The following is a 57,378-nucleotide window of genomic DNA, read 5'->3' on the forward strand; positions in this document are numbered from 1 at the left end:
GCGCACCAGTCCCGCCCCCGGGCGCCATTCGGGCGTTCAGACGCTCGGGGCGGCGGTGCCGTTCCGGGCGGCGCGGTCCTTGACCCCGCGCCCCCCCCCCCTCCCCCCCCCCCCCACCCCCGTGGCGGGGTCGGCGGGGATGCGGGCGGTGCTTGCGTCGGCCGCGAGGGCCGGGACCGGCGAGGCGGGCAGTGCCTGCGCCGAGGCGGTGTCCGCCCAGACCCGGCTGACTGCCTCGGGCGTCCGGCGGTGAAGCATGCGTATACCCATGCCCGCAGTGTTGCGGCTGCGGAGGGCGGGGGGCGTTTTGGCGGGGGCCACGTGAGTGACGGTCCCGCCGGGGGTTGAGCCGTCTTTGTGGTGCCGGCGCGGAATGGGGGATTCCGGGTTGCGCGGGCCGCAGGCCGCAGGGGGTGGCCGTATTCCGTCGGAATACGGCCACCCCCTCACAGGTGTGTACCGGGTGCGGCGCGGGCTAGTGCGCCGCCGACTCCCAGTCCGGGCCGACGCCGACCGAGACGTCCAGGGGGGCCTTGAGGGTCACGGCGCTGGACATCTCGTGGCGGACGAGTTCCTCGACGCGGGCGCGTTCGCCGGGGGCGATCTCCAGGACGATTTCGTCGTGCACCTGGAGGAGCATCCGGGACTTCAGGTCCGCGGCCCGCAGGGCGGAGTCCACCTTGAGCATGGCGATCTTGACGATGTCCGCCGCCGTGCCCTGGATGGGCGCGTTGAGGGCCATCCGCTCGGCGGCCTCGCGGCGCTGGCGGTTGTCGCTGTTGAGGTCGGGCAGATAGCGGCGGCGGCCGAAGACGGTCGCCGTGTAGCCCGTGGCGCGGGCCTCGTCCACGGCGCGGCGCAGATAGTCGCGGACGCCGCCGAAGCGCTCGAAGTACGCGTCCATCAGGGCGCGGGACTCCGCCGCCTCGATGTTCAGCTGCTGCGAGAGGCCGAACGCGGACAGGCCGTACGCCAGGCCGTACGACATCGCCTTGATCTTACGGCGCATCTCCGCGTCCACCGCGGCCGGCTCGACGCCGAAGACCTGGGCGGCGGCCGTGGTGTGCAGGTCCTCGCCGGAGGTGAACGCCCTGATCAGGCCCTCGTCCTCGGAGAGGTGCGCCATCACGCGCAGCTCGATCTGGCTGTAGTCGGCGGTCATCAGGGACTCGAAGCCCTCGCCGACGACGAAGCCGCGGCGGATCGCCCGGCCCTCGTCGGTGCGCACCGGGATGTTCTGGAGGTTCGGGTCCGTGGAGGACAGCCGGCCGGTCGCGGCCACCGTCTGGTTGAAGGTGGTGTGGATACGGCCGTCGCCCGCGATGGTCTTGACCAGGCCCTCCACGGTGACGCGGAGCTTGGCCTGCTCGCGGTGGCGGAGCATGATCACCGGCAGCTCGTTGTCCGTCTGGGTGGCGAGCCAGGCCAGGGCGTCGGCGTCCGTGGTGTAGCCGGTCTTGGTCTTCTTGGTCTTGGGCAGGGCCAGCTCGCCGAAGAGGACCTCCTGGAGTTGCTTGGGCGAGCCCAGGTTGAACTCGTGGCCCGCGGCCGCGTGCGCCTCCTTCACGGCCTGCTGCACCGCACCGGCGAACATCTGCTCCATCGCGTCCAGGTGCGCGCGGTCCGCGGCGATGCCGTGCCGCTCCATGCGGGCGAGCAGGGCGGAGGTGGGCAGCTCCATGTCGCGCAGCAGATCGGCGGCGCCGACCTCCTCCAGGCGGCCTTCGAACGCCTCGCCGAGGTCCAGGACGGCGCGGGCCTGGATCATCAGGGCCTCGGCCTCGGCGGCCTCGTCCGTGCCGAAGGCCAGCTGGCCGTCGGCCGCGGCGGCGGGGGCCAGCTCGCGGTGCAGGTACTCCAGGGACAGCGCGTCCAGGTCGAAGGAGCGCCGGCCGGGCTTGACCAGGTAGGCGGCGAGCGCGGTGTCCATGCGCACGCCCTCGATGCGCCAGCCGTGCTCGGCGAAGACGCGCATGGCGCCCTTGGCGTTGTGGAACACCTTGGGGCGCTCGGCGTCCGCCAGCCAGGCCGCGAACGCGTTCTCGTCGGCCTCGTCCAGTTCCGCGGGGTCGAACCAGGCGGCCGCTCCCCCGGCCGCCGCCAGGGCGACCTCGGCGACCGAGCCGGTGCCCAGCGCCCAGGTGTCGACGGTGGCGACGCCCAGGGGCCGCGTGCCGTGTTCGGCGAGCCAGGGGGCGAGCTCGCCGGTGCGCAGGACGGTGCCGTCGATCTCGACGCCCTCGGCGGTGACCGGGGTGGTGTCGGCCTCCTCGGCGCCGGGGTCGACGGCGAAGAGGCGCTCGCGCAGGGACGGGTTGCGGATCTCCAGGGTGTCCAGGATCATCGCGACGCCCTTGCGGTCGTACGGCGCGCGCTCCAGGTCGGTGACCGACTTCGGCAGCTCGACCTGGCGCTCCAGCTCGGTGAGGACGCGGTTGAGCTTGACCGATTCCAGGTGGTCGCGGAGGTTCTGGCCCGCCTTGCCCTTGACCTCCTCGGCGCGCTCGACCAGCTCGGCGAAGGAGCCGAACTGGTTGATCCACTTCGCGGCGGTCTTCTCGCCGACGCCGGGGATGCCGGGGAGGTTGTCGGACGGGTCGCCGCGCAGGGCGGCGAAGTCGGGGTACTGGGCGGGCGTCAAGCCGTACTTCTCGAAAACCTTCTCCGGGGTGAACCGGGTCAGCTCGGAGACGCCCTTGGTCGGGTAGAGCACGGTGGTGTGCTCGCTGACCAGCTGGAAGGAGTCGCGGTCGCCGGTGACGATCAGTACGTCGAAGCCCTCGGCCTCGGCCTGGGTGGCGAGGGTGGCGATGATGTCGTCGGCCTCGAAGCCCTCGACGGCGAAGCGCGGCGCGTGCATCGCGTCCAGGAGTTCGCCGATCAGCTCGACCTGGCCCTTGAACTCGTCGGGGCTCTTGGAGCGGTTCGCCTTGTACTCGGTGAAGCGCTCGGAGCGCCAGGTCTTGCGGGAGACGTCGAAGGCCACGGCGAAGTGGGTGGGCGCCTCGTCACGCAGGGTGTTGGCCAGCATCGACGCGAAACCGTAGATCGCGTTCGTCGGCTGGCCCGTCGCGGTGGTGAAGTTCTCCGCGGGCAGCGCGAAGAACGCGCGGTAGGCCAGCGAGTGCCCGTCCATGAGCATCAGCCGGGGACGGTCGCCGCCGGGGGTCTTGTCGGTCTTCTTCGATGCTGTCTCTGCCACGCCACCGATCCTGCCACGCCCCACTGACACTCCGGACCGCGCGTGCCTCCGGCGACCGGACCGCCGAAGACGACGGGACCCGCTTTTCCGGCATCTACGGGTCGCCTCCGGCGGGGGCCGGCCGGGCCGGGGGACGACGACGGAGGGCAACCGGGCGGCCAAGGGCCCCACGGAAGGCCACTGGGCGAAGAGGGGCCGACGGCGGGTAGACCCCTCACCGGGTCCCGTCGGCCGGCGCTGCGGAGGGTTGGCCGGGCGCGGGGGCGACGGCCGGGGGCCACCGGGCGGGCAGGGGCACCACAGCGGGCAGCCCCTCGCCGAGTGCCGCGTCGCGGCAGGACGCCGTCGCGGCGGAAGAGAGCCCCGGCCAAGCCAGCCGGTCGGCGTCCTCACGCTTGATCGCCTCGCAGCGAATAAACCAGAGGCCGTCGGCCCACCAGTGGCACGACAGCGAGCAAGCCCTCGTCGGGTCCCGCCGGTCAGCTCCGCAGGGGGCGGCTGGGCAGAGGGGCGACGACGGGAGGGACGATGACGGAAGGCCACCGGGCGGACAGGAGGCGGCGGCGGGCAGACCTTCGCCGGATACAGCCTCGTGGAAGGCCATAGCGAGCGCGCCCCCGCGGGCCCCAGGGCGGCTCGCCGGACAGAGCGGACGGGCGAGGGCGAGCCTTGCCGCCGGTCACCGCCATCGCGGCGGGCGCCGTCGCGCCTCGCTCGCTGCCGCGTCCATCGCGGCGGGGCGCCGTCTCGCCTCACTCGCTGCCGCGTCGGACCGTACCCCGGTCATTTGCCACCCCCACCGAACGCGAAGCCCGCCGACCCTCGGCCATGCCGGGGAACACCAACCCGTCCTGATCGCCCCCGGCGGAGAACCCACCCGCGCCGGGCAGCCTCAGGCAGCGGAAGCCGCGGCGAGCGGGGCGCGGGCGGCGCCGTCGCGGCGCACCGCCCTCAGCCCCCTCCGGGCAAGCCGACCACCGACACCGCCGACCGCCCTCCCCTCCGGGCAAGCCGACCACCGACACCACCGACCGCCCTCCCCTCCGGGCAAGCCGACCACCGACACCGCCGACCGCCCTCCCCGCCGGCCCCGCCACCGCTGCCCCACCGTCCCCCTCGCCCCCGTCACCCCCACTGAAACTGCCCCGCCCTCCCCATCGGCCCGCCCCTCGTCGTCCCCTGGAACCGGCCGTTCCCGATGTCAGTGCCCCGTGGGAGGATCGGGCCCGTACGTGGTGGACGCAGTCGAAGGGGAGCGTGCGATGGCGACGAAGCCGCCGAAGGGTGATCCGGTGCAGGACGCGCCGCAGGTCGCGGAGCCGAAGCACGCGGCGGCGGGGTTGCCGGCCATCGGGCACACCCTGCGGATCGCGCAGCGGCAGATGGGGGTCAAGCGCACCGCGCTGACGCTGCTGCGGGTGAACCAGAAGGACGGCTTCGACTGCCCCGGCTGCGCCTGGCCGGAACCGGAGCACCGGCACACCGCGGAGTTCTGTGAGAACGGCGCGAAGGCGGTGGCCGAGGAGGCCACCCTGCGCCGGGTCACCCCGGAGTTCTTCGCCGCGCACTCCGTCGCCGACCTGGCGACCAGGAGCGGGTACTGGCTGGGCCAGCAGGGCCGGCTCACCCATCCCATGTACCTCCCCGAAGGGGCGGCGCATTACGAGCCGGTCACCTGGGAGCGCGCCTTCGGCATCATCGCCGAGGAGATCGCCGCGCTCGCCTCCCCGGACGAGGCCGTCTTCTACACCTCGGGCCGCACCAGCAACGAGGCGGCGTTCCTGTACCAGCTGTTCGCGCGCGAGCTGGGCACGAACAACCTGCCGGACTGCTCCAACATGTGCCACGAGTCGTCGGGCTCGGCGCTCACGGAGACCATCGGCATCGGCAAGGGCAGCGTCCTCCTGGAGGACCTGTACCAGGCCGATCTGATCATCGTGGCGGGCCAGAATCCGGGCACGAACCACCCCCGGATGCTGTCCGCGCTGGAGAAGGCCAAGGCGAACGGCGCGAAGATCATCAGCGTCAACCCGCTGCCCGAGGCCGGCCTGGAGCGGTTCAAGAACCCGCAGACCCCGCAGGGCATGCTCAAGGGCGCCGCCCTCACCGATCTGTTCCTCCAGATCCGCATCGGCGGCGACCAGGCGCTCTTCCGTCTTCTGAACAAGCTGATCCTGGAGACGGAGGGCGCGGTCGACGAGGAGTTCGTGCGGGAACACACGCATGGATTCGAGGAGTTCGCCAAGACCGCGCGGTCCGCCGACTGGGAGCAGACGCTGGCCGCGACCGGTCTGGGCCGCGCGGAGATCGAGCGGGCGCTGGAGCTGGTGCTCGCCTCCGAGCGGACCATCGTGTGCTGGGCGATGGGTCTGACCCAGCACAAGCACTCCGTGCCGACGATCCGCGAGGTCGTCAACTTCCTGCTGCTGCGCGGCAACATCGGCCGGCCGGGCGCGGGCGTGTGTCCGGTGCGCGGCCATTCGAACGTGCAGGGCGACCGCACGATGGGCATCTTCGAGCGCCCCGCGCCCGCCTTCCTTGACGCGCTGGAGCGGGAGTTCGGGTTCGCGCCCCCGCGGGAGCACGGCTTCGACGTCGTACGGGCGATCCGCGCGCTGCGCGACGGCGAGGCGAAGGTGTTCTTCGCCATGGGCGGCAACTTCGTCTCCGCGTCCCCCGACACCGAGGTGACCGAGGCGGCGATGCGGCGGGCGCGCCTGACGGTGCATGTGTCGACCAAGCTGAACCGCTCGCACACGGTCACCGGCGCGCGGGCGCTGATCCTGCCCACCCTGGGCCGCACCGAGCGCGATGTGCAGGCGAGCGGCGAGCAGTTCGTGACCGTCGAGGACTCCATGGGCATGGTGCACGCCTCGCGCGGCCGGCTGGCGCCCGCGAGCGCGCGGCTGCTGTCCGAGCCGGCGATCGTGTGCCGGATGGCGCGCGCGGTGCTCGGGGAGCGCAGCGTCGTGCCGTGGGAGGAGTTCGAGAAGGACTACGCGGCCGTCCGCGACCGCATCGCGCGGGTGGTGCCGGGGTTCGCGGACTTCAACGCGCGGGTGGCCCGGCCCGGCGGTTTCGCGCTGCCGCACGCGCCGCGCGACGAGCGCCGCTTCCCGACCGCCACCGGCAAGGCGAACTTCACGGCGGCGCCGGTGGAGTACCCCGAACTGCCCGCGGGGCGGCTGCTGTTGCAGACGCTGCGCTCGCACGACCAGTACAACACCACGATCTACGGCCTGGACGACCGCTACCGGGGCATCACGGGCGGCCGCCGGGTGGTGCTGGTGAACGCCGAGGACGCGCGGGCGCTCGGGTTCGCCGAGGGAGCGTATGTGGATCTGGTGAGCGAGTGGCGGGACGGCGTGGAGCGGCGGGCGCCCGGCTTCCGGGTGGTGCTCTACCCGACGGCCCGCGGCTGCGCGGCCGCCTACTACCCGGAGACCAATGTCCTGGTACCGCTGGACGCGACGGCCGACACCAGCAACACGCCAGCCAGCAAGTCGGTGATCGTACGCCTGGAGGCGCACGTGGAAGGCCGTCTGGAACAATCGGCGACCGACTGAGCGTCCGCTCAGGTTTAGACAGGTGTACGACGAACGGAGCCGGCCCATGGGCGAGCAGCAGCAGGTGCGATTCCCGCAGGAGGTCATCGAGGAGTACGCGGCGCTCGGCGTGGACCTGCCCGCCCTGTTCTCGGCCGGCGACCTCGGCACCCGGATGGGCGTCCAGGTCCTGGAGGCGTCCGCCGACAAGGTCGTCGGGACGATGCCGGTGGAGGGCAACACGCAGCCGTACGGCCTGCTGCACGGCGGCGCCTCGGCGGTGCTCGCGGAGACGCTGGGCTCGGTCGGCGCGATGCTGCACGGCGGCAGCACCAAGGTCGCGGTCGGCGTGGACCTCAACTGCACGCATCACCGCGGGGTCCGCTCGGGTCTGGTGACCGGTGTGGCCACGCCCGTGCACCGGGGCCGGTCGACGGCGACGTACGAGGTCGTCATCAGCGACGAGCAGGGCCGCCGGGTGTGCAGCGCGCGACTGACCTGCATGCTCCGCGACCTCGGCGCGCAAAACGGCGAGCAGGCGCCCGCGGCGGTCTGACGGTTCCTCAGCAAAAGCCCGGTCCACTTCCCAAAAGGGGTGCGACCGGGCCTTTTTGTCTCCGATACCGCGCCATCCCGACGTCACCCCGCGTACGGAAAAGTGGAATTATCGCGTCCGGCCGAGACGCCCCCTCGACGGTCCGTGAGACCGGGTGGATGAACCGGCGCCCGGCCGCCCGAAATTGCTGTATACCGCACCTTTATTTTCCGGCGTAACGCTGCGTAACATGTGCGCAATAAGCCCCTTCCGCCTCCGCCGCGGAGCCGCGCCCGTGGGTGATCTTCGCCGGGCGCCCTGGGAGCGCGGGGCCCGCCGGGCCGCGACCTCGGCGCGAGGGCCAACCGGAAGTGCGCATTCTCAAAATGTGGACCTCGGGGAAATTCCGCCAAACCAGCCGAGAGCATCCCCGGCGGAACTTTCCCGTCCACGCCGTCATAACAAGAAAGTCACAAGGAAGCCCACGGCGCTGCCCAGGTCTCCATAGCGGGCTTAGAGTCACGGCCAGTCACCGCTCCAACGGGAGTTCGGTACCAACGCGGCTCTACGCCGTCCCCGTTCCAGGGACCGCCCATGCCTGCGGAAAGGATCGATTGTGCGACAGCGTTCTCTGGTGATTCTCGCCTCCGTTCTGACGACCGGGGCTCTGACTCTCACCGCCTGCGGCTCCCGCAACAACGACAGCAAGGGCGGCGACAGCGGCAACGTGACGGTCACCATCGGCGTGGACGCGCCGCTGACCGGCCAGAACTCCGCGACCGGCCTCGGCATCCAGTACGGCGCGCAGATAGCGGTCGACGACGCGAACAAGAACAAGACGGTGCCCGGCGTGACCTTCAAGGTCAAGGCCCTGGACGACAAGGCGATCCCGGCCACCGGCCAGCAGAACGCCACCCAGCTGGTCGCCGAGAAGGACGTCCTCGGTGTGGTCGGCCCGCTCAACTCCGGTGTGGCCACCCAGATGCAGCAGGTCCTGGACACCGCCAACCTGGTGGAGATCTCGCCGTCCAACACCTCCCCCGAGCTGACGCAGGGCAAGAACTGGCAGACCAAGAAGGTCCGTCCGTTCAAGACCTACTTCCGCACCGCGACCACCGACGCCCTCCAGGGCGCGTTCGCGGCGGACTACGCCTTCAACGGGCTGCACAAGAAGAAGGCGTTCGTCGTCGACGACAAGCAGACCTACGGCGCCGGCCTCACCAAGATCTTCAAGGAGCAGTTCGCCAAGCAGGGCGGCAAGGTCATCGGCACCGACCACGTCAGCGTGGGCGACCGCGACTTCTCCACCCTCGTCACCAAGATCAAGAGCTCCGGCGCCGACATCCTGTACTACGGCGGCCAGTACGACGAGTCCCAGGTGCTGACCAAGCAGCTCAAGGACGCCGGCGCCAAGATCCCGCTGTTCGGCGGCGACGGCATGTTTACCCCGACCTACATCAAGACCGCCGGCAAGGACGCCGAGGGCGACCTCGCGACCTCCATCGGCGTCCCGGTCGACACCCTGCCCGCCGCCAAGGACTTCGTGGCCACCTACAAGGCCAAGAAGTACCCCGGTGACTACGGCACCTACGGCTCGTACTCCTACGACGCCACCACCGCGATCATCAAGGCCGTCGGCCAGGTCGTGAAGGACGGCAAGATCCCGGACGACGCCCGCGCCAAGGTCGTCGACGCCGTGCAGCACAACTCCTTCGAGGGCATCTCCGGCAAGATCTCCTTCGACGAGTTCGGTGACACCACGAACAAGCAGCTGACCGTCTACCAGGTCGTCAACGGCGCGTGGAAGGCCGTCAAGAGCGGCGTCGCCAACCCCAAGTAGCCCGCGGCACACACCGCGACACCAGGGCCGCGCGGCACTGACCACCGTCACCGCGCGGCCCGCCTTCTACCGCCCTCTTGACTCTCCCCACCACATGGAGGCCATGCGGTGAACACCCTGCCGCAGCAGCTGGCCAACGGGCTGTTCCTCGGCTCGATGTACGGCCTGATCGCCATCGGGTACACGATGGTGTACGGCATCGTCCAGCTCATCAACTTCGCTCACGGCGAGATCTTCATGACGGGAGGCTTCGGCGCCCTCACGGTGTATCTCGTCCTGCCGCACGGCATATCCATGTGGATAGCCCTGCCGGCGATGCTCGTCGGCGGCGCCCTGGTCGCCGTACTCATCGCCGTCGGCGCCGAACGCTTCGCCTACCGGCCCCTGCGCGGCGCGCCACGCCTGGCGCCGCTCATCACGGCCATCGGTCTCTCGCTCGCGCTCCAGCAGCTCGTCTTCAACCTGTACCCGAACGCCAAGTCCGCCCGCGTCTTCCCCCAACTGCCGTTCGGGCCCTACCACCTGGGCTCGGTCACCGTGCAGAGCGGCGACCTCTTCCTGATCATCGCCGCCCCGGTGTGCATGGCGGTCCTCGCCTTCTTCGTCCGGCTCTCGCGCACCGGCCGCGCCATGCAGGCCACCGCGCAGGACCCGGACACCGCCCAGCTGATGGGCATCGACACCAACCGCATCATCGTGATCGCGTTCGCCATCGGCGGCCTGTTCGCGGCGGTCGCGGGCACGGCGTACGGCCTCAAGTACGGCGCCGTCGACTACCAGATGGGCTTCCTCGCCGGCCTCAAGGCGTTCACCGCGGCCGTCCTCGGCGGCATCGGCAACATCTACGGCGCCATGCTCGGCGGTCTCGTCCTCGGCCTCGCCGAAGCCATGGCCACCGCCTACATCGCCAACATCCCCGGTATGCACCAGCTCGGCGGCCAGGGCTGGGCGCCGGTGTGGGCCTTCGTCCTCCTCATCCTCGTACTCCTCATCAGGCCACAGGGCCTGCTCGGCGAACGCGTCGCGGACAGGGCGTGAGCACCATGACCGACACCACCCTCCAGACCCCGGCAGCGCGCGGCCCCCTGCCGCTCCCGCCCGCGGTGGCCCGGCCGCTCATCGCCGCCGGCGCCGCCGGCACCATCGCCAGCGCCTTCATGAGCTGGACCTGGACGCCCGACTTCCCCGGCAACCTGACCATCTACGGCTACCCCGCCGGCCTCCAGATCCTGGCCCTGGTCGCCGCCGCGCTCACCCTGCTGCACGTACTCGCCGTGTGGCGGGTCAAGGGCCTCGGCTGGCTCAACCCGTCGGGCGCCACCAGCCCGGTGCTGCTCACCAGCCTGTCGGCGTTCACCGTCTGCTGGTTCACCGGCATCGCCATCGCCGTCGACCTCGGCGGCCTGGTCAACCTCGATCCCGGCGCGTACGTCGCGATGGTGGCCTCCGCGCTCTGCGTCCTCGGCGCGCTCGCCCTGCCCCACCCGGCTCCGGGCACCGGCCTCAAGGGCTACCTGACCAAGCCCGAACAGCCCCGCCCCGGCACCCTGTCGCCGCTCGCCGAGCGCGCCGTCGTCACCGTCGGCACCGCCCTCGGCCTGGTGGTCTTCACCTACGGCATCGGCATCAACGACGACGACAGCGAGACCTTCATCGGCTTCCTGCTGATCTGCGCTTTCGCCGCCTGGGGCCTGGTGCACGCCGGGCTCCTCGACCGGTACGCGACCATGTCCACCCGCCACAAGGGCTTCGCGGCCTGCCTGGCGTTCGTGGCCGCCGTGATCTTCCCGTTCACCCAGAGCGACGACCACAACGCCAACATCGGCGTGAACATCCTCATCTTCGCCACCGTCGCGCTCGGCCTGAACATCGTCGTCGGCCTCACCGGACTGCTCGACCTCGGCTATGTCGCCTTCCTCGGCGTCGGCGCCTACGCGGCCGCCCTGGTCTCCGGCTCCGAGTACTCCCCCATCCACGCCCAGTTCCCCTTCTGGGCCGCCGCCCTCACCGGCATGGCCGCCTCGCTGGTCTTCGGCGTCCTGATCGGCGCGCCGACCCTGCGGCTGCGCGGTGACTACCTGGCCATCGTGACGCTCGGCTTCGGAGAGATATTCCGCATCGCCGTCAACAACCTGGACGGCGACTCCGGTCCGGACATCACCCGCGGCCCCAACGGCATCACCCAGATCCCCGACATCAAACTCTTCGGGTTCAACCTGGGCGACGCCCACACTCTCGGCTCGTTCACCCTCGGCCGGTTCGCCAACTACCTGTTCCTGATGCTGATCATCACGGCCATCGTGGTGCTCGTCTTCACCCGCGCCGCCGACTCCCGTATCGGCCGCTCCTGGATCGCCATCCGCGAGGACGAGACCGCCGCGACTGCCATGGGCATCAACGGCTTCCGGGCCAAGCTGATCGCCTTCGCGCTCGGCGCCTCCCTGGCGGGCCTGGCCGGCACCGTGATGGCGCATGTGAACTACAGCGTCAACCCGCAGCCGTACCAGTTCGCCGGGGCCGCGCCGCCCAACTCGGCCTTCCTGCTGGCCGCCGTCGTCCTCGGCGGCATGGGCACCGTCAGCGGCCCGCTGCTCGGCGCCAGCCTGCTGTACCTCATCCCGGAGAAGCTCCAGTTCATGCAGAACTACGAGCTGCTCACCTTCGGTGTCGCGCTGATCCTGCTCATGCGGTTCAGGCCGGAGGGCGTCATCGCCGACCGGCGCCGCAAGCTGGAGTTCCACGAGACCGGCCAGCTCGACGTACCGGCACAGACGACGCTGTCCGAGGACGCGGCCGTCACCAAGGCAGGGGCGTAAGGAACCATGACGACACCTGTACTCGAAGCCCGTGACGTGACCATGCGGTTCGGCGGCCTGACCGCCGTACGGTCCGTGGACTTCACGGTGAACAGCGGCGAGATCGTCGGCCTGATCGGGCCGAACGGCGCCGGCAAGACCACCTTCTTCAACTGCCTCACCGGCCTGTACGTCCCGACCGAGGGCACCGTCGCCTACCAGGGCAAGGTGCTGCCGCCCAAGCCGCACCTGGTGACGCAGGCGGGCATCGCCCGTACCTTCCAGAACATCCGCCTCTTCGCCAACATGACCGTGCTGGAGAACGTCCTCGTGGGCCGCCACACGCGGACCAGGGAAGGCCTGTGGTCGGCGCTGCTGCGCGGCCCCGGCTTCCGCAAGGCCGAACGCGAGTCCGAGGCGCGGGCCCTGGAACTCCTGGAGTTCGTCGGTCTGGCCGGCAAGCGCGAGCACCTGGCGCGCAATCTGCCCTACGGCGAGCAGCGCAAGCTGGAGATCGCGCGGGCGCTGGCCAGCGAGCCGGGCCTGCTGCTCCTGGACGAGCCGACGGCCGGCATGAACCCGCAGGAGACCCGCGCCACCGAGGAACTGGTCTTCGCCATCCGGGACATGGGCATCGCCGTCCTCGTCATCGAGCACGACATGCGGTTCATCTTCAACCTGTGCGACCGCGTCGCCGTGCTCGTGCAGGGCGAGAAGCTGATCGAGGGCACCTCCGAGGTCGTCCAGGCCGACGAGCGGGTCATCGCCGCCTACCTGGGCGAGCCCTTCGAGGGCGATCCGGGCGCCGCGGAGGCCGCGGAGATCGAGGCGGCGGAGGCCGGAGCGGCCCCGGCCGGGACGGCCGAGGCCGAGACCGCCGCAGGCCAGACGGCCGAGGGCAAGACCGCCGGAACCGGGACCACCGCAGGCAAAACGGCCGCGACCGCAGCCGCCGCAGGCAAAACGGCCGAGGGTGAGGCGGCGGGGGCCGGGGCCGTCGAGGGTGAGGCGGCGGGGGCCGCCGACAGCACAGAGGGAGAGACCCAGTGACCGCACTGCTGGAGGTCGAGGACCTCAGGGTCGCCTACGGCAAGATCGAGGCCGTCAAGGGCATCTCGTTCAGCGTCGAGGCCGGCCAGGTCGTGACCCTCATCGGCACCAACGGCGCCGGCAAGACGACCACCCTGCGCACCCTGTCCGGGCTGCTCAAGCCGGTCGGCGGCAGGATCCTGTTCGACGGCAAGCCGCTCACCGGCGTCCCGGCGCACAAGATCGTCGCCCTGGGGCTCGCCCACTCCCCCGAGGGCCGGCACATCTTCCCGCGCCTGAGCATCGCGGAGAACCTCCAGCTCGGTGCCTTCCTGCGCAAGGACAAGGACGGCATCGAGCAGGACATCCAGCGCGCCTACGACCTCTTCCCGATCCTGGGCGAGCGGCGCAAGCAGGCCGCGGGCACCCTGTCGGGCGGCGAGCAGCAGATGCTGGCCATGGGCAGGGCGCTGATGTCCCGGCCGAAGCTGCTGATGCTGGACGAGCCGTCCATGGGCCTGTCGCCGATCATGATGCAGAAGATCCTGGCGACGATCGCCGAGCTGAAGTCCCAGGGCACCACCATCCTGCTGGTCGAGCAGAACGCCCAGGCGGCGCTCTCGCTCGCCGACCAGGGCCATGTGATGGAGGTCGGCTCGATCGTGCTGTCCGGCACCGGACAGGACCTGCTGCACGACGAGTCGGTCCGCAAGGCGTATCTGGGCGAGGACTGACGCCCTGCGCGTACGGCGATGCCCGCGACCCCCCGGCGAGGGGTCGCGGGCATCGCCGTACCGCGGGCGCTCAGCCCTTCTTCGCGGCCTTCTTCTCCTCGTTGTCCGTGATCACGGCCTCGGCGACCTGCTGCATCGACATGCGGCGGTCCATGGAGGTCTTCTGGATCCAGCGGAAGGCGGCCGGCTCGGTCAGGCCGTACTCGGTCTGGAGGATGGACTTGGCGCGGTCGACCAGCTTGCGGGTCTCCAGGCGCAGGGTGAGGTCGGCGACCTCCTGCTCCAGCTGCTTCAGCTCGGTGAAGCGGGAGACGGCCATCTCGATCGCCGGCACCACGTCGCTCTTGCTGAACGGCTTGACCAGGTACGCCATCGCGCCGGCGTCCCGCGCCCGCTCGACCAGGTCGCGCTGGGAGAAGGCGGTGAGCATCAGGACCGGGGCGATGGACTCCTCGGCGATCTTCTCGGCCGCGGAGATGCCGTCCAGCTTGGGCATCTTCACGTCCAGGATGACCAGGTCCGGCCGGTGCTCGCGGGCCAGCTCGACCGCCTGTTCGCCGTCGCCGGCCTCACCGACGACGGTGTAGCCCTCCTCCTCCAGCATCTCCTTGAGGTCGAGCCGGATCAGGGCCTCGTCCTCGGCGATGACGACACGGGTCGTCAGCGGAGGCACGTGCGACTTGTCGTCGTCGGGCGCGTCTACGGGCTGGGGCGACTCGGCGGTCACGGGGGCTCCTCGTTCGGTGCAGGGGTACTGCTGACAAGAGCCTACCTAGCTACGGTATGGTGGACGCGCGGAGGGTCGGGGGAAACCTTGGATTCTGCGAGCCCCGGTAGCCCAATTGGCAGCAGGCAACGGATTCAAAACCCGTACAGTGTCGGTTCGAGTCCGACCCGGGGCACTTTTTCCTTGGTTTCCAAGGTCACCGGTTTTCTTGATTCACAGGTTTGTGCGGGCCCCTTCGGCAAAGGGGCCCTTTTCGTGTGCCGGGCTGCTACGCCTCCGGGTCGTCCTCGCCGATGCGGTGGACGCGGACCATGTTGGTGGAGCCGGAGACGCCGGGCGGGGAGCCGGCCGTGATCACCACGATGTCGCCCTTCTCGCAGCGGCCGTACCGCAGCAGCAGCTCGTCCACCTGGTCGACCATGGCGTCCGTGGAGTCCACGTGCGGGCCGAGGAAGGTCTCGGCGCCCCAGGTGAGGCTGAGCTGGGAGCGGGTGGCCGGCTCGGGGGTGAAGGCGAGCAGCGGGATCGGCGGGCGGTAGCGGGAGAGCCGGCGGGCGGTGTCCCCGGACTGGGTGAAGGCCACCAGGAACTTGGCGCCGAGGAAGTCGCCCATCTCGGCGGCCGCGCGGGCGACCGCGCCGCCCTGGGTGCGCGGCTTGTTCCGCTCGGTCAGCGTCGGCAGACCCTTGGCCAGCATGTCCTCCTCGGCCGCCATGACGATCTTCGCCATGGTGCGCACGGTCTCCACCGGGTACTTGCCGACACTGGTCTCGCCGGAGAGCATCACCGCGTCGGTGCCGTCGAGGACCGCGTTGGCCACGTCGGATGCCTCGGCGCGGGTGGGCCGGGAGTTGTCGACCATGGAGTCGAGCATCTGGGTGGCGACGATGACCGGCTTGGCGTTGCGCCGGGCGAGCTTGATGGCCCGCTTCTGGACGATCGGCACCTGCTCCAGGGGCATTTCCACCCCGAGGTCGCCGCGCGCGACCATCAGTCCGTCGAAGGCGGCCACGATGTCGTCCAGGTTGGCGACCGCCTGCGGCTTCTCGATCTTGGCGATCACCGGGAGGCGGCGGCCCTCCTCGGCCATGATGCGGTGCACCACCCGGACGTCGTCGCCGCCGCGCACGAAGGACAGGGCGATGATGTCGACGCCGGTGTGCAGCGCCCAGCGCAGGTCCTCCTCGTCCTTCTCGGACAGGGCGGGCACGGAGACGGCGACGCCGGGCAGGTTGAGGCCCTTGTGGTCGGAGACCATGCCGCCCTCGACCACGCGGGTGCGCACGCGGGGGCCGTCGACGGCGGTGACCTCCAGGCAGACCCGGCCGTCGTCCACCAGGACGCGCTCACCGGGGGCGACATCTCCGGCGAGCCCCGCGTACGTGGTGCCGCAGTGGTGGCGGTCGCCCTCGACGCCCTCTTCGACGGTAATGGTGAATTCATCGCCCCGTTCAAGGAGTACCGGTCCTTCGGCGAACCGGCCGAGGCGGATCTTCGGACCTTGAAGGTCGGCGAGGATTCCGACACTGCGGCCGGTTTCGTCGGCAGCCTCGCGCACGCGCTGGTAACGCTCCTCGTGTTCGGCGCGGGTGCCGTGGCTGAGGTTGAGGCGGGCGACGTCCATTCCGGCCCCGACCAGTGCCTTGATCTGGTCGTACGAGTCGGTGGCGGGCCCCAATGTACAAACGATCTTTGCTCGGCGCATGGTTCGAGCCTAGGGCTTACCCGTCGGTAGAGATTCCGGGCGGCATGACCACTCAACAACCTTTAGGTGAAGCCTTATTGACAAGTGTTGAATTGTGCGGGCGCCCGCTCCTATGAGCGAATTCGCTCACCGTTCTTCGACGAGCCGTTCTTCGACGAGCGGGGTGAGCCGCTGGGCGGAGTGCCGGGCCTGGGGAACGGCGGAATGCGGTTCGCGCAGTCCGAAGGTGGTGAAGGCCGTACGGGCCGGAAGGGGGTACGACTCCTTTCCGGTCAGGGAGTTGAGGATGGTGGCGCCGCGCCAGGCGGCGAGGCCCAGGTCGGGGGCGCCGACGCCGTGGGTGTGCAGTTCGGCGTTCTGGACGTAGACGGAGCCCTTGACCGAGGGGTCGAGGACCAGGCGGAAGTCCGCGTCGATGCGCGGGCGCTCGGCGGCGTCGCGGCGCATATAGGGGTCGAGCCCGGCGAGCAGTCGGCCGAGGGGCCGCTGCTGGTAGCCGGTGGCGAGGACGACGGCGTCGGTGGCGAGCCGGGAGCGGCTGCCCTCCTCCAGGTGTTCCAGATGGAGTTCGATCTTGTTGCTGGCGATCCGGCCCGCGGTGCGCACCCGCACGCCGGGGGTGAGGACGGCGTCGGGCCAGCCGCCGTCCAGGGTGCGCCGGTACAGCTCGTCGTGGATGGCGGCGAGGGTGCCGGCGTCGACGGCCTTGTGCAGCTGCCACTGGGCATCGACCAGCCGGTCGCGGACGGGTTCGGCGAGGGCGTGGAAGTAGCGGGTGTAGTCGGGGGTGAAGTGCTCCAGGCCGAGCTTGGAGTACTCCATCGGCGAGAACGCGGGGCTGCGGCCGATCCAGTGCAGCCGCTCCGCGCCGGCCGGGCGGCGGCGCAGCAGGTCGAGGAAGATCTCGGCGCCGGACTGCCCGGAGCCCACCACGGTGATGTGCCCGGCGGCCAGCAGCTCCTCGCGGTGGTCGAGGTAGTCGGCGGCATGGCAGACGGGCAGCCCCTCGGCGTCCACCATGGGCTTGAGGGGGGCCGGCACATGGGGGACGGTGCCGACGCCGAGGACGAGGTTGCGGGTGTAGGCGCGGCCGAGGGCGTCGGCCTCGCCGTCGGCGTCCAGCTGGGTGAAGTCGACCTCGAACAGGCCGCGTTCGGGGTTCCAGCGGACGGCGTCGACCTGGTGGCCGAAGCGCAGTCCGGGCAGGTGCTCGGCGACCCAGCGGCAGTAGGCGTCGTACTCGGCGCGCTCGATGTGGAAGCGCTCGGCGAAGTAGAAGGGGAACAGTCGCTCGCGGGTTCTGAGGTAGTTGAGGAAGCTCCAGGGGCTGGTGGGGTCGGCGAGGCTCACCAGGTCGGCGAGGAAGGGCACCTGGATGGTGGAGCCCTCGATGAGCAGGCCGGGGTGCCAGCTGAAGCCGGGCCGCTGTTCGTAGAAGACGGCGTCGAGTTCGGGCAGCGGGTGGGCGAGGGCGGCGAGGGAGAGGTTGCAGGGGCCGATGCCGATGCCGACCAGGTCGCGGGGGGCGTCGGGGTCGCGGCGCGGCAGCAGGGAGGTGCGGGCGGCCGTCTGCGGAGCCGGGTGGGGGGTCATCTGGGGGTGCTTCCTTCGACGAGTTTCAACAGGTGGGCGAGGTCGTCCGGCCGGGTGTGGGGGTTGAGGAGGGTGGCCTTGAGCCAGAGGCGGCCGTCGAGCCGGGCGCGGCCGAGGACGGCCCGGCCTTCGTGCAGCAGCTCCCGGCGGACGCCGGCCACGGCGGCGTCGGTGGCCTCGGCGGGGCGGAACAGGACGGTGCTGATGACGGGGGTGTCGTACAGCTCGAAACCGGGGTGGGCCCGGATGAGCGCGGCGAACTCCTGGGCCAGGTCGCAGACGTGGTCGACCAGGGCGCCGAGGCCGCGGCGGCCGAGGGTGCGCAGGGTGACCGCGGCCTTGAGGATGTCGGGGCGGCGGGTGGTGCGCAGGGAGCGGCCGAGCAGGTCGGGGTGGCCGGCCTCGGTGTCGTCGTCGGCGTTCAGGTAGTCGGCGCGGTGGTGGAGGACCGAGAGGTCGGCCGGGTCGGCGACGGCGAGCAGGCCGGCGGCGACCGGTTGCCAGCCGAGTTTGTGCAGGTCGAGGGTGACGGTGTGGGCGGCGTCGAGTCCGGCGAGCCGGGCGCGGTGCCGGTCGCTGAACAGCAGTCCGCCCCCGTAGGCGGCGTCGATGTGCAGCCGGGCGCCGTGGGCCGCGCACAGGGCGGCGATCTCGGGCAGCGGGTCGATGAGTCCGGCGTCGGTGGTGCCGGCGGTGGCGGCGACCAGCAGGGGGCCGGGGAGCGCGGTGAGGGCGGCGTCGAGGGCGGCCGGGTCGAGGGTGCCGCCGGGGGCCGGGACGATCACCGGGTCGGGCAGTCCGAGCAGCCAGGCGGCGCGGGCCAGCGAGTGGTGGGCGGCGGCGCCGCAGACGAGCCGGACGCTGCCGTGGCCGGCCTCGCGGGCGAGCAGCAGGGCGAGTTGGTTGGACTCGGTGCCGCCGGTGGTGACCAGGGCGTCGGCCAGTCCGGCGGCGCGTGCGAGGTCCCGTGCGACGAGGGATTCCAGGGCGGTGGCGCCGGGGGCCTGGTCCCAGGAGTCGAGGGAGGGGTTGAGGGCGCTGACCGCGAGGTCGGCCGCGGTGGCCACGGCGAGGGGCGGGCAGTGCAGATGGCCGGCGCACAGCGGGTCGGCGGGGTCGGCGGCGCCCTCGGCGAGGAGCCGTACGAGAACGCGCAGGCCGTCCGGGTCGCCCTCGTACGGCAGTACGTCCCCGAGCGCGTCGGCGACCCGCCGGGCGGTGGCCTCGGGTCCGCCGGCGGGCAGCGGGCCGCCGCGCGCTTCGCGGCCTTCCGCCAGCGCGTCCAGCACGGTGCCGAGGAGCGGGCGGAGGGCGTCCGGGCCGTGCGGGCCGGAGGCGAGGGGCTGGGTCGGCATGGGCTTGCCTCCGCTCTCGGGGCTGCTCGGGGCGCGCCGGGTGGTACGGGAAGAGGGGCGTGGGTCCCCTCTCTCCAACGAGCGGGACCCGTGCGTGGGTACTGCCGTACGGGGAAAACTTGTTGGAGCCGGTGCCCGGCACTACCGTCGGCCGGATGGTGGACGCGTGGATGCTCGACGTGCCCGGCGAACGGGTGCTGGTGCGTGAGCTCGGCCCGGCGGACGAGGCGCCGCTGATCCGGCTGTTCGAGGAGTGCGAGGACTATTTCCTGGCGGCCACCGGGCTGCCGTCGGCGCCGGGCGATGTGCAGAGCCTGTGCTACGCCCTGCCCGAGGGCGCACACCCCGAGGCCAAGGTGCTGCTGGTGCTGGAGCGGGACGGGGTGGTCGCGGGCGTGGTGGACGCGGTGCGCGACCATCCGGAGCCGGGCGCGGTGGCCGTCGGCCTGTTCCTGCTGGCCCCCTGGGCCCGCGGCCGGGGCCTCGGCCACACCCTGGCCCGCTCCCTGCTGGCACGGGCCGGGGACGCTCCCCTGGTGACGGCGACGGTCCCGCCCGGCTGGCGCCCCGGCGAACGCTTCCTGGAGCGGCTCGGCTTCGACCTCGCCCCGGCCCCCGGCCCGGCCACCGCGAACCGGCGACCGGGCCCGCGGGAGGGGGAAGTGCGACGGGCGGTGCTGCGGCGGCGGAACGGGGGGTCCTGAGCCCACGCCCGGAGCCGGGGCCGGCGGCGGAACGGGGGCTCTTGAGCCCGCGCTCGGAGCGGGGGCTGGAGCCAGAGCCGGGGCTGGAGTCGGGGTCGGGGTCGGGGTCGGAGCGAGAGTAGGGGCCGCGCCCGCAGCCAGAGCCAGGGCCGGAGCGGGTCGGAGTCGGAGCCAGAGCCGGGGCTGGAGTCGGGGCCACGCCCGGAGCAGGGGCTGGAGCCGGGGTCTGAGCCGGGGCCGCGTCCGCAGCCGGAGCCGGGGTCGGGGCGGGGGCTGGAGTCGGGGCCGCGCCCGGAGCCGGAGCGGGGGCCATGCCTGGAGCCGCAACCGGGGCTGGAGTCGGGACCGGAGCCAGAGTGGGGGCCGCGCCCGCAGCCGGGGCTGGAGTCGGAGCCGGGCCAGGGCCGGGGCCGGGGCCGGGGCCGGGGCGAGGGTGCCCGACGGTTTCGCACGCCGCCGAGCACCGAGCCACGGAATCCACGCCCCGGAATCCACGCCCCGGAATCCGCGTCCCTGAATCCGCGTCCCGAGTCAGCTGAATCCGCGTCCTCGAATCCGCATCCCGGGTCAGCTGAATCCGCGCCCCGAATCCGCCCGCTGGGCCGCGGAGTCGGCGCCGAAGTCCGGGGCGTGGTCTCGTGCCCAGTGGGCGAAGGTGCGGGCCGGGGTGCCGGTGATCCGCTCGACCGTGCCGGTGATCTCCGGGGGTACGCCGATGGTGGCCTCGAAGGTTTCGAGGAGGCGGGCGAGCATGTGCGGGTCCAGGTACGGGAACAACTCGGGGCCCGCCGTGCGGGGGTCGGCCTCCACGAAGGTCAGTTCCCGGCCGACGGCCGCGCCGATCGCCGCGACCTGGCCTGCGTTGGTGACCGCCTCCGGCCCGGTCAGGCGGTGTACGGCGCCCTCGTGGCCGTCGTCCAGGAACGCGCGCTCGGCGACGGCGGCGATGTCGTCCTCGTGGATCGGCGCGGTGACCGCGTCCGCGTAGACGCCCCGGACGGTGTTCCCGGCGCGGATCTGGGGTGCCCACTGGAGGGCGTTGGTGGCGAACGCGTTGGGCCGCAGGAACGTCCACGCGAGGCCGCTGTCGCGGATCAGCCGCTCGGCGGTGGCGTGCAGGACGTGGATGGGGTGGGTCTCGTCGGCGCCCTCCTGGACGATGCCGCTGGAGAGCAGGACGGCGTGGCGGACCCCGGCCGCGCGCGCCGCCGCCAGCAAAGGTCCGGTGACGGCCTGCGCGTAGAGGAAGACTCCGGTCACCCCGTCGAACAGGGCCGCGGGTTCCTCGGGCCGGAACCGCACCACCTCGGCCCGCTCGGGCAGCGCGGCCCGCGCCGGGTCACGGGTCAGCGCGCGTACCGGCCGGCCCGCGGCGAGGAGCCGGTCCACCAGGGCACGGCCCACGTTTCCGGTCGCGCCGGTCACTGCGATCACGATGGTTGCCTCCCGGCTCGGTCGTTCCTGTCGGTGCCCCGAGCCTAGGGGGCGGTGCCGGGCACCGCGCGGTCATAACGGGCCGCGAGCCGCGTGGTCGTGACGGGCCGGGCGCCGCACGGTTATGACGGGTCGGCGGCGCCCGGCTTCGTCGGGACTACTGCCGTGCCCCGCCCTCGCGGGCCCGCAGCGCGCGGCCCAGGTCGTCCAGGCGGTCGGCCAGGGCGCGGCGCAGGGACGGGGTGAGGTCGTCGCGGTCCAGGCATGCCTCGCCCAGGCGCAGGTGCTCGGCGTCCACGGCGTGGGCCGGGAAGCACCAGCGGCCGGCGGAGGCGGCGATGGCGTGGCCGCGGCGGGCGGCGAGGGGGACCGACTCCTCGTAGAAGCGCGGCACGTACTCCCGTACCAGCTCGGCCTGTTCGGGCTGCCAGAAGCCGTGGGCCGTGGCCTTGAACAGGTAGTTGGACAGCTCGTCGCCGCCGAACATCGTCGCCCAGGCCGCGCGCTTGGCCTCCGGGTCGGGCAGGGCGGCGCGGCAGCGGGCGGCGCCCTCCTGGCCGGTGGCGCTCGGGTCGCGGGCCAGTTCGGCGGCGATGGCGGCCTCGTCGGTGGCGCCGAGTACGGCGAGCCGGGCGAGGATGCGCCAGCGCAGGTCGGGGTCGAGCTCGGGGCCGCCGGGCACGGTGCCGTCGGCGAGCCAGGCGGCGATGGTGTCCGGGTGGGCGGCCACGTCGATCAGGTGGCGGACGGCGATCAGCCGCAGGCCCGGATGGTCGCCGTCCTCGGTGCGGCGCAGCAGGTCGCGGCAGAGGGCGGTGAGGGTGGCGAGCGCGGCCGGGCGCTCCCCGGCCGGCAGGTACTGGTCGGCGAGCTGGCCGCGCGCGAAGTCGAGCACGCCCTGCGCGATGGCGAGGTCGGTCTCGCGCGGCAGATGGGCGCGGGCGATCTCCAGGTAGGCGGCGGGCGCGAGTTCGCCGTCGCGTACCGCGTCCCGCAGGGAGTTCCACACGATCGCGCGGGTGAGCGGGTCGGGCAGCCCGGACAGGCCGCTGCGGACCGATGCGAAGGACTCGGTGTCGAAGCGGACCTTGGCGTAGGTGAGGTCGCCGTCGTTGAGCAGGAGGAGTGCGGGGCGCTTGCCGATGGGGCGCGGGGTGTCCTGCGGGACGTCGAGTTCGAGGCGCTCGCGCAGGATCAGCCGGTCCTCGTCGGCGACGTCGTGGTCGTACAGCCCCGCGACGATGCGGTGCGGGCGGCTGCCCCGGTGGTCGACGGCCAGCGTGCAGGCGCCGTCGGCGGTCTCGATCACGGGGGTGAGGGTGTCGACGCCGGTGGTGCGCAGCCAGCTGTCGGCCCAGGCGCGCACATCGCGTTCGGTGACGGAGGCGAGGGAGTCGAGGAAGTCGGCGAGGGTCGCGTTGCCGAACCGGTGCCGGGCGAAGTGGGTGTTGATGCCCGCGAGGAAGTCCTTCTCGCCCAGCCAGGCCGCCAGTTGACGCAGTGCGGAGGCGCCCTTGGCGTACGAGATGCCGTCGAAGTTGAGCAGGGCGGTGGCGGCGTCGTCCACGCCCTCGGGGGCGACCGGGTGGGTGGTGGGGCGCTGGTCCGCTTCGTACCCCCACGCCTTGCGGGTGATGCCGAACTCGGTCCAGGGGTCGGTGAAGCGGGTGGCCTCGGCGGTGGTCTGGTAGCCCATGTACTCGGCGAAGGACTCGTTCAGCCAGATGTCGTCCCACCACTTGAGGGTGACGAGGTCGCCGAACCACATGTGGGCCATCTCGTGCGAGATGACCATGGCGCGCAGCTGGCGCTCGGTGTCGGTGACGGCGGAGCGGTAGACGAACTCGTCGCGGAAGGTGACCAGGCCCGGATTCTCCATGGCGCCCGCGTTGAACTCGGGCACGAACGCCTGGTCGTAGGAGTCGAAGGGGTACGGCTCTTCGAACTTCTCGTGGTAGCGGTCGAAGCACGCGCGCGTGACCTCGAAGATCTCCTCGGCGTCGGCGTCGAGGTGGGGCGCGAGCGAGCGGCGGCAGTGGATGCCGAAGGGCAGCCCGCGGTGCTCGGTGCGCACCGAGTGCCAGGGGCCGGCGGCGACGGCGACCAGGTAGGTGGAGATCGGCGGGGTGGGGGCGGCCCGCCAGATGCCGTCGGCACCGCGCTCGGTGACGCCGTTGGCGAGGACGGTCCACTCCTCGGGCGCCTTGACCGAGACCTCGAAGACGGCCTTCAGGTCGGGCTGGTCGAAGGCGGGGAAGACCCGCTGGACGTCGTCCATGGCCAGCTGCGTGTAGACGTACGTCTCGCCGTCGACCGGGTCGGTGAAGCGGTGCATGCCCTCGCCGGTGCGCGAGTAGCGCATGGCCGCCTCGGCGCGCAGCTCGTGCTCGCCCGCGGTGAGGTTCTTCAGCAGCAGCCGGTCCTCGCGCAGCGCGTCCGGGCCCAGGGGCTGTCCGTCCAGGGTCACGGAGCGCAGCTCGGCGGGCTTCACCTCGAGGAACGTGTCCCCGTCGGACCGCGTGCTGAACCGGATCACGGTACGGGAGCCGAAGGTCTCGTCCCCGGTGGTGAGGTCCAGTTCGACCGTGTAGCGGTGGACGTCGAGGAGCTGAGCTCGGAGCTGCGCTTCGTCGCGCGTGAGTACGGACATGGATGCCATGCTGCCTGATGGGACTGACAGCGCACAGCGCGGGAGCGTTACACGCCTATTATCCGACCCGCCCTTTTCTTCCCCTTGTTCGGGATTCGGTGCCCGGTCTCCGGGTTCCGGGTTCAGTTCCCGTTGGTGTCCTCGGCGATGCGCTCGTGGTGCCTGATCACCTCGGCGATGATGAAGTTGAGGAACTTCTCGGCGAACGCGGGATCGAGCTTGGCGTTCTCGGCGAGCCGGCGCAGCCGGTCGATCTGGCGGGCCTCGCGGGCCGGGTCGGCGGGCGGCAGCTGGTGCACGGCCTTGAGCCGGCCGACCTGCTGGGTGGCCTTGAAGCGTTCGGCGAGCATGTGGACGACGGCCGCGTCGATGTTGTCGATGCTGTCGCGCAGCCGCTCCAGTTCCTGGCGGACCGCGGGGTCCACGTCACCCGTGCCGGTGTTGCTGGTGGTCATGGACGCCCACCCTATGTGGTCGGCGGGGTGCGGCTCATGCGGTGTCCGAGGGGTGGATCACCGGGGGGTCGTCCGGGTCCGGGACGCGGTCGCTCCAGCCGCCGGGGACGCTGCGGCCCTGCTGGGCGCGGAAGCGGGCCGGGGCGAGGCCGACGCGGCGGGTGAACAGGCGGGAGAAGTAGGCGGGATCGTCGTAGCCGACGCGGCGGGCGACGGCGGCGACGGGCAGTTCGGTGCCGGCGAGGAGTTCCTTGGCGCGGCCGAGCCGGATGCCGAGCAGGTAGTCCTTGGGGGTGCAGCCGGCCGCCCGGCGGACGGCGCCGCGCAGTTCGGCGGTGGTCATGCCGTGCCGGGCGGCGTGGTCGGCGACGCTGAGCGGGGTGCAGGCGTCCCGCGCGAGGGCTTCGAGGACCTGGTCGCCGTCGGGGGCGAGGTCGGCGCGGGCGCGGCGCAGGGCGACGAGGAGTTCGTGCACGGCGGCGCCGGTCTCCACCTCCAGGAGGGGGTTGCCGCGGCGGGCGGCGCGGGTGATGCGGGCGATCACCGCGCGGGGTCCCGCGGCGTCGGAGAGGGCCACGACGGGCCGTTCGGGCTCGATGTAGCCCAGCTCGGTGTAGGTGGCGGTGGCGGGCCCGGCGAAGTCCACGAAGCCCTCGTCCCAGCCGGTGTCCGGACCGGGTGCGTAGTGGTGGGGCACACCGGGGGTGAGCCAGAGCAGCGCGGGCGCGGTGACGATCGTACGGCGGCCGTCGGCGCCGGCGTACCAGCCGCCGCCGGAGCTGATCACGACGGCCACGTGGTGGTCGAGGGTGCGCGGGCCCACGGTGGGCAGCGCGCCGTGCTGGAGTCCGACGCCGAGGCAGACCAGGCCGAGGCGGTGGTGGGCGGGGCCGGGGCTGAAGAACCGCATCCAGGTCTGGTACACCGCTGCTCCTCCCGGCGTCGGCGGCGGCCGGTTTTTGTCCAAGTGGCGCCGATCTTCGTCCATGGCGCGGGGCACCGGAAGGGGTGAGCCTTGGCGGTATGAGCGAGTTCACCGTGGGCGAGCGGGACTTCCTGCTGGACGGGCGGCCGGTGCGGCTGCTGTCCGGCGCGCTGCACTACTTCCGGGTGCACGAGGAGCAATGGGGGCACCGGCTCGCGATGCTGCGGGCGATGGGCCTGAACTGCGTGGAGACCTATGTGCCGTGGAATCTGCACGAGCCGGCTGCGGGGCGCCACCGGGACGTGGCGGCGGTGGGCCGGTTCCTGGACGCGGCGCGCGCGGCGGGCCTGTGGGCGATCGTGCGGCCCGGCCCCTACATCTGCGCCGAGTGGGAGAACGGCGGTCTGCCGGCCTGGCTGACCGGCGAGCTGGGCCGGCGGGTGCGCACACGGGACGAGCGGTATCTGAGCCGGGTCCGCGACTGGTTCGGCCGGCTGCTGCCCGAGATCGTGCCCCGGCAGGCCGACCGCGGCGGCCCGGTGGTGCTGGTGCAGGTGGAGAACGAGTACGGCAGTTACGGCTCCGACGCGGGCTACCTCGCCCGACTGGCCGCCCTGTTGCGCGCCGGGGGCGTCACGGTGCCGCTGTGCACCTCCGACGGCCCCGAGGACCACATGCTGACCGGCGGGTCCGTGCCCGGCGTGCTCGCCACGGCGAATTTCGGCTCCCGCGCGCGCGAGGCGTTCGCCGCGCTGCGCCGCCACCGTCCCTCGGGCCCGCTGATGTGCATGGAGTTCTGGTGCGGCTGGTTCGACCACTGGTCCGGGGCGCCCGCCGCGCGCGACCCGGAGGAGGCCGCCGGGGCGCTGCGGGAGATCCTGGAGTGCGGTGCCTCGGTGAACCTCTACATGGCGCACGGCGGCACCAGCTTCGGCGGCTGGGCGGGCGCGAACCGGGGCGGCGAGCTGCACGAGGGCGCGCTCCAGCCGGATGTGACCTCCTACGACTACGACGCCCCGGTGGACGAATACGGCCGCCCCACCGAGAAGTTCCGGCGCTTCAGGGAGGTGCTGGCGCGCTACCGCGAGGGCCCCTTGCCGGAACTGCCGCCACAGCCCCCGCGATTGAGTTCCCCCGTCGGGGTTTCGCTCACCGGATGGGCGCCTATGGACGCCGTTCTGGCCGCCCTGGGCGGCGAGGAGACGACACGCCCCCAGGCGCCCACGTTCGAGGACCTGGGCGTCACGCGCGGCCTGGTCCGCTACGAGGTGGATGTGCCCGGACCGCGCGAGCCGTACCCGCTGACCGTGCGGGGGCTGCGGGATCTGGCCGTGGTGTACGTCGACGGGGTGCGGGCCGGGGTGCTCACCGAGGCGGAACCGCGGCTGAAGGAGCCCGTCGCGGGTCCGGCGCGGGTGGAGCTGTGGGTGGAGTCCCTCGGCCGGGTGAACTACGGGCCGCGCCTGGGCGAGGCGAAGGGGATCACCGGGGGTGTGCTGCACGAGCGGCAGTACCTGCACGGGGTGCGGGCCCGCGGGCTGGATCTGGACGCGTTCGGGGACGGCGTGTCCGCGGTGCCGTTCGGCGCGCCGCCCGCCGCGGGGGGACGGGGACTGTACCGGGGCACGGCCACGGTGCTCGGGACGGCCGGGGACGCCCGGCTGGAACTGCCGGGCCTGACGCGCGGTTTCGTGTGGATCAACGGCTTCTGCCTGGGCCGCTACTGGTCGGCGGGGCCCCAGCGGTCGCTGTACGTTCCCGGTCCGGTGCTGCGGGCGGGGGCGAACGAGGTGTGGGTGCTGGAGCTGGAGGACACGGAGGGGGACGGGGTGGCGCCGCGGCTGCTGCCGGTGTGAGACCGAGGCCACCGCCGGGTGTCGTGGGCGGTGGCGGCGGGCGGCGGGGCGCCTACCCTGGAGGAGCGGTGCGGGCTCGGGCGCGGGGGTCGCGAGGGCTCATCGGACTGTCGGGGCGTCTGGGGGTGCCGGCGTGGCGAACGGCGGACCGGTGGAGCACGGGTTCCCGCATCTGGAGACGGTGCGGGCGGCGATCACCGCGCTGTACCGGCGGCTGTCGCCGACGGCCGTGCGGACGTTCTCGGCCAGTGTGGCCCCCGCGGACGTGGCGTTCTGCGACACCGACGACCTGCATCTGGGGGCGCAGCGGGTGGCCCGCGAGCTGGTGCGGCACTTCCGGCTGCCGGACGCGCGGCTGATCGTCGGCTTCCGGGAGATGACCCATGCGGCGAACGTCGAACTGGCGGCGGGGCCCGAGTACTTCGTGGAGCTGAACGACCGTTTCCGCACCCATCGCCGGGACATCGGCGCGGCGCTCGCGCACGAGGTGGCGCACGTCTATCTGCACCGCCTGGACCTCGCCTTCCCCACGACGGCGGAGAACGAGATCCTCACGGACACGGTGACGACGTACCTGGGCGCGGGCTGGCTCCTGCTGGACGCCTACCGCGAGGACGCGCTCTCCTCGCAGAAGCTGGGCTACCTCACCCCGGAGGAGTTCGGCTATGTGCTGGCCAAGCGGTCCCTGCTGTTCGGCGAGGACCCCTCGGTCCGGTTCACCAGCCCGCAGGCGTACACCGCGTACACCAAGGGCCTGGCCCGCGCCCGGCAGGACACCCGGCAGCCCCCGCTGACCGGCGCCGGCTGGGCCGGCCGCCACCGCTACGCCCACGACCGCCGCCAGGCCGCGCGGGCTCCCGCGGGCGTCCCCTACTCCTTCGGCTCCGACCCCGCCGGCCGCCTCCACGTCACCTTCCCCTGCCCGACCTGCCACCAGCGGATCAGGGTGCCGGTGCGGGGGCGGGTCCGGGCGCGGTGCGGGTTGTGCGGGGCGGTGCTGGAGTGCGACACCTGAGCGTCCGGGGGCCGAGCGGAGCCGGTGCGCCGCGCGCCCGCCGGTTCAGGCGGGGCGGACGATGCCGGCGGCGCGGGCGGCCGACAGCCAGGAGGGGAACTCGCCGACGAGACGGTCGTACAGCTCGGTGTCGGTCAGGCGCCGGGGGTCCTCGCCCGCGTGGAAGAAGCCGGCGTTGTCCACGATCCGCTTGCCGGGCACCGGGAGTTCGTCCAGTCTCCGCAGGAAGTCGAACTGCTTGCCGTGCGGGTCGCCGAAGCCGATGAACTGCCAGAACAGGGGCATCTTGGCGGACTTGCAGAGGTAGCGTTCCGCGGCGAGCTTGTTGATGGGGCCGCCGTCGGTCTGGAAGACGACCAGGGCGGGGTCGGTGGCGCCGCCGTCCAGGTAGTGGTCGATGACGGCGTCCATCGCCAGGTGGTAGCTGGTCTTGCCCATGTGGCCGAGCCCGGTGACGATCCGCTCGACGCTGCCCGCGTGCCGGGCGAGGGGTATGTCGGTGACGGCGTCGATGCCGGTGGAGAAGAACACCACCGGCACCCGGCCGTCGTCGTCCAGGTGCGCGGACAGCCCCAGCACCCGGTCGGCGAGCGCCTGGACGCTGCCGTCCTGGTAGTACGGCCGCATGGAGCCGGAGTAGTCGAGGACGAGGTAGACGGCGGCCCGCAGCCCGTCCAGGCCGTGTTTGCGCAGGCTGACCCCGGCCGAGCGGTAGGCGCCGACGAGCGCGGGCGCGGTCTCCTCCACCTTGCGCAGACTGATGGCGGCCATGGCCCCCCTCCGGCTGTTCCGAGGAGCCGAGCCTACGTGATCACGCGCACCGGGCGTCGCGCCCGTCCCACCGGTTCGCTATTTTGATCGCTGCCGCCCCACCGGCCCGCTGTGTCTCCCCCCGCCCCTCCCCCTTCCTTGTCGTTCTTCCCCTTCCGAGGAGCCGGCCCGTGGCCGCCGAGTCCGTCGTGACCACCTGTTTCCGTCATCCGCGGGTGGAGTCGTACGTCCGCTGCACCCGCTGCGACCGTTTCATCTGCCCGGCCTGCATGCGGGCGGCGTCCGTCGGGCATCAGTGCGCGATGGGGGCCCCTCCCGGTTCGAGCGAAGCCGAGAACTGGGGGAGCGTGCGGGAGGGTGCCCGGTCGGTCCGGCGGGCGCGGACCGTGTTCGGGGGCCGGGTCGCCGCGGTGCCGCTGCTGACGTATGTGCTGGTCGGGCTGAACGTGGTGGCGTATGTGGTGGAGCTGGCCCGGCCGGCGTTCGAGTACCGCTTCGCGATGCTCGGCACCACGCCTGCCGGCTATGTGCCGGAGGGGGTCGCGCACGGGGAGTGGTACCGGCTGCTGACCGGCGCGTTCCTGCATCTGACGCCCGGCGAGGGGACGTTCGGGATCACGCACGTCCTGTTCAACATGGTGGCGCTGTGGAACACCGGCCGGGTCGTGGAGATTGAGCTGGGCCGCGTGCGCTACCTCGCCCTGTACCTGCTGTCGGCGCTCGGCGGTTCGGTGCTGGAGCTGCTGCTGGTCCCGGAGTCGTACACGGTCGGCGCCTCCGGTGCGATCTTCGGTCTGGGCGCCGCCTACTGGGTCATGGGCCGCCGCCTCGGCCACGACATGCGCGAGGTCAACCGGTACATGGCGGGCCTGCTGCTGTGGCTGGTGATCTCGGCGGGGCTGACCTCCTGGCAGGGCCACCTCGGCGGGCTGCTCGCGGGCGCCGTGGTGACCCTGGCCTTCGCCTTCGCGCCCCGCGAGGGGCGGCGCGCCCTGGTGCAGGCGGGGGTGTGCGTGGCCCTGCTCGCCCTGCTGCTCGCGCTCGCCTGGCTGAAGGCGGCCTCGCTGACCGCCTGATCCGGGGCGGCGGAACAGCACACGGCGGGATCGCGCCGGACAGCGCGCCGGGCAACGCCGGGGAAAAGTCAACGGCGCCTGCCCGGTCGTCCGGTCGGGGACAGGTGGGCAGGCGCCATTGGTGTTCCGCACGCCTTTGTGCGGGACGTTCCAGGGGTGCCGTCAGACCGCGAGCGCGCGGTCGGTCGGGCGGATCGGGGCCGGCAGGTCGCTGGCCCCGGTCAGGTAGCGGTCGACGCCGCGGGCGGCCGAGCGGCCCTCCGCGATCGCCCAGACGATCAGGGACTGCCCGCGGCCGGCGTCACCGGCGACGAACACCCCCGGCACATTGGTCTGGAAGTCGGCGTCGCGGGCGATGTTACCCCGCTCATCGAGGTCTAGACCAAACTGCTCCACCAGGCCGTTCTCCCGGTCGGTGCCGGTGAAGCCCATCGCCAGGGTGACCAGCTGGGCCGGGATGCGGCGCTCGGTGCCCGGCTTCTGGCTGAGCTTGCCGTCCACGAACGCGACCTCGGCCAGGTGCAGCCACTGCACATTGCCGTCCTCGTCGCCCTCGAAGTGGGTGGTGGAGACGGAGTAGAGCCGCTCGCCGCCCTCCTCGTGGGCCGAGGTGACCTTGTAGAGGATCGGGAAGGTGGGCCAGGGCTGCCCGGTCGGGTGCCGCTCGTCGTTCGGGCGGGGCATGATCTCCAGCTGGGTGACCGAGGCCGCGCCCTGCCGGTGGGCGGTGCCCACGCAGTCCGCGCCGGTGTCACCGCCGCCGATCACGACGACGTGCTTGCCCTCGGCCGACACGGGCGGGGTCACGTAGTCGCCCTCCTGGACCTTGTTGGCCAGGGGCAGGTACTCCATCGCCTGGTAGATGCCCTTCAGCTCCCGTCCGGGGACGGGAAGGTCACGGGCGGTGGTGGAGCCGGCGGCGATCACGATCGCGTCGTAGCGCTTCTTCAGGTCCCGCGCGTTCAGGTCCCGGCCGATCTCGACGCCGGTGCGGAAGCGGGTGCCCTCCGCGCGCATCTGCTCGATACGGCGGTTGATGTGCCGCTTCTCCATCTTGAACTCGGGGATGCCGTACCGCAGCAGGCCGCCGATGCGGTCCGCGCGCTCGTAGACGGCGACCGTGTGTCCCGCGCGGGTCAGCTGCTGGGCGGCGGCCAGGCCGGCGGGGCCCGAGCCGATCACCGCGACCGTCTTGCCGGACAGGCGCTCGGGGATGCGCGGCACGACGTGCCCGCCGTCCCACGCCTTGTCGATGATGGAGACCTCGACGTTCTTGATGGTGACAGGCTGCTGGTTGATGCCGAGCACGCACGCCGACTCGCACGGCGCCGGGCACAGCCGCCCGGTGAACTCCGGGAAGTTGTTGGTGGCGTGCAGCCGCTCGTAGGCGGCGGCCCAGTCCTCGCGGTAGGCGTAGTCGTTCCACTCGGGGATCAGGTTCCCGAGCGGACAGCCGTTGTGGCAGAACGGGATGCCGCAGTCCATGCACCGGCCGGCCTGCTTGCCGATGATCGGCAGCAGCGAGCCGGGGACGTAGACCTCGTTCCAGTCCTTGACGCGCTCACCGACGGGGCGGGTCCTGGCGACCTCGCGGCCGTGGTTGAGGAAGCCCTTCGGATCAGCCATTGGTCGCCGCCTCCATCATCTTCTCGGTGATCTCGGTCTCGGAGAGACCGGCTCGCTCGGCGGCGTCCTTGGCGGCGAGCACTGCCTGGTACGTGCGGGGGATGATCTTGCTGAACCGGGCCGCGGCCGCGTCCCAGTCGGCGAGCAGCTTCGCGGCGACGGTCGAACCGGTCTCCTCGGCGTGCCGGCGCACCACGTCGTGCAGCCACGCCTTGTCCGACTCGTCCGGCTCCTGGACGGCGTCCGCGTTGCCCGCGTTGACGTTGTCGGGGTCGAGGTCGATGACGTAGGCGATGCCACCGGACATGCCCGCCGCGAAGTTGCGGCCGGTCGGGCCGAGGACGACCGCGTGACCACCGGTCATGTACTCGCAGCCGTGGTCGCCCACGCCCTCGGAGACGACCAGCGCGCCGGAGTTGCGCACACAGAACCGCTCGCCGGTACGACCGCGCAGGAACAGCTCGCCGCCGGTGGCGCCGTAGCCGATGGTGTTGCCCGCGATCGTCGAGTACTCGGCGAGGTGGTCGGCGGCGCGGTCCGGGCGGACGATGATCCGGCCGCCGGACAGGCCCTTGCCCACGTAGTCGTTGGCGTCGCCCTCCAGGCGCAGCGTGATGCCGCGCGGCAGGAAGGCGCCGAAGGACTGGCCCGCGGAACCGGTGAAGGTGATGTCGATGGTGTCCTCGGGCAGGCCCGCGCCGCCGAACTTCCGGGTCACCTCGTGGCCCAGCATGGTGCCGACCGTGCGGTTGATGTTGCGGATGGCGACCTGGGCGCGCACCGGCTGGGCCTCGGTCGCGTCGTTCGCGGCGAGGGCGTCGGCGGCGAGCTTGATCAGCTCGTTGTCCAGGGCCTTCTCCAGGCCGTGGTCCTGGGCGGTCAGCCGGTGGCGGGCGGCGCCCTCGGGCAGGTCCGGCACGTGGAACAGCGGTTCCAGGTCCAGGCCCTGCGCCTTCCAGTGGTCGACGGCGCGCCGCACGTCCAGCACCTCGGCGTGGCCGACGGCCTCCTCGATGGAGCGGAAGCCCAGCTCGGCGAGGAGCTCGCGGACCTCCTCGGCGATGAACCGGAAGAAGTTCACGATGTGCTCGGCCTTGCCGGCGAAGCGCTCGCGCAGCACCGGGTTCTGGGTGGCGATGCCGACCGGACAGGTGTCCAGGTGGCACACGCGCATCATGACGCAGCCGGAGACGACGAGCGGCGCGGTCGCGAAACCGAACTCCTCGGCGCCGAGCAGCGCGGCGATGACCACATCGCGGCCGGTCTTGAGCTGACCGTCGGTCTGTACGACGATCCGGTCGCGCAGTCCGTTGAGCAGCAGCGTCTGCTGGGTCTCGGCGAGGCCCAGCTCCCAGGGGCCGCCCGCGTGCTTCAGCGAGGTCAGCGGGGAGGCGCCGGTGCCGCCGTCGTGACCGGAGATCAGCACGACGTCCGCGTGTGCCTTGGACACCCCGGCCGCGACGGTGCCGACGCCGACCTCGGAGACCAGCTTGACGTGGATCCGGGCGCGGGGGTTGGCGTTCTTGAGGTCGTGGATCAGCTGGGCCAGATCCTCGATGGAGTAGATGTCGTGGTGCGGCGGCGGGGAGATCAGGCCCACGCCGGGCGTCGAGTGCCGGGTCCTGGCGACCCAGGGGTAGACCTTGTGGCCGGGCAGCTGGCCGCCCTCGCCGGGCTTGGCGCCCTGGGCCATCTTGATCTGGATGTCGTCCGCGTTGACCAGGTACTCGGAGGTGACGCCGAAGCGGCCGGAGGCGACCTGCTTGATCGCCGAGCGGCGCGCGGGGTCGTACAGGCGCTCCGGGTCCTCGCCGCCCTCACCGGTGTTGGACTTGCCGCCGAGCTGGTTCATGGCGATGGCGAGGGTCTCGTGCGCCTCCTTGGAGATGGAGCCGTACGACATCGCGCCGGTCGAGAACCGCTTGACGATCTCGCTGACCGGCTCGACCTCCTCGACCGGGATCGGCGCCCGGTCCGAGGTGAAGCCGAACAGGCCGCGCAGCGTCATCAGGCGCTCGGACTGCTCGTTCACCCGCGAGGTGTACTTCTTGAAGATGTCGAAGCGGCCGGTGCGCGTGGAGTGCTGGAGGCGGAAGACCGTCTCCGGGTCGAACAGGTGCGGCTCGCCCTCGCGGCGCCACTGGTACTCGCCGCCGATGTCCAGGGCGCGGTGCGCCGGGGCGATGCCGGAGGCCGGGTAGGCCTTGGCGTGCCGGGCGGCGACCTCGGCGGCGATGACGTCGATGCCGACGCCGCCGATCTTGGTGGCGGTGCCGTTGAAGTACTTCTCCACGAAGGCCTCGTCCAGGCCGACGGCCTCGAAGACCTGGGCGCCGCGGTAGGAGGCGACGGTGGAGATGCCCATCTTGGACATGACCTTCAGGACGCCCTTGCCGAGGGCGTAGATCAGGTTCTTGATGGCCTTCTCGGGCTCGATGCCCTGGAGGAAGGTGCCCGCGCGCAGCAGGTCCTCCACCGACTCCATCGCGAGGTACGGGTTGACGGCGGCGGCGCCGTAGCCGATCAGCAGAGCGACGTGGTGGACCTCGCGGACGTCGCCGGCCTCGACCAGCAGGCCCACGTGGGTGCGCTGCTTGGTGCGGATGAGGTGGTGGTGAACGGCCGCGGTGAGCAGCAGCGAGGGGATCGGCGCGTGCTCGGCGTCGGAGTGCCGGTCGGAGAGGACGATCAGGCGGGCGCCGTTCTCGATGGCCGCGTCGGCCTCGGCGCAGATCTCCGCTATACGGGCGGCCAGCGACTCGCCGCCGCCGCTCACCCGGAACAGACCGGAGAGGGTCACGGCCTTGAAGCCGGGCATGTCGCCGTCGGCGTTGATGTGGATGAGCTTGGCCAGCTCGTCGTTGTCGATCACCGGGAAGGGCAGCAGGACGGACCGGCAGGAGGCGGCGGTCGGCTCCAGCAGGTTGCCCTGCGGGCCCAGCGCGCTGCGCAGGGAGGTGACCAGTTCCTCGCGGATGGCGTCCAGCGGCGGGTTGGTGACCTGGGCGAACAGCTGGGTGAAGTAGTCGAACAGCAGCCGGGGGCGCTCGGACAGGGCCGCGATCGGGGAGTCGGTGCCCATGGAGCCGATCGGCTCGGCGCCGGTGCGGGCCATCGGGGCGAGGAGGACGCGCAGCTCCTCCTCGGTGTAGCCGAAGGTCTGCTGGCGGCGGGTGACCGAGGCGTGGGTGTGCACGATGTGCTCGCGCTCGGGCAGGTCGGCCAGCTCGATCTCGCCGGCCTCCAGCCACTCGGCGTACGGCTCGGCGCCGGCGAGGGCGGCCTTGACCTCGTCGTCCTCGATGATGCGGTGCTCGGCGGTGTCCACGAGGAACATCCGGCCGGGCTGGAGGCGGCCCTTGCGGACGACCCGTACGGGGTCGATGTCCAGGACGCCGACCTCGGAGCCGAGGACGACCAGGCCGTCGTCGGTGACCCAGTAGCGGCCGGGGCGCAGGCCGTTGCGGTCGAGTACGGCGCCGACCTGGGTGCCGTCGGTGAAGGTGACGCAGGCGGGGCCGTCCCAGGGCTCCATCATGGTGGCGTGGTAGCCGTAGAAGGCGCGCCGGGCCGGGTCCATGGTGGCGTGGTTCTCCCAGGCCTCCGGGATCATCATCAGCACGGCGTGCGGCAGCGAACGGCCGCCGAGGTGCAGCAGCTCCAGGACCTCGTCGAAGGAGGCGGAGTCGGAGGCGCCCGGAGTGCACACCGGGAAGAGGCGGTCCAGCTTCTCCGCGGGGCCGAACAGGTCGGTGGCCAGCCGGGACTCGCGGGCGCGCATCCAGTTGCGGTTGCCCTGGACGGTGTTGATCTCACCGTTGTGGGCGACGAAGCGGTACGGGTGCGCCAGCGGCCACGACGGGAAGGTGTTCGTGGAGAACCGGGAGTGCACCAGCGCGATCGCGGAGGCGAAGCGGCGGTCGGACAGGTCCGGGAAGAAGGGCTCCAGCTGGCCGGTGGTCAGCATGCCCTTGTAGACGATGGTGCGCGCGGACAGCGAGGGGAAGTAGACGCCCGCCTCGCGTTCGGCGCGCTTGCGCAGCACGAACGCCTTGCGGTCCAGGGCGATGCCCTCGCTGGCCCCGTCGGTCACGAAGATCTGCCGGAAGACCGGCATGGTGGAGCGGGCGGTGGCGCCCAGCAGCTCGGGGGCGACCGGCACCTCGCGCCAGCCGAGGACGGTCAGGCCCTCCTCGGCGGCGATGGCGTCGATGGCCGCCGCGGCGTCCTCGGTGCCCTCCGGGGGCAGGAAGGCGATACCGGCGGCGTAGGAACCGGCGGCGGGCAGCTCGAATCCGGCCACCTCGCGGAAGAAGGCGTCCGGCACCTGCGAGAGCAGGCCCGCGCCGTCGCCCGAGTCCGGCTCGGAGCCGGTGGCGCCGCGGTGCTCCAGGTTGCGCAGCACGGTCAGCGCCTGCTCGACCAGGGTGTGGGAGGCCTCGCCGGTGAGAGTGGCGACGAAACCGACGCCGCAGGCATCGTGTTCGTTGCGGGGGTCGTACATACCCTGCGCAGCAGGGCGAGCATCCATGAACGACCAGTTCTGGCCGTTCTCGGAATGCTGGGACGGCTGGCGCGGCGTACGCATCGGCTCTCCCGTCGTCGTCATGTGGCATGTGGCGTGTGCCGAGGGACGACGTTGGCCCTCTGCGGAGATGGCGAAATTTCGTGCAGGTTACATGATGGCCCGGTTCTCGGGAAGCGGATACTCCGTTTCATCATGCGGACACAGCGAGGGTTCATGGCCGGGTGTCCGGGAGCCGCGCGGGGCGGCCGGGTACCGCACGAAACGGCCGGTGCCGCATGGCGCGACGGCCGGGATGCCGCACGGGGCGGGCCGGCCGCCGCGGTGGCGGCGAACGCGTGTGGGTGGACCGCTGCGACACCATCGGTCGGATCGGTGTCCATCGGTCCGGGGGGAGCAGGGGGGGCTTCGTCGGCCCGCCCCGCAGGGGGTGCGGCAGGCGTCATTGCCCACGGCGCTTACGGCTCATGCCCCGCGGTCATGCATCCGAAACCAACGGGTAACGGCTACTTATTCGTCATCCCGTATAAGTACCGGTCGCGCCTTATCCTACGGCCGTTCCGAACAGGGTCCCCAGGGCGTACGTCACACCGGCGGCCGCGCCACCCAGCGCGAGCTGCCGCAGACCGCTGAACCACCAGCTGCGCGCGGTCACCTTGGCCACCACGGCGCCACAGCCGAAGAGTCCGACGAGCGCGAGCAGCAGGGCGGGCCACAGGTCGGTGGCGCCGAGCAGGTACGGCAGCAGGGGCAGCAGCGCGCCGAGGGCGAAGGAGCCGAAGGAGGAGACGGCCGCGACCAGCGGGGAGGGCAGGTCGCCCGGATCGATGCCCAGCTCCTCGCGGGCGTGTATCTCCAGGGCCTGCTCGGGGTCCTTGGACAGCTGCCGGGCCACTTCGCGGGCCAGGTCGGGGGCCACGCCCCGCGCCACGTACAGCGCCGCCAGCTCGTCCTCCTCGTCCTGGGGGTGCCGGCGCAGTTCGCGGCGCTCGACGTCCAGCTCGGCCTCGACCAGGTCGCGCTGGGAGGCGACGGAGGTGTACTCGCCGGCGGCCATGGAGAAGGCGCCGGCGGCGAGGCCCGCGAGGCCGGTGATGACGATGGTCTGGTGGCCGACGGAACCACCGGCCACGCCGGTCATCAGGGCGAGGTTGGAGACCAGGCCGTCCATCGCGCCGAAGACGGCGGGGCGCAGCCAGCCGCCGTTGACATCGCGGTGCGTGTGGTTGTCGCGGTGCGCCTCATGCAGCGCGGCCTCGGTTTCGATGAGGGCCATGATCTTCTTCCCCGATTTAGCTTAGCCAAAGCTAACTTTGGACGCGTTCTACTTTTCGACACCACAGAATCTACGTCGTTCCCGATCGCGCCGCCAGCAAGGAAAGGCTCGGCTAACCTGCGGCTTTACGCTTCCTTCGCTTCCGTGCGGCCGGCCGATCAGCTTGCCGGAGGACCGCGGGCTCGGCGCTCCCGCCGAAGGGGACGCCGATGGCACAGGCGGGGGCGCACTGCTCCGGGCCGGCCGCTGCTCCCCGAGTCCCGACGCCGACGGTGCCCTCGGCGACCTCCGCCGTGACCGTCGTACGCGTGCCGCATCGGCCTCGCCCCGTCCGCCCTCGCCTGCGCGGTCGCCGCCGCCCCGGACCGCGTGCGGAGAGCGGGTCCGCCGTCATGCCGCTGCATGCCCGCATCCCCGTCCGGGCGGGACCCGGCAACCTCGCCCCCCGTCCGCACCCGCCCGCCGGCGGCCACGGCAAGCCGCACCGCTTCGACGCCGCCCTGCGCGCGCCTGCGCCCCCGCCGCGGCCCGCCCCGGCGACCCCGAAGGCGCCGCCGCGCCGGGGGAGTTCGACGCCCGCCACCCCCAGGACGGCGACGGGGCGCACGGCCCCCGCGCCATGGCGGCGGCCGTCTCCCCCACCCTCACCGGCGCGGACGGCGTGCCCGCCATCGCCCTCGAACCACCCCTCGAACCCCAGATCGTGGAGCACGGCTACGGCTACGGCGCCGCCGAGGCCGTGCCCGCCGCCCGGCCGCGCCCTGTCCCGCCTGACCGGCGTCCACCCGGTGGAACTCGCCGGACTCCTGGAAGCCAGGCAACCGGCCCGGCCGGGAGGATGATTCGGGCATGACGCCCAAGCAACCCAAAGGCACCGGACAGCCCGATCTGGACGAACGGATCACCGGCGCTCTGGTCGGCGCGGCCGTCGGCGACGCCCTCGGCGGGCCGGTCGAGGGCTACTCCCCCGACCAGATCACCGAGCGCCACGGCGGCCCCGTGCACGGCATCGTCGGCCCCTGGCACGGCGACGCCCGGCGCACCGCCCGCCCGCCCGCGCCGTACCACAGGGGCGACGGCCACGTCGGCGACGGCACCCTGCCGGCCCACGCCCTGGTCCGGGTCTACGACCGCGTCCGCGACCACCTCGACGCCTACGCGCTCGCCGAGCACCTGGTGCCGGACCTGATGGCCAGCCCCCGCCGGGTCCCCGAGCCGGAGACGGAGGCGCTGCCGCCGCGCCGCCACTCCCTCGCCGAGAAGTGGCTGGTGGCCCGGCTCGCCCACGGCCACGCGGACCCGCGGGAGGCGGGCGCCGGCACCCTCGCCGACCGCGGCGCGGCGATGTACATGGCCCCCGTCGGCCTGGTCAACGCGGCCGACCCGCGCGCCACGGGCGCCGAGGCGCCGGACATCGCCGGCGCCCACCAGTCGTCGTACGGCCGGGAGGCGGCCGGTGTCCTCGCCGCGGCCGTCGCCGCCGCCACCGCGCCGGACGCGACGCCGGACTCGGTGGTGACCGCCTGCCTCACCCTGGCCGAGGACGGCACCCGCGAGGCGATCGAGAAGGTCTGCGAAGTGGCGTACGGCTACAGCGACTTCGTATCGGCGCTCGGTCCGCTGCGGGCGGCGGTCGAGCCGTACGACACAGCCGGCCCGGACCACCGGTCCCCCTCGCTCGGCGCCGGCCGCCCCTCGCGGCCGCACTCCATCGAGGAACTGCCCATCGCACTGGGCATGTTGATGGTCTCGGGCGGTGACTACCGGCACGCGGTGCTCGGTTCGGTCGACTACGGGCGGGGCCGCGGCTCGATCGCCGCCGTGGCCGGTGCCCTCGCGGGCGCGCTCGGCTCGCCGGTGCCGCAGGAGTGGGCGAAGACGGTCGCGGAGACGAGCCGCCTGGACCTGTGGCAGCCGGCCCGCATCCTCGCCCAGGTCGCCCGCGAGGTCTTCGCCCTCGACCGCGCCCGGCACCGCGCCCGTGGCCTGGCCTTCGCCGCGCTGGACGGCGCGCCGGACATGAGCGACGCGTCCCGCTCCGACCGGGGAGGCGCGCCGTGCTGCGCCTGACCTGGGTACAGCCCGAGGACCTGCTCGGCCACGAGCTGCGCCAGGCCCGGCTCGACGGCCGTGAGCCGTCCCGGATCGAGGAGCGCTGGCGCGCGGCGGGCGGCCCGGACGCACCGGAGCGCGCGGGCGCCTCCGCGCACCGCGTCTCCCGCTATCTGCGGCTGCTCGCCGAGGATCTGCTGGACGAACTCGCCGATCTGCCCAGCCGGTTGGCCGACGACGAGCCGACCGAGCTGTCCGCGATCCGGGCCGCCTGCCCCGACTGGCCCACCGCGCGGCTCGCCGGCACGCCGGGACCGCTCGCGTACGAGGCGTCCTGGCTGGGCCGGGCCATCGGCTGTCTGCTGGGCAGGCCGGTCCGAAAGCTCCCCCTGGAGGCGGTACGCGCCCTCGGCCGGGCGGCCGGGAACTGGCCGCTCTCCGGCTACTTCACCGCACGGGGCGTGCCCGCGGAACTGCTCGACGCGTACCCGTGGGACCGCCGCTCGGCCGCCACCTCGCTCGCCGAGAACATCGACGGCATGCCCGCGGCCGGCGACCTCGACTACCCGTTGCTCGGCCTGCTGCTGCTCCAGCGGCACGGAAAGGGCTTCGGCACCACGGACGTCGCCCGGCTGTGGCTGGAGGAACTGCCGCCCGGCCGGACCTCCACCGCCGAACGCCTCGCCCACCGCAACCTCCTCACCGGCGTGGAACCCCCGCACACCGCCCGGTACCGCAACCCCTTCCGGGAGTGGACCGGCGCCCTGGTCCGCGCCGACGTCCACGGCTGGACCAATCCGGGCGATCCCGCCGCCGCGGCCGAACAGGCGTACCGCGACGCGGTGTTGACCCACACGGCCAACGGCGTCTACGCGGCCATGTTCACCGCCGCCACCCTCGCCGCGGCCGCCACCGGCGACCATGACGTGCACACCTGCCTGCGGGTGGGCCGCTCGGTCGTCCCGCACCGCTCCCGGCTGGCCCGAGCCGTCGACCACGCCGTCCAACTGGCCGCGTCGCAGCAGGACTTCGACACCGTGGTGGACGAACTCCACGCCCGCTACTTCCCCGCCCACCACGGGATGCACACCCTGCCCAACACCGCCGTGCTGGCCGCCGCGCTCACCCACGCCGACGGCGACTTCACCGGCTCGGTCCGGCGGGCGGTGGCGGGCGGCCTGGTCACCGGCTCGGCCGGCGCGAGCGCGGGCAGCGTCGCCGGGCTCCTCGCGGGCTCCCCCGGCGCGCTCCCCGAGCACTGGCGGGCCCCGCTGAAGAACCGGCTCGCGACCGCCGTCGCCGACTTCGACGGCACCGGCTTCGACACCCTCGCCCACCTCACCCACCTGGAGGCGAACCGCCCATGACCCATATCGCCGTCCTCGGCAGCACCAACATGGACCTCGTCACCTTCGTCGCCAGGGCCCCGCGGCGCGGCGAGACCGTGACCGGCCGGGAGTTCCGCACGATCCCCGGCGGCAAGGGCGCCAATCAGGCGATCGCCGCCGCGCGGGCCGGGGCCACCGTCTCGATGATCGGCGCGGTGGGCAACGACGCGGCCGGGGCCCGGCTGCGGGAGACCCTCGAACACTCCGGCGTGGACACCGACTTCCTGCGCACGGTCGAGGGTCCCTCCGGCACCGCGCACATCGTGGTGGACGACGAGGGCGGCAACTCCATCGTCGTCATTCCGGGCGCCAACGGCACCGTCGACCACCTCTCGCCGGGCGACGAGGGGCTGATCGCCACCGCCGACACCCTGCTGCTCCAGCTGGAGATCCCGCTGGCCGCGGTGGTCGCGGGCGCGGCGGCCGCCCACCGGCACGGGGTGCGGACGATCCTCACCCCCTCCCCCGTCCAGCCGCTGCCGCCCGAACTCCTCGCCACCACCGACCTGTTGGTGCCCAACCAGTACGAGGCGATCACCCTCACCGGCCGCACCGACCCGCGCGAGGCCGCCACCGCGCTGCTGGACCTGGTGCCGCGCGCGGTGGTCACCCTGGGCGCGACCGGCTGTCTGTACGTCTCGCGGGACGCCCCCGAGCCGCTGGTGGTGCCCGCACCGCGGGTCGAGGCCGTGGACAGCACGGGCGCGGGCGACACCTTCACCGGGGCGCTCGCGGTGGCCCTCGCCGAGGAGAAACCCGTACGGGAGGCCCTGTCCTGGGCAGCCGCCGCGGCATCCCTCTCGGTCGAGCGGGCCGGGGCGTCGGCGTCGATGCCGTACCGCCCGGAGATCGACACCCGGTTCACCGCATGAGCGGGGGGACGGGGGGAGGGGCACGCGAGGGCACGGGCGGAGGGGCCGGCGGGGGTACGAGTGGTGGGGCGCGCGGGGGCACGGGCGCAGGGGCCGGCGGGGGTACGAGTGGTGGGGCACACGAGGGCACGGACGCAGGGGCGTGCGGGGGTACGGCGGCGCGTGTCGCGGCGCTGGAGGGGCTGCGGGTGCTGGACCTGGCGACCCTCTTCGCCGGGCCCATGGCCGCCACGCTGCTCGGCGACTTCGGCGCCGAGGTGATCAAGGTCGAGCATCCGGGGCGCCCCGACCCCTGCCGGGGGCACGGTCCGGCGAAGGACGGGATCGGCCTGTGGTGGAAGGTGCTCGGCCGCAACAAGCGGGCGATCACCCTGGACCTGTCCCGGCCGGGCGGTCGCGCGATCCTGCTGCGGCTCGCCGCCACCGCCGACGTCGTGATCGAGAACTTCCGCCCCGGCACGCTGGAGAAGTGGGACCTGGGCTGGGCGGAGCTGTCCACGGCCAACCCGCGCCTCGTGCTCGCGCGGGTCACCGCGTTCGGGCAGTTCGGGCCGTACGCCCACCGGCCCGGATTCGGCACCCTCGCCGAGGCGCTGAGCGGTTTCGCCGCGCTCACCGGGGAGCCGGACGGACCGCCGACGCTGCCGCCCTTCGGGCTCGCCGACTCCATCGCGGGCCTCACCACCGCCTACGCCGTGCTCACGGCGCTGGCCGCGCGGGACCGCACCGGCACCGGCCAGGTCGTGGACATGGCGATCATCGAGCCGATCCTGTCGGTGCTCGGCCCGCACCCCACCTGGTACGACCAGCTCGGCTACGTCCAGGAACGCACCGGCAACCGGTCCGCGAACAACGCCCCGCGCAACACGTACCGCACCGCCGACGGCACCTGGGTGGCCGTCTCCACGTCCGCGCAGTCGGTGGCGGAGCGGGTGATGCGGCTGGTGGGGCGGCCGGACCTGATCGAGGAGCCCTGGTTCGCGACGGGCACGCAGCGGGCGGCGCACGCGGAGGTGCTGGACGCGGCGGTCGGCTCCTGGGTCGCCGCCCGCACCCGTACGGAGGTTCTCGCGGCGTTCGAGAAGGCGGAGGCGGCGGTGGCGCCGGTGCAGGATGTGCGGGACGTGTTCGAGGACCCCCAGTACCAGGCGCTGAACACGGTGACGACCGTGCCGGACCCGGAGCTGGGCCCGCTGCGCCTCCAGAACGTGCTGTTCCGGCTGTCCGCCACGCCCGGCGCGATCCGCTGGACGGGGCGGCCGCACGGCGCGGACACCGACGCGGTCCTCACCGAGCTGGGCCTCGCCCCGGCCGACATCGCCGCCCTGCGCGCGGAGGGCGCCCTGTGACCCCGGAGGCCTGCCGGTCACACGCGCGAGGGGCGCCCGGAGGTCTCCGGGCGCCCCTCGGCATCGTATGAACCGTTCGTCAGGTCTTCTTCGTCGCCGACTCGGCTTCCCCGGCGGCCGCCTTCGGCTCGTCCGCCGGCTCCGCAGCGCGCCTCTCGGCCTCGGCGTCCGGCTCCGCGCTCGCCGCCGAACCGCCGGTGGCACGCGACTCCGTGCCCTCGGCCGGACCGCCGGAGGCACGCGACTCGGAGTCCTCCGCCGGGCCGTCGGAGGCGAGCGGCTCCACGATCTCCTCGCGGCCCGGACGCAGGCGGGCCGAGAGGATCATGTAGGTGACCGCCAGCAGGAAGACGATCAGTGCCGTCCAGTCGTTGAGGCGGAGGCCGAGGATGTGGTGGGCGTCGTCCACCCGCATGTACTCGATCCAGCCGCGGCCCACGCAGTACGCCGCGACATACAGGGCGAACGCCCGGCCATGGCCCAGCGTGAAGCGGCGGTCGGCCCACATCACCAGGAAGGCGACGCCGATGCACCACAGGGACTCGTAGAGGAAGGTCGGGTGGTAGTAGCCCGGCACCCGGCCGCCCTCGGAGGACGTGATGTGCAGCGCCCAGGGCAGGTGGGTCTCCCTGCCGTACAACTCCTGGTTGAACCAGTTGCCCCAGCGCCCCATGGCCTGCGCGAGGGCGATACCGGGCGCCACCGCGTCGGCGTACGCGGGCATCGGGATGCCCCGGCGCCGCGCCCCGATCCACGCGCCCAGCGCCCCGAGCGCGATCGCGCCCCAGATGCCCAGGCCGCCCTGCCACACCTTGAACGCGTCCACCCAGTCACGGCCGGGGCTGAAGTACAGCTCGTAGTCCGTGATCACGTGGTAGAGCCGGCCGCCGACCAGGCCGAACGGGACGGCCCACACCGCGATGTCGGCGACCGTGCCGGACTGGCCGCCACGGGCGACCCAGCGCCGGTTGCCGAGCCAGACGGCGATGAAGACGCCGATGATGATGCAGAAGGCGTAGCCGCGCAGCGGAATGGGGCCGAGGTACAGCACCCCGCGGGACGGGCTGGGAATGTAGGCAAGTTCCATGGCAAGTCCGACGCTACCGTGCCGGGCCCCGGCGGCACCAAGCCGCCTGGCTACGGGTCCATAACAGGGACATGAGATTCGCCTGCCCGCGCCCCCCCTATCCCCGGTCCGCCGACTCCACCAGCTGCTTCAGCTTGGCCGGGGACATCGTCTGGTCCTGGTAGATGTTCTTGCCGCCGAGCAGCACCGTGGGCGTGCCGCTGAAGTTGCCGCTCTGGAACGCCTTCTGCGAGCGGTCCACCCAGCTGTCGTGCGTCCCCGCGTCCACGCACTTGCGGAACGCCGGGGTGTCCAGGCCGCCGACCTTGCCCGCCAGCGTGATCAGCTTGGCGTTGTCGGCGAAGGCGTCGTCGGTCTCCTTGGGCTGGTTCGAGTACAGCGTGTCGTGGTAGTCGCGGAACTTCCCGGCGTCCTGGGCGCAGGCCGCCGCGTTGGCCGCGCGCAGCGAGCCGGTGCCGCCGAGATTGCCGTCGATCAGCCGGACCAGGTGGTACTCGATGCGGAGCTTGCCCGCGTCGACCAGCTCATGGAGCGTGGGCCGGTACGCCGCCTCGAAGGCCTGGCAGGCGGGGCAGCGGAAGTCCTCCCAGATCGTGAGCGTCGACTTCGCGCCGTCCTTGCCGACCGGGATCGCGAGGCTGTCCTTGCCCTGCGCCCCGGAGGGCGCCACGACCGGGCCCGCGCTGCCGCTCGCCTTGTTCTTGCCCGCGTTCGCGGCGATCACGCCGATCACCGCCGCGAGGGCCAGCACGCAGGCGACGCTGGCGCCCACGATCAGCGCCCGCCGCCGCTTCTCCGCGGACTTCTGCTTCTCGCGCTCGACCGCCAGCCGCTGCCGGGCGGTCCGCTTTCCGTCACGGTTCTTCTCGCTCACACCCCCAGAACGAACCGGGGAGGCGCAGCGCGCCTCCCCGGCCCGAGGTCCACCCGTTCGAGTGACCGGAATGCCCGATACATGACGAACGGACCGCATCGGGACGACCGGTCGCACCCCTCGGTCACCATCGGCCGCGCCCCGTGGTCACGCCTGGCCGCGCACGCCCTTCGCCAGGTCCCCGGCCAGCTCGCGCACCGCCGCCAGGCCGGACGCGTGGTCCGGGGCGTCCAGCATCCGCTTGACGAAGGCGGAACCGACGATCACACCGTCGGCGAAGGTGGCGACCTCCGCGGCCTGGACCGCGTTGGAGACGCCGAGGCCGACGCAGACGGGCAGCTCGGGGCGGCTGACGCGGGTGCGCTGCACCAGGTCCTGGGCCTGTGCGCCGACGGACTCACGGGTGCCGGTGACGCCCATGAGCGAGGCGGCGTAGACGAAGCCGCTGCCCGCCGCGGTGATCTCGGCGAGCCGCGCGTCCTTGCTGCTCGGCGCCACCACGAAGACGGTGGCGAGGCCGTGCTTGTCGGCGTGCTCCCGCCACAGCGCCGACTCCTGCACTGGCAGGTCGGGCAGGATGCACCCCGCGCCGCCCGCCTCGGCCAGCTCGGCGGTGAACCGCTCGACGCCGTAGCGGTCGATGGGGTTCCAGTACGTCATCACGAGCACGGGCTTGCCGGTGGCCGCGTGCGCCTCGCGCACCGTGCGCATCACGTCCGCGATCTTGACGCCGCCGCGCAGGGCGATGTCGTCGGCGGTCTGGATGACCGGGCCGTCCAGCACCGGGTCGCTGTGCGGCAGGCCCACCTCGACCACGTCGGCGCCGCCGTCGAACACGTTCTTGATCGCCTCGATGCCGCCGTCCACGGTCGGGAACCCGGCCGGCAGGTAGGCGATCAGCGCGGCCCGGCCCTCGGCCCTGGCGGCGGCGAGGGTGTCCGTCAACAGCTGGATGTTCCCGCTCACTTGGCGTCCCCCTCGATCTCGGCGGTGGCGGCGGCGTCCGCGGCCACCTCGGCGTCGGTGTCGTACAGCCCGAAGTAGCGGGCCGCTGTGTCCATGTCCTTGTCGCCGCGACCGGAGAGGTTGACGACGATCAGCCCGTCGGGGCCCAGTTCCCTGCCGACGTCCAGGGCGCCCGCGAGGGCGTGGGCGCTCTCGATGGCCGGGATGATGCCCTCGGTGCGCGAGAGCAGGCGCAGGGCCTGCATGGCGGCGTCGTCGGTGACCGCGCGGTACTCGCCGCGGCCCGAGTCCTTGAGGTAGGCGTGCTCGGGCCCGATGCCGGGGTAGTCCAGCCCGGCCGAGATCGAGTACGGCTCGGTGATCTGGCCCTCCTCGTCCTGGAGGACGTAGGAGCGGGAGCCGTGCAGGATGCCGGGCTCGCCCGCGGTCAGGGTCGCCGCGTGCTCGCCGGTGCCGAGGCCGTGGCCGGCCGGCTCGCAGCCGATGAGGCGGACGCCGGCGTCGGGCACGAAGGCGTGGAAGAGGCCGATGGCGTTGGAGCCGCCGCCGACGCAGGCGACGGCCGCGTCGGGCAGGCGTCCGGCGCGCTCCAGGATCTGGCGGCGGGCCTCGACGCCGATGACCCGGTGGAAGTCGCGGACCATGGCCGGGAAGGGGTGGGGGCCCGCGACGGTGCCGAACAGGTAGTGGGTGCGGTCGACGTTGGCGACCCAGTCCCGGAACGCCTCGTTGATGGCGTCCTTGAGGGTGCGGCTGCCGGACTTCACGGCGACCACCTCCGCGCCGAGCATGCGCATCCGGGCCACGTTCAGGGCTTGGCGCTCGGTGTCGATCTCGCCCATGTAGATGGTGCAGTCGAGGCCGAACAGCGCGCAGGCGGTGGCGGTGGCGACGCCGTGCTGGCCCGCGCCGGTCTCGGCGATGACGCGGGTCTTGCCCATGCGCTTGGTGAGCAGCGCCTGGCCGAGCACGTTGTTGATCTTGTGCGAGCCGGTGTGGTTCAGGTCCTCGCGCTTGAGGAACACCCGTGCGCCACCGGCGTGTCCGGCGAACCGGGGCACCTCGGTGAGGGCCGAGGGGCGGCCGGTGTAGTTGACCATCAGGTCGTCGAGTTCACGGGCGAACTCGGGGTCCTGCTTGGCCTTGTCGTACTCGACGGCGACCTCGTCCACGGCGGCGACGAGGGCCTCCGGGATGAACTTGCCGCCGAACGCTCCGAAGTAGCCCTCGGAGCTGGGGACCTGGCCCTCCGGGTCGGGGAAGAAATAGTTGCTGGGCATGCCGGTACCTCACGGTGAGTGCGTGTGAAAAGACACTGTTCGCCGTGGGGCGGCGGGTCGGCTGTCAGCTGCCGGCCGTCGGTGGCCGGTCGCGCAGTTCCCCGCGCCCCTTGGGGGCGCGGTGCCATCGCATGCCGTTCACTTGCCCCGGTTCGTCGCCGATGACGTAGCGGACCCGGCGGCCGTGGACGCGGCGCGCGGGCGCGCGGCAGCCGCGGGGGCGGCAGCCGCGGGCGAGGCGCGCGTAGCGGTCCACGGTGGTCGTCGCAGTCATCGGGGGCAGCCTAGCGGGGGATCAGTCGCGGCCGTGCCGCAGCGCCGGGTGCTCGCCGGCGGCGACCATGTCGGAGACGGCGGTCCGCGGGTCGCGGCCGGTGACCAGGGACTCGCCCACCAGGACGGCGTCGGCGCCGGCGTTGGCGTAGGCGATCAGGTCGTGCGGGCCGCGCACGCCGGACTCGGCGACCTTGACGATGCCCTCGGGGATCTCCGGGGCGACCCGCTCGAAGGTGCCGCGGTCGACCTCCAGGGTCTTGAGGTTGCGCGCGTTGACACCGATGATCCGGGCACCCGCGGCCACGGCGCGCTCGGCCTCGTCCTCGTCGTGCACCTCGACCAGCGGGGTGAGGCCGATGGAGACGGCGCGCTCGATCAGGGACTCCAGGGCCGGCTGCTCCAGGGCGGCCACGATCAGCAGGGCGAGGTCGGCGCCGTACGCGCGGGCCTCCCACAGCTGGTACGAGGTGACGATGAAGTCCTTGCGCAGCACCGGGATGTCCACGCGGGCGCGGACGGCCTCCAGGTCGGCGAGGGAGCCGCCGAAGCGGCGCTGCTCGGTGAGGACGGAGATGACGGCGGCGCCGCCCGCCTCGTAGTCCGCGGCGAGTCCGGCCGGGTCGGCGATCGCGGCCAGCGCGCCCTTGGAGGGGCTGGAGCGCTTGACCTCGCAGATCACCTTGACGCCGTCGCCCTTGAGCGCGGCCACCCCGTCCTTGGCGGCGGGTGCTTTGGCCGCGCGCTCCTTGAGCTCGTCGAGGCTGACGCGTGCCTGCCGCTCCGCGAGGTCGGCACGGACTCCGTCGATGATCTCGTCGAGCACACTCACGCGAGCGGCCCCCTTTCAGACGGTTCGTTCCTTCGGGTTCCTTCAGGTGGTGGAAACCCGTGGTCACTCGATGGTATCCGGAGCAGGGCCGGGGCCCCGCATCCGGTGGACGCCGGTTTCACTCCTCGGACACCGGCGCCGCAGGTCAGGGGTGCAGCCAGGCGCCGAAGGGCAGGTTGCGGACCACGGTGAACACCAGCAGCAGGCCGCCGAGGACCCACAGCTGGGCATTGCCGAGGGCGAGCCGTGCGGGTAGGCCGCGCCATGCCCGTACGACCCAGACCACCCACAGCACCGCGAAGAGGAAGTAGCCGGCCACGGCGGGCGCGTTGTCGTGCAGCGCGGCCACCAGGTCCCCGTGCACGAACGCGTGCGCGCCGCGCAGCCCGCCGCAGCCGGGGCAGTACAGGCCGGTGAACCGGTAGAGGGGGCAGACCGGGTAGTGGCCCGGATGGTTCGGGTCGACGATCCCGACATAGGCGAAGGCACCGGCGACCGCCGCGAGCACACCGGCGGGGGTGGCGAGGCGCCGCCACAGGGGGGCGGCGACGGGGCCGGGCCAGGGGTGAGCTGGAACGCCGGGCCAGGGGCGGAGCGGGGTGGCCGGGGTGCCCGTGGTGGCCGGGTGGGGGTCGGTCCGGGCGGGGGCGGGGGGCGCGGCGGGCGGGGCCGGTCGGTTGGCGGCGGTCACGTCAGGCATTCTCGCCGACGCGTCGGCCGGGCGCGCGGGAGAGCCGGGCCCCTTCCCCCTGGAACGCTGTCCCGTGCCCCTGTGACGCTGTCCGTGCCCCTGTGACGCGTCCGTGCCCTGGGACGCGGAAGGGCGGTCCGGGTCCGTCAGGAACTCCGGGCCGCCCTCGGGGAGGAGGTGCCGTGCTCGGCGGCTCAGCTCTCCACCGCGACGGGCTCGCGCGCGGCGATGGGGGCACCGCCGACCATCTTGAGCGGCTTGGCGCTGGCGCCGAGACCCATGGCCTTCATGATGCCGCCGACGAGGGCGCCGCCGATGATGAGCGCCATGCCGACCCAGAAGCCGATGACGTTGGCCATCACCATGAAGGCGCCGGTGACCAGGAAGCCGATGAAGGAAATGATGACGCCGGTCCAGGCGGCCGGGGTGTGACCGTGGCCGTGGCTGCTGCCCGCCATGTCTGTGCTCCTCGTTGCTGTGTACGTGTCCCAGGAGAGCGACGTACGTGTCGTACGGCGCCGAGCCCGCCCGTCACTGTCCGAGCCGGACGCTCGCCGTCCATTGTCCCGTACGCGTATGCGCGCCGGACGCGGGGGTGGGCGTCTGGTTCGCCACATCCGCGCGGGGTCAGGCGCCGGTGGGGTCCTCGCCCCGGTCCAGGGCCTTCCAGATCTCCTCGGGCCGCTCCGGATCGACCGGCCTTGCCGTCTTGCGCGGGCGGTCGGTGCCGCGCTCGTAGCGTCCGGACATGGCGGGCCAGCCGCTGCCGAAGCGGAGCGCGAGCAGGCCCGCGAGCAGGATCAGCAGGCCGCCGACGGCCGCCACGTAGGGCCAGCCGGTGTGGCTCAGCGCCGCGACCGTGGCGGTGGTGTCGCCGCTGGCCTGGGCGGCCTTCTCGTCCAGCGCGCTGCTGTCGGAGGCGGAGAACAGGGCGGCGGCCATGATGCCCGCGCCGGACAGCGCGAGCAGAGCGGCGACGAGGAAGCGGCCGGCCCGGCGGACGGCGAAGACGGCGACGAGCGCGGCGAGGCCCACTATGGCGAGGGCCGCGGGCACGCCCGTGACCTCGCTGCCCTTCGCGGTGAGCGGGAACGCGCCGCCGGCCACCGACGCGGTGCCCTCCGCCCAGCGCTGCCGGCTGGCGAGCAGCGCCACGGCCGCGCCGAGCGCGCCGAACAGGAGGGCCATGGCGAGGCTCCGGCGGCCGGTCCGGGCGGGCGCGGCGGCTTCGGAACGGGGGTGAGGAACAGCAGTCACGTACTCCACTATCGCCTGAACCCCCGCCGAACCGTCATCCGGGGTTCCGTGAGACGCGGTTTCGCCAGACGCGTCCTACTGGCCGAGCCGGTTGGCGGTGTGCACCGCCCGCAGCACCGCCGCGGCCTTGTTGCGGCACTCCTGGTCCTCGGCGACCGGGTCGGAGTCGGCGACGATGCCCGCTCCGGCCTGCACGTAGGCCGTGCCGTCGCGCAGCAGGGCGGTGCGGATGGCGATCGCGGTGTCCGAGTCGCCGGCGAAGTCCAGGTAGCCGACGCAGCCGCCGTACAGCCCGCGCCGGGACGGTTCGAGTTCGTCGATGATCTGCATGGCGCGGGGCTTGGGGGCGCCGGAGAGGGTGCCGGCCGGGAAGCAGGCGGTGAGCACGTCGAAGGCGGTGCGGCCGCCGGCGACCCGCCCGGTCACGGTGGAGACGATGTGCATCACGTGCGAGTAGCGCTCGATGGACATGAAGTCGACCACCTCGACCGAGCCGGGCTCGCAGACCCGCCCGAGGTCGTTGCGCCCGAGGTCGACCAGCATGAGGTGTTCGGCGCGCTCCTTGGGGTCGGCGAGCAGCTCGTCGGCGAGCGCCTGGTCCTCCTGCGGGGTGGCGCCGCGGTGCCGGGTGCCGGCGATGGGGTGGACCATGGCCCGGCCGTCCTCGACCTTGACCAGCGCCTCGGGGGACGAGCCGACGACGTCGAATCCGTCGAAGCGGAACAGGTACATGTACGGCGACGGGTTGGTGGCCCGCAGCACCCGGTACACGTCCAGGGCACTGGCCGTGCACGGCGTCTCGAAGCGCTGGGAGGGGACGACCTGGAAGGCCTCGCCCGCGCGGATGCGCTCCTTGACGTCCTCCACGGCGCGCCGGAAGTCGGGGCCGCCCCACAGCGCGGTGTACTCGGGCAGCTCGGAGGGCGGCAGCACGGCGGGGGGCTGGGCCACCGCGCGGCTGAGGTCGGCCTCCATGGCGTCGAGGCGGGCCACCGCGTCGTGGTACGCCTCGTCCACGCCGGTGTCCAGGTCGTTGTGGTTGATCGCGTTGGCGATCAGCAGGACCGAGCCCTCCCAGTGGTCCATCACCGCGAGGTCGCTGGTCAGGAGCATGGTCAGCTCGGGCAGCTTCAGGTCGTCGCGCTCGCCGGGGCCGATCTTCTCCAGGCGGCGCACGATGTCGTAGCCGAGGTAGCCGACCATGCCGCCGGTGAAGGGGGGCAGGCCCTCGGTGTGCGGGGTGTGCAGGGCCTGGAGGGTGGCGCGCAGGGCCTTGAGGGGGTCGCCGTCGACGGGGACGCCGACGGGCGGGGTGCCGAGCCAGTGGGCCTGGCCGTCGCGGGCGGTGAGGGTGGCGGCGCTGCGGACGCCCACGAAGGAGTAGCGGGACCAGGAGCGGCCGTTCTCCGCGGACTCCAGCAGGAAGGTGCCGGGGCGTTCGCCGGCCAGCTTGCGGTAGAGGGCGACGGGGGTGTCGCCGTCGGCGAGGAGCTTGCGGGTGACGGGGATGACGCGCCGGTCGGCGGCGAGCTTGCGGAAGGTCTCCAGGTCCATGGCGGCGGGCCTCACTGGTCCGCGCCGGACGGCAGACCGGCGTCCTTGAGCAGTACGTCCTCGTCGAAGCAGGTGCGCGCGCCGGTGTGGCAGGCGGCGCCCTCCTGGTCGACCTGGACCAGCACGGTGTCGGCGTCGCAGTCCAGCGCGACCGACTTCACCCACTGGACGTGGCCCGAGGTGTCGCCCTTGACCCAGTACTCCTGGCGGCTGCGCGACCAGTAGGTGCAGCGGCCGGTGGTCAGGGTCCGGTGCAGCGCCTCGTCGTCCATCCAGCCGAGCATGAGCACCTCTTTGGTGTCGTGCTGCTGGGCGATGGCGGGCAGGAGGCCGTCGGCGCTGCGCTTGAGGCGGGCGGCGATCTCCGGGTCGAGGCTGCTGGGCCGGGGGGTTCCGGGCGTACTGGTCATGGGTGCCATTGTGCCGCGCGCCACTGACAGTGCCGGGCGGGTGTCCACTGCGCGGACCGGTGGCTGGTCGTAGGCTGACCCCATGTCGACCTTCGCCAAGCGTGAACGGCTCCTGTTCGCCGACCTCTTGGAAACCGTGGGCCCGGACGCGCCGACCCTGTGCGAGGGCTGGCGCACCCGTGACCTGGCCGCGCATGTGATCGTGCGCGAGCGCCGCCCGGACGCGGCCGGCGGCGCGCTGATCAAGCAGCTCGCGCCGCGCCTGGAGAAGGTGATGGCGGAGTACACCGCGAAGCCGTACGAGGAGCTGATCCAGCTGATCCGTACGGGGCCGCCGCGGTTCTCGCCGTTCCAGGTCAAGCAGGTGGACGAGGCCGCGAACACGGTGGAGTTCTACGTGCACACCGAGGACGTGCGCCGGGCGCAGCCGGAGTGGAGCGCGCGGGAGCTGGACCCGGTGTTCCAGGACGCGCTGTGGTCGCGCCTGGAGCGCACGGCGCGGCTGCTGGGGCGCGGGGTGCCGACGGGGCTGGTGCTGCGCCGGCCCGACGGGCAGACGGTGGTGGCGCACAAGGGCGCCCCGGTGGTCACGGCGACCGGGGAGCCGTCGGAGCTGCTGCTGTTCGCGTTCGGCCGGGACCGGGCGGCGCGGGTCGAGGTGGAGGGCGAGGCGGACGCGATCGACAAGCTGCACTCCTCCAAGCAGCTGGGGCTCTGACCGGGGAGGCCGCCCGTGATCAAGGTCGCGATGACCGGGGTATACGTGGACGACGTGGCGCGGGCGCACGCGTTCTACACGGATGTCCTCGGCTTCGAGACGCGCACCCACATGGATCTCGGGGACGGCACGCTGTTCGTCACGGTCGGCGCGCCCGAGGGCGCGCAGCCGGACCTCCAGCTCCTCCTGGAGCCGGGCCAGGGCCCGATCGCCGAGTCCTACCGTCGCGCGCTGTACGAGGCGGGCATCCCCTGCATCGTCTTCTCCGTGGACGACCTCGCGGCCGAGCACCGGCGGCTGAGCGGCCTGGGGGTCCGCTTCCCGCACGGTCCGCGGGAGCAGGGGCCGGTGCTGGCGGCGGTGTTCGACGACACGTGCGGCAATCTCGTGCAGCTGGTTCAGCCGAAGGTATGAATGCCGGGGGGTATGAGCCTCAGCCGGGCAGTTCGGCGCGGCGCAGGGCCGGTACGACGAGGGCGACGACCCCGCCGAGGGCGCACACGAAGGCGCTGACCAGGTAGACGGGGCCGAGCCCGAAGGCGCCGATCGCGGCGGCGGCGAGGGGCATGCTCAGCGGGGTGAGGCCGAGGCTGATCAGGCTGGAGACGGCGGTGACCCGGCCGAGGCAGGCGGGGTCGGCCTGGGTCTGGAGCAGGGCGCCGCACAGCGCGCCGCTGAGCCCGGTCAGCAGGCCGACGAGCAGGGCGGTGCCGACGGCCGCCCAGAGGCCGGGCGCGTAGGCGAGGGCGCCGATGGCCGCGGATCCGGCGATGACGGTGACGCCGACGATGAGTCCGGCGCGCGGCAGCCGGCCGCGGAGGGTGAGCAGCAGCGAGGCGGCGCCGGCTCCGACGCCGAACCCGGCGAGCACCCAGCCCATCCCGGAGGCACCCCAGCCGCGGTGGTCGGCGAGCAGGGTCAGGCCGACGTTCAGCGGGCCGACGAAGCCCAGGTCGCCGAGGGCGATGGCGAGCATCAGCGGGGCGAGGACGCGGTGGCCGCGGATGTGGCGCAGCCCGGCCGCGAGGTCGGCCCGCGCGGTGGTGCGGGGGCCGTCCGCGCGGTCGCCGGGCAGCTCCCGTATCCGTACACGGAGCAGCAGGGGCACGGACACGGCGATCAGCGCCCCCGCCAGGGCGAAGGCGGCGGGGGCGCCGCCGGCGGCCACGGCGAGGCCGCCGAGCGGGGCGCCGACGACGCTCGCGAAGCGGATGGCCAGGCCGCGCATGCCCTGGACGCGGGCCAGCTGGTCCTTGCCGGTGACCCGCGCGGGCAGGGCGCCGACGGCGGGCACGAACACGGCGTCCACGGTGCCGAAGACCAGCGCGAGCAGGGCGAGCGGCCACAGTCCGGGGCTGGTGAGGTACAGCAGGGCGGCCACCGCGAGGACGGCGGCGCAGCGCAGGGCGTCGCTGCCGATGACGACCCGCCGGGGCCCGAGCCGGTCGGCGATCACTCCCCCGCCGAGCATCAGCACGGCACGGGGCAGCGCGCTCGCCGACATCACCAGCCCGGCCTGCGCCGCGGTCCCGGCCCGCACGGCCGCCCAGGACAGCGCCAGGTAGTACACGCTGTCCCCGAGCATGGAGCACGTATAGGCGCCCAGCCACCGCCGCACATTAGGGTCCCGGTGGGCTTGTACGGGGGCCGGGGGTACGACGGTGGCGGTCATGCCGGTTCTTGTCCTCTCAGGCAGGCACGGAAGGGAGGCCACAGGCGGTCACCCGCGGAACGGGAAGCCGTACGTATGCACGGCCACGTTCTCGCGGCCCTCGGTGTCTCCCGCCACGACGGCCGCCTGGCTTCGCTCCTGGTACGCACGGACGAGGGTCGTACATCCGCAACCGCGGCTCGGTCAGGTCCGCGAAAGGGCCCCGGCGGCGCCTTCGTCCGCCGGGGCCCTGAAGAGCTCGGGTCAGCGCACCGGGTGGCCCGCCGCCCGCAGGGTCTCCTTCACCTCGCCGATCCGCAGGTCGCCGAAGTGGAAGACGGAGGCCGCGAGGACCGCGTCCGCGCCGGCGGTGATGGCCGGCGGGAAGTGGGACAGCGCGCCCGCGCCGCCGGAGGCGATGACCGGCACGGAGACGTGCTTGCGGACGGCGCCGATCATCTCCAGGTCGTAGCCGTCCTTGGTGCCGTCGGCGTCCATCGAGTTCAGCAGGATCTCGCCCGCGCCCAGTTCGGCGGCCCGGTGCGCCCACTCGACGGCGTCGATGCCGGTGCCCCGGCGGCCGCCGTGCGTGGTCACCTCGAAGGACCCGGACCCGGTGCGCCGCGCGTCCACCGACAGGACCAGCACCTGGCGGCCGAACCGCTCGGCGATCTCGCGGATCAGCTCGGGGCGGGCGATCGCCGCGGTGTTCACGCCCACCTTGTCGGCGCCCGCCCGCAGCAGCTTGTCCACGTCCTCCGCGGTGCGCACGCCGCCGCCGACGGTGAGCGGGATGAACACCTGCTCGGCGGTGCGGCGCACCACGTCGTACGTCGTCTCCCGGTCGCCGGAGGACGCGGTGATATCCAGGAACGTCAGCTCGTCGGCGCCCTCGGCGTCGTACACCTTGGCCATCTCGACGGGGTCGCCCGCGTCGCGCAGGTTCTGGAAGTTGACGCCCTTGACGACCCGGCCGTTGTCCACGTCCAGGCAGGGGATGACTCGGACCGCCAGGGTCATGACTGCTCAGGCTCCTCTGAATGCTTCAAGCTCTACTTCGACCAGGATGCGCGGGTCCACGAAGCCCGCGACCACCAGCAGGGTGGAGGCGGGGCGCACGGAGTCGAACAGGTCCTTGTGGGCCCGGCCCGCCTCGTCGACGTCGCGCACATGGCTCAGGTACATACGGGTGCGGATCACGGACTCGACGCCGAGCCCGAACTCCTTGAGCGCCTCCAGGGCATTGCCGAAGGCGACCCTGGTCTGCTCGTACGGATCGCCCTCGCCGTACAGGACCGTGCCCCGGAAGGGCGTGGTGCCGCCCACCAACACCCGGTCCCCCGCCGCGACGGCGCGTGCGAAACCGAAACTCTCTTCCCAGGGACTTCCGCTCTGCACCCGCCGTACGGCATCCGATGTCATGACGCCACAGCCTCCAAGGCCTCTTCCAGGGTGAACGCCTTCGCGTAGAGGGCCTTCCCGACGATGGAGCCCTCCACACCGAGGGGCACCAGTTCGGCGATGGCGCGCAGGTCGTCCAGGGAGGAGACGCCGCCGGAGGCGACGACCGGCCGGTCGGTGGCCGCGCACACATTGCGCAGCAGTTCCAGGTTGGGGCCCTGGAGGGTGCCGTCCTTGGCGATGTCGGTGACGACGTAGCGCGCGCAGCCCTCCTTGTTCAGGCGGTCCAGCGTCTCGTAGAGGTCGCCGCCGTCGCGGGTCCAGCCGCGGCCGCGCAGGGTGGTGCCGCGCACGTCCAGGCCCACCGCGATCCTGTCGCCGTGCTCGGCGATCACCTTGGCGACCCACTCGGGGCTCTCCAGGGCGGCGGTGCCGAGGTTGACGCGGGTGCAGCCGGTGGCGAGGGCGGCGGCGAGGGTGTCGTCGTCGCGGATGCCGCCGGACAGCTCCACCTTGATGTCCATGGCCCCCGCCACCTCGGCGATCAGCGCCCGGTTGTCACCGGTGCCGAAGGCCGCGTCCAGGTCGACCAGGTGCAGCCACTCGGCGCCGGACCGCTGCCAGGCGAGGGCGGCCTCCAGCGGGGAGCCGTAGGAGGTCTCGGTCCCGGACTCGCCGTGGACGAGGCGTACGGCCTGGCCGTCGCGGACGTCGACGGCGGGGAGGAGTTCGAGCTTGGCCATGGTCTACAGGGTTCCGATCCAGTTGGTGAGGAGCTGGGCGCCGGCGTCGCCGGACTTCTCGGGGTGGAACTGGGTGGCCCACAGGGCGCCGTTCTCCACCGCGGCGACGAAGGGCTTGCCGTGGGTGGCCCAGGTGACCTTGGGGGCGGCGATCACCGGGTTGTGGGTCTCCTGCGTCCAGTCGTGGACGGCGTAGGAGTGCACGAAGTAGAAGCGGGCGTCGGCGTCCAGGCCGGCGAACAGCTCGGAGTCGGCCGGGGCGGCCACGGTGTTCCAGCCCATGTGGGGCACGACGTCGGCCTCCAGGGGGCCGACGGTGCCGGGCCATTCCTCCAGGCCCTCGGCCTGCACGCCGTGCTCGATGCCGCGCGAGAACAGGATCTGCATGCCGACGCAGATGCCCATCACCGGGCGCCCGCCGGACAGCCGGCGGTCGATGACCCAGTCGCCGCGGGCGTCGAGCAGGCCCCGCATGCAGGCGGCGAAGGCGCCGACGCCCGGTACCAGCAGGCCGTCCGCGTTCATCGCCGCGTCGAAGTCACGGGTGATCTCCACGTCGGCGCCGACCCGCGCGAGGGCGCGCTCGGCCGATCGGACGTTGCCGAAG

At 72.7% G+C, this 57,378-nt stretch carries 46 protein-coding genes, 1 tRNA gene and 1 pseudogene (1 of these 48 cut by a window edge); 18 read left to right on the plus strand and 30 right to left on the minus strand.

The annotated features are described in order from the left end of the window. Positions 1 to 475: 475 nt before the first annotated feature. Positions 476 to 3,202, minus strand: a complete 2,727-nt coding sequence (polA, locus tag AC069R_RS18920) for a DNA polymerase I (RefSeq protein ID WP_478767955.1) — start codon at positions 3,200 to 3,202, stop codon at positions 476 to 478. A gap of 1,262 nt (positions 3,203 to 4,464) precedes the next feature. Between polA and AC069R_RS18925 the strand changes: the two genes are divergently transcribed. The 7 genes from AC069R_RS18925 (at position 4,465) to AC069R_RS18955 (ending at position 13,680) form a co-directional block, all read left to right on the plus strand. Further along, positions 4,465 to 6,768 (plus strand): FdhF/YdeP family oxidoreductase, encoded by a 2,304-nt coding sequence (locus AC069R_RS18925; protein WP_478767956.1) that lies wholly within the window; start codon positions 4,465 to 4,467, stop codon positions 6,766 to 6,768. A 46-nt stretch (positions 6,769 to 6,814) separates the two neighbouring features. Continuing rightward, entirely contained in the window at positions 6,815 to 7,303 is a 489-nt protein-coding gene (locus AC069R_RS18930) for a hotdog fold thioesterase (protein WP_478767957.1), read from the plus strand. Between the two features lie 595 nt (positions 7,304 to 7,898). Then, complete coding sequence (locus AC069R_RS18935) at positions 7,899 to 9,122, plus strand: branched-chain amino acid ABC transporter substrate-binding protein (RefSeq protein ID WP_478767959.1); 1,224 nt, start codon at positions 7,899 to 7,901, stop codon at positions 9,120 to 9,122. Between the two features lie 108 nt (positions 9,123 to 9,230). After that, positions 9,231 to 10,160: a branched-chain amino acid ABC transporter permease gene (locus AC069R_RS18940; RefSeq protein WP_478767961.1), complete on the plus strand. Its 930-nt coding sequence runs from the start codon at positions 9,231 to 9,233 to the stop codon at positions 10,158 to 10,160. Between the two features lie 5 nt (positions 10,161 to 10,165). Next, positions 10,166 to 11,938: a branched-chain amino acid ABC transporter permease gene (locus tag AC069R_RS18945; RefSeq protein WP_478768074.1), complete on the plus strand. Its 1,773-nt coding sequence runs from the start codon at positions 10,166 to 10,168 to the stop codon at positions 11,936 to 11,938. 6 nt (positions 11,939 to 11,944) lie between these two features. Then, the gene (locus AC069R_RS18950) at positions 11,945 to 12,967 is read left to right on the plus strand and encodes an ABC transporter ATP-binding protein (RefSeq protein ID WP_478767962.1); all 1,023 of its coding nucleotides are present in this window, start codon (positions 11,945 to 11,947) and stop codon (positions 12,965 to 12,967) included. Beyond that, entirely contained in the window at positions 12,964 to 13,680 is a 717-nt protein-coding gene (locus tag AC069R_RS18955; protein ID WP_478767963.1) for an ABC transporter ATP-binding protein, read from the plus strand. The genes AC069R_RS18950 and AC069R_RS18955 overlap by 4 nt, the downstream gene beginning before the upstream one ends. 70 nt (positions 13,681 to 13,750) lie before the next feature. On the opposite strand, the gene AC069R_RS18960 is transcribed toward AC069R_RS18955, so the two are convergent. Beyond that, complete coding sequence (locus AC069R_RS18960; protein ID WP_471059577.1) at positions 13,751 to 14,407, minus strand: ANTAR domain-containing response regulator; 657 nt, start codon at positions 14,405 to 14,407, stop codon at positions 13,751 to 13,753. Positions 14,408 to 14,507: 100 nt separating this feature from the next. Here AC069R_RS18960 and AC069R_RS18965 point away from each other — a divergent pair. Next, positions 14,508 to 14,582, plus strand: a tRNA-Leu gene (locus AC069R_RS18965). Between the two features lie 93 nt (positions 14,583 to 14,675). On the opposite strand, the gene pyk is transcribed toward AC069R_RS18965, so the two are convergent. The 3 genes from pyk to AC069R_RS18980 all read right to left on the minus strand — a co-directional run bounded on the left by pyk (position 14,676) and on the right by AC069R_RS18980 (position 19,060). Further along, positions 14,676 to 16,112, minus strand: coding sequence for a pyruvate kinase (gene pyk / locus AC069R_RS18970; RefSeq protein WP_478767964.1), 1,437 nt, complete (start codon positions 16,110 to 16,112; stop codon positions 14,676 to 14,678). Between the two features lie 126 nt (positions 16,113 to 16,238). Next, a complete protein-coding gene (locus AC069R_RS18975) occupies positions 16,239 to 17,705 on the minus strand; it encodes a lysine N(6)-hydroxylase/L-ornithine N(5)-oxygenase family protein (RefSeq protein ID WP_478767965.1) in 1,467 nt (488 codons plus the stop codon). Then, positions 17,702 to 19,060, minus strand: a complete 1,359-nt coding sequence (locus tag AC069R_RS18980) for a pyridoxal phosphate-dependent decarboxylase family protein (protein WP_478767967.1) — start codon at positions 19,058 to 19,060, stop codon at positions 17,702 to 17,704. Before AC069R_RS18980 ends, AC069R_RS18975 begins: the two co-directional genes overlap by 4 nt. Positions 19,061 to 19,215: 155 nt before the next feature. Between AC069R_RS18980 and AC069R_RS18985 the strand changes: the two genes are divergently transcribed. After that, a complete protein-coding gene (locus AC069R_RS18985; protein ID WP_478767968.1) occupies positions 19,216 to 19,764 on the plus strand; it encodes a GNAT family N-acetyltransferase in 549 nt (182 codons plus the stop codon). 567 nt (positions 19,765 to 20,331) lie between these two features. On the opposite strand, the gene AC069R_RS18990 is transcribed toward AC069R_RS18985, so the two are convergent. The 4 genes from AC069R_RS18990 to AC069R_RS19005 all read right to left on the minus strand — a co-directional run bounded on the left by AC069R_RS18990 (position 20,332) and on the right by AC069R_RS19005 (position 25,228). Continuing rightward, positions 20,332 to 21,198, minus strand: a complete 867-nt coding sequence (locus tag AC069R_RS18990; protein ID WP_478767970.1) for an NAD(P)H-binding protein — start codon at positions 21,196 to 21,198, stop codon at positions 20,332 to 20,334. Between the two features lie 157 nt (positions 21,199 to 21,355). Further along, positions 21,356 to 23,848, minus strand: coding sequence for an aminopeptidase N (pepN, locus tag AC069R_RS18995; protein WP_478767971.1), 2,493 nt, complete (start codon positions 23,846 to 23,848; stop codon positions 21,356 to 21,358). A 122-nt stretch (positions 23,849 to 23,970) separates the two neighbouring features. Then, complete coding sequence (locus AC069R_RS19000) at positions 23,971 to 24,303, minus strand: chorismate mutase (protein ID WP_478767972.1); 333 nt, start codon at positions 24,301 to 24,303, stop codon at positions 23,971 to 23,973. 34 nt (positions 24,304 to 24,337) lie between these two features. Further along, positions 24,338 to 25,228: a helix-turn-helix domain-containing protein gene (locus tag AC069R_RS19005; protein WP_478767973.1), complete on the minus strand. Its 891-nt coding sequence runs from the start codon at positions 25,226 to 25,228 to the stop codon at positions 24,338 to 24,340. A gap of 98 nt (positions 25,229 to 25,326) precedes the next feature. On the opposite strand from AC069R_RS19005, the gene AC069R_RS19010 reads away from it, so the two are divergent. Beyond that, positions 25,327 to 27,084, plus strand: a complete 1,758-nt coding sequence (locus AC069R_RS19010) for a glycoside hydrolase family 35 protein (RefSeq protein WP_478767974.1) — start codon at positions 25,327 to 25,329, stop codon at positions 27,082 to 27,084. Positions 27,085 to 27,217: 133 nt separating this feature from the next. Beyond that, positions 27,218 to 28,099: a hypothetical protein gene (locus AC069R_RS19015; protein WP_478767975.1), complete on the plus strand. Its 882-nt coding sequence runs from the start codon at positions 27,218 to 27,220 to the stop codon at positions 28,097 to 28,099. A 45-nt stretch (positions 28,100 to 28,144) separates the two neighbouring features. Here the strand turns inward: AC069R_RS19015 and AC069R_RS19020 are convergent, their stop codons facing one another. Beyond that, on the minus strand, positions 28,145 to 28,870 hold the full coding sequence (locus AC069R_RS19020) for a vWA domain-containing protein (protein ID WP_478767977.1): 726 nt from the start codon (positions 28,868 to 28,870) through the stop codon (positions 28,145 to 28,147). 170 nt (positions 28,871 to 29,040) lie between these two features. On the opposite strand from AC069R_RS19020, the gene AC069R_RS19025 reads away from it, so the two are divergent. Then, a complete protein-coding gene (locus AC069R_RS19025; RefSeq protein ID WP_478767978.1) occupies positions 29,041 to 29,946 on the plus strand; it encodes a rhomboid family intramembrane serine protease in 906 nt (301 codons plus the stop codon). Between the two features lie 162 nt (positions 29,947 to 30,108). On the opposite strand, the gene AC069R_RS19030 is transcribed toward AC069R_RS19025, so the two are convergent. The 3 genes from AC069R_RS19030 to AC069R_RS19040 all read right to left on the minus strand — a co-directional run bounded on the left by AC069R_RS19030 (position 30,109) and on the right by AC069R_RS19040 (position 37,373). After that, on the minus strand, positions 30,109 to 31,572 hold the full coding sequence (locus tag AC069R_RS19030; RefSeq protein ID WP_478767980.1) for a glutamate synthase subunit beta: 1,464 nt from the start codon (positions 31,570 to 31,572) through the stop codon (positions 30,109 to 30,111). Beyond that, positions 31,565 to 36,076, minus strand: a complete 4,512-nt coding sequence (gene gltB / locus AC069R_RS19035) for a glutamate synthase large subunit (RefSeq protein ID WP_478768076.1) — start codon at positions 36,074 to 36,076, stop codon at positions 31,565 to 31,567. Before gltB ends, AC069R_RS19030 begins: the two co-directional genes overlap by 8 nt. A 565-nt stretch (positions 36,077 to 36,641) precedes the next feature. Then, a complete protein-coding gene (locus tag AC069R_RS19040; protein ID WP_478767981.1) occupies positions 36,642 to 37,373 on the minus strand; it encodes a VIT1/CCC1 transporter family protein in 732 nt (243 codons plus the stop codon). An 849-nt stretch (positions 37,374 to 38,222) separates the two neighbouring features. Here AC069R_RS19040 and AC069R_RS19045 point away from each other — a divergent pair. From AC069R_RS19045 to AC069R_RS19060, 4 genes are all read left to right on the plus strand, one after another. Beyond that, positions 38,223 to 39,443 carry an ADP-ribosylglycohydrolase family protein gene (locus tag AC069R_RS19045; protein WP_478767982.1) on the plus strand — a complete coding sequence of 407 codons (1,221 nt, stop codon included), beginning with the start codon at positions 38,223 to 38,225 and terminating at the stop codon, positions 39,441 to 39,443. Further along, positions 39,431 to 40,792: an ADP-ribosylglycohydrolase family protein gene (locus AC069R_RS19050; protein ID WP_478767984.1), complete on the plus strand. Its 1,362-nt coding sequence runs from the start codon at positions 39,431 to 39,433 to the stop codon at positions 40,790 to 40,792. The genes AC069R_RS19045 and AC069R_RS19050 overlap by 13 nt, the downstream gene beginning before the upstream one ends. Further along, positions 40,789 to 41,685 carry a ribokinase gene (gene rbsK, locus AC069R_RS19055; protein ID WP_478767986.1) on the plus strand — a complete coding sequence of 299 codons (897 nt, stop codon included), beginning with the start codon at positions 40,789 to 40,791 and terminating at the stop codon, positions 41,683 to 41,685. The genes AC069R_RS19050 and rbsK overlap by 4 nt, the downstream gene beginning before the upstream one ends. A 173-nt stretch (positions 41,686 to 41,858) precedes the next feature. Beyond that, positions 41,859 to 43,034 carry a CaiB/BaiF CoA transferase family protein gene (locus tag AC069R_RS19060; protein WP_478768077.1) on the plus strand — a complete coding sequence of 392 codons (1,176 nt, stop codon included), beginning with the start codon at positions 41,859 to 41,861 and terminating at the stop codon, positions 43,032 to 43,034. A gap of 79 nt (positions 43,035 to 43,113) precedes the next feature. On the opposite strand, the gene lgt is transcribed toward AC069R_RS19060, so the two are convergent. From lgt to hisI, 11 genes are all read right to left on the minus strand, one after another. Beyond that, a complete protein-coding gene (lgt, locus tag AC069R_RS19065) occupies positions 43,114 to 44,121 on the minus strand; it encodes a prolipoprotein diacylglyceryl transferase (RefSeq protein ID WP_478767987.1) in 1,008 nt (335 codons plus the stop codon). Between the two features lie 97 nt (positions 44,122 to 44,218). Continuing rightward, positions 44,219 to 44,995 (minus strand): DsbA family protein, encoded by a 777-nt coding sequence (locus AC069R_RS19070; RefSeq protein WP_478767989.1) that lies wholly within the window; start codon positions 44,993 to 44,995, stop codon positions 44,219 to 44,221. A 147-nt stretch (positions 44,996 to 45,142) separates the two neighbouring features. Continuing rightward, positions 45,143 to 45,961: a tryptophan synthase subunit alpha gene (gene trpA / locus AC069R_RS19075; protein WP_397986447.1), complete on the minus strand. Its 819-nt coding sequence runs from the start codon at positions 45,959 to 45,961 to the stop codon at positions 45,143 to 45,145. Beyond that, positions 45,958 to 47,241: a tryptophan synthase subunit beta gene (gene trpB / locus AC069R_RS19080; protein WP_478767991.1), complete on the minus strand. Its 1,284-nt coding sequence runs from the start codon at positions 47,239 to 47,241 to the stop codon at positions 45,958 to 45,960. Before trpB ends, trpA begins: the two co-directional genes overlap by 4 nt. A gap of 64 nt (positions 47,242 to 47,305) precedes the next feature. After that, the gene (gene trpM / locus AC069R_RS19085) at positions 47,306 to 47,515 is read right to left on the minus strand and encodes a tryptophan biosynthesis modulator TrpM (protein WP_478767992.1); all 210 of its coding nucleotides are present in this window, start codon (positions 47,513 to 47,515) and stop codon (positions 47,306 to 47,308) included. A 21-nt stretch (positions 47,516 to 47,536) separates the two neighbouring features. Continuing rightward, positions 47,537 to 48,346 carry an indole-3-glycerol phosphate synthase TrpC gene (trpC, locus tag AC069R_RS19090; RefSeq protein WP_397986444.1) on the minus strand — a complete coding sequence of 270 codons (810 nt, stop codon included), beginning with the start codon at positions 48,344 to 48,346 and terminating at the stop codon, positions 47,537 to 47,539. A 145-nt stretch (positions 48,347 to 48,491) separates the two neighbouring features. Continuing rightward, positions 48,492 to 49,046, minus strand: coding sequence for a DUF2752 domain-containing protein (locus tag AC069R_RS19095; protein ID WP_478767995.1), 555 nt, complete (start codon positions 49,044 to 49,046; stop codon positions 48,492 to 48,494). Positions 49,047 to 49,231: 185 nt separating this feature from the next. After that, complete coding sequence (locus AC069R_RS19100) at positions 49,232 to 49,495, minus strand: HGxxPAAW family protein (protein WP_478767996.1); 264 nt, start codon at positions 49,493 to 49,495, stop codon at positions 49,232 to 49,234. A 169-nt stretch (positions 49,496 to 49,664) separates the two neighbouring features. Then, positions 49,665 to 50,303: a TIGR02234 family membrane protein gene (locus tag AC069R_RS19105; RefSeq protein WP_478767997.1), complete on the minus strand. Its 639-nt coding sequence runs from the start codon at positions 50,301 to 50,303 to the stop codon at positions 49,665 to 49,667. Between the two features lie 66 nt (positions 50,304 to 50,369). Further along, positions 50,370 to 51,848, minus strand: a complete 1,479-nt coding sequence (locus tag AC069R_RS19110) for an anthranilate synthase component I (protein ID WP_478767999.1) — start codon at positions 51,846 to 51,848, stop codon at positions 50,370 to 50,372. A gap of 11 nt (positions 51,849 to 51,859) precedes the next feature. Further along, positions 51,860 to 52,258, minus strand: coding sequence for a phosphoribosyl-AMP cyclohydrolase (hisI, locus tag AC069R_RS19115; protein WP_478768000.1), 399 nt, complete (start codon positions 52,256 to 52,258; stop codon positions 51,860 to 51,862). An 82-nt stretch (positions 52,259 to 52,340) separates the two neighbouring features. On the opposite strand from hisI, the gene AC069R_RS19120 reads away from it, so the two are divergent. Both AC069R_RS19120 and AC069R_RS19125 read left to right on the plus strand, forming a co-directional pair. Then, on the plus strand, positions 52,341 to 52,976 hold the full coding sequence (locus AC069R_RS19120; protein WP_478768002.1) for a TIGR03085 family metal-binding protein: 636 nt from the start codon (positions 52,341 to 52,343) through the stop codon (positions 52,974 to 52,976). A gap of 15 nt (positions 52,977 to 52,991) precedes the next feature. Beyond that, positions 52,992 to 53,390 carry a VOC family protein gene (locus AC069R_RS19125; RefSeq protein WP_478768003.1) on the plus strand — a complete coding sequence of 133 codons (399 nt, stop codon included), beginning with the start codon at positions 52,992 to 52,994 and terminating at the stop codon, positions 53,388 to 53,390. Between the two features lie 19 nt (positions 53,391 to 53,409). Here AC069R_RS19125 and AC069R_RS19130 read toward each other — a convergent pair whose 3' ends face one another. From AC069R_RS19130 to hisH, 6 genes and pseudogenes are all read right to left on the minus strand, one after another. Then, positions 53,410 to 54,648, minus strand: coding sequence for an MFS transporter (locus AC069R_RS19130; protein WP_478768004.1), 1,239 nt, complete (start codon positions 54,646 to 54,648; stop codon positions 53,410 to 53,412). Positions 54,649 to 54,696: 48 nt separating this feature from the next. Next, positions 54,697 to 54,804 (minus strand): annotated as a pseudogene (locus AC069R_RS19135) (transcriptional regulator); the annotation flags it as partial. Positions 54,805 to 54,891: 87 nt separating this feature from the next. After that, positions 54,892 to 55,647: an imidazole glycerol phosphate synthase subunit HisF gene (hisF, locus tag AC069R_RS19140; RefSeq protein WP_478768005.1), complete on the minus strand. Its 756-nt coding sequence runs from the start codon at positions 55,645 to 55,647 to the stop codon at positions 54,892 to 54,894. 6 nt (positions 55,648 to 55,653) lie between these two features. Further along, the gene (locus tag AC069R_RS19145; protein ID WP_478768006.1) at positions 55,654 to 56,049 is read right to left on the minus strand and encodes a RidA family protein; all 396 of its coding nucleotides are present in this window, start codon (positions 56,047 to 56,049) and stop codon (positions 55,654 to 55,656) included. Then, positions 56,046 to 56,771 carry a bifunctional 1-(5-phosphoribosyl)-5-((5-phosphoribosylamino)methylideneamino)imidazole-4-carboxamide isomerase/phosphoribosylanthranilate isomerase PriA gene (gene priA / locus AC069R_RS19150; protein ID WP_397986434.1) on the minus strand — a complete coding sequence of 242 codons (726 nt, stop codon included), beginning with the start codon at positions 56,769 to 56,771 and terminating at the stop codon, positions 56,046 to 56,048. Before priA ends, AC069R_RS19145 begins: the two co-directional genes overlap by 4 nt. A 3-nt stretch (positions 56,772 to 56,774) precedes the next feature. Further along, positions 56,775 to 57,378, minus strand: partial view of an imidazole glycerol phosphate synthase subunit HisH gene (hisH, locus tag AC069R_RS19155; protein ID WP_397986433.1) — the 3' portion only. 41 nt of this gene lie beyond the right edge of the window; 604 of the gene's 645 nt are visible here — the last part of the coding sequence; its start codon lies off the right edge, out of view — the gene reads right to left on this strand; its stop codon occupies positions 56,775 to 56,777.

The sequence above is a fragment of the Streptomyces sp. NPDC043952 genome (assembly GCF_056435325.1).

Coding starts and splice junctions, on each gene's coding strand:
- gltB (WP_478768076.1), bottom strand. CDS start 36,076: ATGTACGACCCCCGCAACGAACACGATGCCTGCGGCGTCGGTTTCGTC.
- trpM (WP_478767992.1), bottom strand. CDS start 47,515: ATGACTGCGACGACCACCGTGGACCGCTACGCGCGCCTCGCCCGCGGC.
- AC069R_RS18975 (WP_478767965.1), bottom strand. CDS start 17,705: ATGACCCCCCACCCGGCTCCGCAGACGGCCGCCCGCACCTCCCTGCTG.
- pepN (WP_478767971.1), bottom strand. CDS start 23,848: ATGTCCGTACTCACGCGCGACGAAGCGCAGCTCCGAGCTCAGCTCCTC.
- AC069R_RS19030 (WP_478767980.1), bottom strand. CDS start 31,572: ATGGCTGATCCGAAGGGCTTCCTCAACCACGGCCGCGAGGTCGCCAGG.
- hisF (WP_478768005.1), bottom strand. CDS start 55,647: ATGACCCTGGCGGTCCGAGTCATCCCCTGCCTGGACGTGGACAACGGC.
- AC069R_RS18985 (WP_478767968.1), top strand. CDS start 19,216: ATGGTGGACGCGTGGATGCTCGACGTGCCCGGCGAACGGGTGCTGGTG.
- AC069R_RS19095 (WP_478767995.1), bottom strand. CDS start 49,046: ATGCCTGACGTGACCGCCGCCAACCGACCGGCCCCGCCCGCCGCGCCC.
- AC069R_RS18945 (WP_478768074.1), top strand. CDS start 10,166: ATGACCGACACCACCCTCCAGACCCCGGCAGCGCGCGGCCCCCTGCCG.
- AC069R_RS19045 (WP_478767982.1), top strand. CDS start 38,223: ATGACGCCCAAGCAACCCAAAGGCACCGGACAGCCCGATCTGGACGAA.
- AC069R_RS19000 (WP_478767972.1), bottom strand. CDS start 24,303: ATGACCACCAGCAACACCGGCACGGGTGACGTGGACCCCGCGGTCCGC.
- AC069R_RS19010 (WP_478767974.1), top strand. CDS start 25,327: ATGAGCGAGTTCACCGTGGGCGAGCGGGACTTCCTGCTGGACGGGCGG.
- AC069R_RS18930 (WP_478767957.1), top strand. CDS start 6,815: ATGGGCGAGCAGCAGCAGGTGCGATTCCCGCAGGAGGTCATCGAGGAG.
- lgt (WP_478767987.1), bottom strand. CDS start 44,121: ATGGAACTTGCCTACATTCCCAGCCCGTCCCGCGGGGTGCTGTACCTC.
- AC069R_RS19145 (WP_478768006.1), bottom strand. CDS start 56,049: ATGACATCGGATGCCGTACGGCGGGTGCAGAGCGGAAGTCCCTGGGAA.
- AC069R_RS19130 (WP_478768004.1), bottom strand. CDS start 54,648: ATGACCGCCACCGTCGTACCCCCGGCCCCCGTACAAGCCCACCGGGAC.
- AC069R_RS19120 (WP_478768002.1), top strand. CDS start 52,341: ATGTCGACCTTCGCCAAGCGTGAACGGCTCCTGTTCGCCGACCTCTTG.
- AC069R_RS19100 (WP_478767996.1), bottom strand. CDS start 49,495: ATGGCGGGCAGCAGCCACGGCCACGGTCACACCCCGGCCGCCTGGACC.
- rbsK (WP_478767986.1), top strand. CDS start 40,789: ATGACCCATATCGCCGTCCTCGGCAGCACCAACATGGACCTCGTCACC.
- AC069R_RS19110 (WP_478767999.1), bottom strand. CDS start 51,848: ATGGACCTGGAGACCTTCCGCAAGCTCGCCGCCGACCGGCGCGTCATC.
- priA (WP_397986434.1), bottom strand. CDS start 56,771: ATGGCCAAGCTCGAACTCCTCCCCGCCGTCGACGTCCGCGACGGCCAG.
- hisI (WP_478768000.1), bottom strand. CDS start 52,258: ATGACCAGTACGCCCGGAACCCCCCGGCCCAGCAGCCTCGACCCGGAG.
- AC069R_RS18950 (WP_478767962.1), top strand. CDS start 11,945: ATGACGACACCTGTACTCGAAGCCCGTGACGTGACCATGCGGTTCGGC.
- trpB (WP_478767991.1), bottom strand. CDS start 47,241: ATGCCCAGCAACTATTTCTTCCCCGACCCGGAGGGCCAGGTCCCCAGC.
- AC069R_RS19020 (WP_478767977.1), bottom strand. CDS start 28,870: ATGGCCGCCATCAGTCTGCGCAAGGTGGAGGAGACCGCGCCCGCGCTC.
- AC069R_RS18925 (WP_478767956.1), top strand. CDS start 4,465: ATGGCGACGAAGCCGCCGAAGGGTGATCCGGTGCAGGACGCGCCGCAG.
- AC069R_RS19040 (WP_478767981.1), bottom strand. CDS start 37,373: ATGGCCCTCATCGAAACCGAGGCCGCGCTGCATGAGGCGCACCGCGAC.
- pyk (WP_478767964.1), bottom strand. CDS start 16,112: ATGCGCCGAGCAAAGATCGTTTGTACATTGGGGCCCGCCACCGACTCG.
- AC069R_RS18980 (WP_478767967.1), bottom strand. CDS start 19,060: ATGCCGACCCAGCCCCTCGCCTCCGGCCCGCACGGCCCGGACGCCCTC.